Below are 53,486 nucleotides of genomic sequence, written 5' to 3' on the forward strand. Positions count from 1 at the left end.
GAATTTGATATAGCTCTTAAATTGACGAAGCTTGCGCTTCATTCAAAAATTGTAAAACTTATTTTTGCCTCATCGTTCAGTTTTCAAAGACCAATCGTTGTCGTGTTAGCGACTTTTTAATAATAGCGATTTGACTTATGAAAGTCAACCACTTTTTATTATTTTTTTCGCTTTCTGATTATTGTTTCGTGAACAACATCAGCGACGTTTATTAATATATCAGCATCGCCAAAAACCGTCAACTGTTTTTCTAAAAAAACTTTATTTTTTCTTCTAATGCAATCAAAATAAAAAACCAGTCGTTGAATTGTTCCCATGATAAGGAGCAATTCAAGACCGGTTGATCGTTACGATGACTTAGAAGACATCTGCTTTTTAGTTTTTTTCTTTCCTGTTTCTGATGAAGTCGACTCGGCCACTTGCCCAGTCTTTTGGAAACGATGAAGCATTAACACTTGATAAGCGTTCGCAAACACGAGTGTCGCGAGCGCCGGCCAAAGTAATGGGATTTCATCAGTTGTTTGAAGAGCCGGAATCCATTCGATTAATGTAATCACCGTCATCAAGAAGAGCGTTGGGATGAAAGCACTCATATTTGTTTGTTTCGACTTACTCGCAGCAACTACCCAAGCGACAATTAATAATACGACCATCTCACCGATATAACGCCACATATGGTCATTCCCAAATGCGAGCATTCGTAAATAAACGGCATCAAAGATTGCGAAAGCAATCAGCAATACTTGAACACGATTCCATAGACGTGGTCCTCTAAACAAGTCAAGACCGACTCGGTGGATGATTAAATAGGCGAAAAAGCCCATCATGCTGATCCCGGTCCATGTACTCGAGTAACTAAGCGCCGTAACAATTGCCTCCCAGGACTGACTGACCAAATAACCCGGGTTCGCCAATAAATTCATTAGGAACCCAAACAACGTCCCAAACACGAGCGTTGTCCAAAACAAACGTAAAAAACCTTGTACTTTCATCTCTCACCGATTCACCCTTCTATTTGTTGAATGACTGCTTGCGCCAACTCATCATACGTATGCTCAAACGGATGCCCATCACGATAGACCGATGGTGCAAAGTCTTCCTCGTTGTCATACGGTTGACCGAGTGGGATTTGAGCAAGGAGTTTACTCTTCAGCGCTTCCGACAGTTTTTCTCCACCGCCATGACCAAATACGTATTCCTTCTCACCCGTTACCTTACTTTCGAAGTAGGCCATGTTTTCAATGATACCCAACAGTTTATGGTTCGTCTTAATCGCCATTGCTCCCGCACGTGCTGCAACGAAAGCTGCTGTAGCGTGTGGTGTCGTCACGATCAATTCTTGACATGACGGGAGCATGGAATGGATATCAAGTGCGACATCTCCCGTTCCTGGCGGTAAGTCGAGTAATAGATAGTCGAGGTCGCCCCACTCAACGTCATTGAAGAAATTATTGAGCATCTTCCCGAGCATCGGTCCGCGCCAGATCACCGGTGCATTGTCTTCAACGAAAAAGCCCATCGAAATGACTTTCACGCCGAAACGCTCAACTGGTATGATTTTTTCCCCACGAACGACTGGACGCTCTTCGATTCCAAGCATATCTGGAACGCTGAAACCGTAAATGTCCGCGTCGATCAATCCGACTTTCTTCCCGGCACGTGCAAGAGCGACAGCTAGGTTGACAGATACTGTCGACTTTCCTACGCCACCTTTACCTGAAGCAATAGCGATAAATGTCGTTCCTGAATTCTCACGAAGAATCGCCGGCTTCGTTGCCTCTTTCAAACTTTCATCATTCAATGCTTCAAAACGAAGTCCGACCGTCTTAAAGCCTTTCCCCTTGAGCAGTGTGACGATTTCTTGTTGTAACTGAAGCTGTTCCCCGCTCCCTGTTTGCCCGAGTGCCACTTTCACACTGACATAGTCTTCTTTAATGCGGATGTCTTTGACTCCCGCTGTATCTCCAAGCGTTCGGTTGATCGTCGGATCAACGAGCCCCGCCAATTCCTCGCGTACTTGCTCTACTGTAAGCATATTGCTTCCCCCTTATAACTGTTTCGATATCAGTATATCAAAAAAAGCGTTTTCTTGACGGCTTCGGAATCGACTAATTTATACAAAAAACTCTCCACCCAAAAGGATGGAGAGTTCGAACCACTTCGCGAAGATTAACGCTTCGAGAATTGTGGTGCGCGACGTGCTGCTTTAAGACCGTATTTTTTACGTTCTTTCATACGAGCGTCACGAGTTAAGAAGCCTTTTTCTTTGAGGCTTGGACGGAATTCTGGGTCCGCTTGAAGAAGCGCACGTGATACGCCGTGGCGAATTGCTCCAGCTTGTCCAGTGTATCCACCACCGTTAACGTTAACGATTACATCGTATTTACCTTCTGTTTCAGTCAATACGAGTGGTGATTTAGCCATCATGATTAAAGTCTCATGACCGAAGTATTCTGAGATATCGCGGCCATTTACAACAACTTTACCGTCACCTGCAACGAGGTGAACGCGAGCCACCGAGTGTTTGCGGCGGCCTGTTCCGTAGTAACGTACATCTGCCATCGTTTAGTTCCTCCCTGTGTCTCGATTAACCGCGAAGTTCGTAAACTTCTGGTTTTTGTGCTTCATGCTTGTGTTCAGTTCCAGCGTAAACGTGGAGTTTGTTGAATTGTTGACGACCGAGTGATCCTTTTGGAAGCATCCCTTTGATCGCGAGTTCAAGCATACGCTCTGGACGTTTTGCGAGAAGCTCTTTTGCAGTTTGTGATTTCAAACCGCCTGGATGACCTGAGTGACGGTAGTAGATCTTGTCATTCAATTTGTTACCAGTCAATTTGATTTTCTCAGCGTTGATGATGATGACGTGGTCTCCGCAATCAACGTGTGGTGTGAAAGTCGGCTTGTGCTTACCGCGAAGAAGTGATGCTACTTCACTAGTCAAACGACCGAGTGTTTTGCCTTCTGCGTCGATAAGGAGCCATTTGCGTTCTACTTCAGATGCTTTAGCCATGAATGTTGTGCGCATGTGGAATACCTCCTAGAAATGTCTGTTCACTTAATTTTTTGATGCTTTATCATAATCCTAGTTTACGGGGCTAAGATTGTGGTTCATCTCTAAATTTGAAAATGAAATGCCAATGAATATAATACGATTTTATAGAGGGAATGTCAATCTACTTTTTCATAATTCACATTCCACAAGTACAAACCGTGCGGGGGCGCGGTAATCCCCGCCACACGGCGGTCTTTCGCCTCCAGCATTTCAGTGATGTCCGTAGGCTCATACTTGCCTCTTCCCACCTCGATAATCGTCCCCACCATAATACGAACTTGATTATATAAAAAGCCAGAACCAACGAAACGGAATACAATCTCATCACCCACTTCGAGCACTTCTGCTTCATAGATGGTACGAACACGATCCTCGACCTCCGCCTTCGTCACAGAGAATGAGGTAAAGTCGTGGGTCCCGACTAGCCGCTCCATCGCTTGACGCATCCGGTCAAGACTAAGTGTGTAAGTCACCGTGGTAGCATAGTGTCTCCTGAACGGATCCTCCGTCTTACGAATATGATAGCGATACTCTTTTCGCTTCGCCCCATACCGAGCATGGAACGTCGTGTCGACTTCTACTGCTTGTTTGACGAGAATGTCGTCCGGCAACATCGCGTTCAATGCTTTCACGAACCGCTCTGCCGGCATCTGTAGCGTTGTATCAAAATGAATCACTTGTCCTAAAGCGTGGACACGGGCGTCTGTACGACCTGAGGCGACAATTTTGACGGAGTGTCGATGCATCCGAGTCAAGACCGCCTCAATCTCGGCCTGAATCGTATTCCCGTTTGGCTGTACTTGATATCCCGCATAGTGTGTCCCGTCATAGGCAACTGTCAGTTTAATCCGTCTCATCCAATCCCTCTCAATCCAAACAAAATGAGTGTTAACGCGACAAATAGAAGTAATACTGCCGTATCACGCGTCTGCCACTTCATCTCACGCAACCTCGTCCGTCCTTCACCACCACGATACCCACGCGCCTCCATTGCCGTGGCGAGGTCTTCAGCACGCTTAAACGCAGAAATGAATAACGGGATCAATAGCGGGATGACACCTTTTAAACGAGACTTCCATGGACCGCTCATCAAATCAACACCTCGCGCTTGTTGGGCTTTCATGATGCGGTCTGTCTCGTCAGCAAGGGTCGGTAAAAAGCGAAGCGAGATGGATAACATTAAGGCAATCTCGTGTGCAGGCACACGAATCCGCTCAAACGGTCGGAGACCTGCTTCAATCGAGTCAGTCAACTCCATTGGCGTTGTCGTCAACGTAACGAGTGTCGTCAACATGACGAGATAGAAGAATCGGAGCGAGACGATCAGTCCCATTCGAATCCCTTCTGAATAGATTGCGATCGGTCCGAATTCAAAGAGCAGAGTCCCATCGCGATTAAATAACAGCTGCAAGATCAACGTGAAGACGATTAAGAAGAGAATCATGCGTAATCCATTCCATAAATAACGCCACGATAGTTGTGATAGTTTCACCACAAACAGCGTGAATGCTAATAGAAATAAATTCGTCCATAAGTTATCTGCTAAAAACACCACCGGGATAAACCCTAAAATAAAAAGTGTCTTTGCCCGCGCATCGAGCGAATGGAGCCAAGAATGGCCCGGTATATATTGACCAATAATCATTCGGCTCCCCCTTTCAAGTGCGTCGCAATCCAATCCGCCAATTCGCCCTCCGTTCGTACGAGCGGAATGGTCGTCTCTCCAAACGTTGGCGCTAAATCGCGAGCGAATCGGAGAACGTGTGGGATATCAAGCTGGAGACGATGTACGAGCGATTCGTCTTGGAACAGTTCAAACGGGTCCCCATCGAACGCCACCTGACCACGTTCCATCACAATCACGCGTTCTGCATAGGTGAGCACATCATCCATATCGTGTGAGACAAGAATCAGTGTCAAGTTCAGCTCTTCTCGTAGCCGCTTAAATAACGCCAGCATATCGCGTCTTCCAATCGGATCGAGACCCGCTGTCGGTTCGTCCACGATGAGGACATCGGGACGGCTCGCTAAGACGCCTGCAATCGCGACACGGCGCATCTGACCCCCGGAAAGGTCGAATGGGGAACGGTCCCATAATGATTCATCTAAACCGACGAGTCGAAGTGCCTCATGGGCACGCTCTTTCGCTTCGGCATCTGTCGCGCCAAAGTTGCGCGGACCGAACATGACGTCGCGTTCGACCGTCTCTTCAAACAATTGGTGCTCAGGATATTGAAAGACGAGCCCAACGCGACGCCGAAGCGGTAAGAGATTTTGCTTTTTATCACGACGCGAGCGAATCGGGGTAACGGTGATGTCGTCGACCACCACACGTCCATCTGTCGGTCGTAATAAGCCGTTCATATGTTGAACGAGCGTTGATTTTCCGGAGCCAGTATGCCCAAGAAACGCAACAAGCGCTCCCGACGGAATGGTTACATTCACATCGCGCAGCGCGGTTCGTTCAAACGGAGTATTCATTTGATATTGATATGTTACTTCTTCAATGCGTATCGGCATAGATGGTTCACCAACTCCGAATGTTGTAGCATCAGACGATCGAGTGGAATGCCACGTGCCTTCAGTTCGAGTTGCATCCGAACGATAAACGGGACATCTAATTGAATGTCACGGAGCGTATCTGGATGTTGAAACACGTCTTCAGGTGTACCGGTCATCGCAATCGTGCCTTTCGACAATGCAATGATACGGTCAGCAAACAACACTTCGTCGAGCTCGTGTGTAATGGCGACAACGGTCATCCCTTCCGAGACGAGCTGTCGTACCGTTTGTAATACCTCTTGTCGCCCAATCGGGTCGAGCATCGAGGTCGCTTCATCGAGCACGAGGACACGCGGGCGCATTGCGAGAGCCGAAGCAATCGCAACACGCTGCTTTTGTCCACCGGATAACTGATGCGGTTCACGGTCCGCTAGTTCCGATAATCCAACGCGCGCTAGACTGTCATCAATTCGACGAACCATTTCTTGACGTGGAAGTCCCATGTTTTCGAGAGAAAATGCCACATCATCGCGCACGGTCGCCCCGACAAATTGATTGTCGGGATTTTGAAAGACGACCCCGATCCGCGTTCGAACGTCCCACACGTCTGCGGCGTTCGACGGATCGAGTGTCTCGACGCGGACTTCCCCCTTTTCAGGAATCAGAAGCCCGTTCCACAATTTCGTCAGTGTCGACTTACCAGAACCGTTATGGCCGACAATCGCAAGCCATTCCCCTTTATATACATCGAGCGATAGGCCGTTAAGTGCCGGCTCAGACTGTCCAGGGTAATGAAATACGACGTCCCGTACCATAATTTGTGATTCCATGGGTCGACTCCTTTCTTATGTGGAAACAGGGCAATACGTCACCGCATGCCCTGTTGACTGCCTAATGAATTAGACGAGTTCGATGATTACAACTTCTGCACCATCACCGCGGCGTGGGCCGACTTTCATGATGCGCGTGTATCCACCTTGACGTTCAGCGTAGCGTGGAGCCACGTCTTCGAACAATTTTTGGATTGCGTCTTTTTCTCCAGCGTTCTCCTTACGAACGAATGAAGCTACTTGACGACGGGCATGAAGATCGCCACGTTTCCCAAGAGTGATCAATTTTTCAACGACTGGGCGAAGTTCTTTCGCTTTTTGTTCAGTTGTTTGAATGCGCTCGTTGATAATTAGGTCAGTTGCAAGATCACGCAAAAGCGCCTTGCGTTGCGAGCTTGTACGGCCAAGTTTCGAATAAGCCATTACATTTCCCTCCTTCGGTTGAACTTAGTCTTCTTTACGCAAGCCCAAACCGAGTTCGTCCAACTTGTGTTGAACTTCTTCGAGTGATTTACGTCCGAGGTTACGAACTTTCATCATCTCTTCCTCTGATTTGTTTGCGAGTTCTTGAACAGTGTTGATGCCAGCGCGCTTCAAGCAGTTGTACGAACGAACTGAGAGATCGAGTTCTTCAATCGTCATTTCGAGTACTTTTTCTTTTTGGTCTTCTTCTTTCTCGACCATAATTTCTGCGTTGAGAGCCTCATCTGTCAAACCAACGAAGATGTTCAAGTGTTCAGTCAAAATTTTAGCTCCTAATGATACAGCTTCTTCCGGACGAATTGAACCATCTGTCCACACGTCTAATAAAAGCTTATCAAAGCTAGCGTCTTGACCGACACGTGTTTTATCTACTTCGTAGTTCACGCGTTGAATCGGTGTATAGATCGAATCGATTGGAATGACCCCAATCGGCATATCATCACGTTTGTTATCTTCTGCCTGGACGTAACCACGACCACGGCGAGCAGTCAAACGCATGCGAAGCGTCGCATTGTCAGCGAGAGTCGCGATGTGGAGCTCAGGATTCAAGATTTCAACGTCGCTATCATGGGTAATGTCTGCCGCAGTGACAGCACCGGCACTTGAAACGTTAATCTCAAGCGTTTTCTCTTCTTCCGAGTACACTTTGAGTGCTAACTTCTTGAGGTTTAGTACGATTTGAGTAACGTCTTCGACGACACCGTCAATCGTAGAGAACTCGTGAAGCACGCCATCGATTTGAACCGCTGTTACCGCTGCACCTGGGAGCGATGACAATAGAATTCGACGTAGTGAGTTACCGAGAGTAGTGCCATATCCACGTTCAAGCGGTTCTACTACGAATTTACCAAACGTAGCGTCCTCGCTGATTTCGACCGTTTCGATCTTTGGTTTTTCAATCTCGATCATCTGAACCCCTCCTTGAGTATATCCTGCCGTGCAGTTTGAACTGCTAAAGTATAAGCTGTCGTGCTAGGTAAGCCCCTCACACGTTCAAGCGATTATACGCGGCGACGTTTCGGAGGGCGGCAACCGTTGTGCGGAACTGGAGTTACGTCACGGATTGCAGTAACTTCGAGACCAGTAGCTTGGAGCGCACGGATAGCCGCTTCACGTCCAGCACCAGGACCTTTAACGTTAACTTCTACTGTACGCATACCGTTGTCCATTGCAACTTTCGCTGCAGTTTCAGCAGCCATTTGTGCTGCGAACGGAGTCGATTTACGTGATCCTTTAAATCCAAGGTTACCAGAAGTAGCCCATGAGATCGCGTTACCTTGCGTGTCAGTGATTGTAATGATTGTGTTGTTGAATGTAGAACGGATGTGTACCACACCGACTTCAACATGTTTTTTAACTTTACGTTTAGAACGTACGTTTTGCTTACGTTTCGCCATTGTTCAATTCCCTCCTTTACTTCTTCTTGTTCGCTACTGTACGGCGTGGGCCTTTACGAGTACGCGAGTTGTTCTTCGTGTTTTGACCGCGAACAGGGAGACTACGGCGATGACGGATACCGCGGTATGCGCCGATCTCGATCAAACGTTTGATGTTAAGTGAAACTTCACGACGAAGGTCACCTTCAACTTTGATTCCGTCAATTGCCTCACGGATACGGTTGAGTTCATCTTCAGTAAGGTCGCGTGTGCGTGTCTCTTCAGAAACGTTAGCAGCCTTCAAAATTTCTTGTGCTTTTGTTTTACCAATACCATAGATGTATGTGAGCGAAATAACGATACGTTTTTCGCGTGGAATATCTACACCAGCAATACGTGCCATGTGTGCACCTCCTCTGAAATTAACCTTGTTTTTGTTTGTGTTTCGGGTTTTCGCAAATTACCATTACTTTACCCTTACGGCGAATAACTTTACATTTTTCGCAAATCGGTTTTACCGACGGTCTTACTTTCATGAGTATACCCTCCTCCTGGAAAAATCGGAGTTACTTATAACGGTACGTAATCCGCCCGCGAGTCAAGTCGTATGGAGACAACTCAACAGTTACGCGGTCACCTGGAAGGATCCGAATGTAGTGCATCCGAATTTTCCCTGAGACGTGCGCGAGCACCGTGTGGCCGTTTTCTAACTCCACTTTAAACATTGCGTTCGGAAGTGGTTCGACAACAGTGCCTTCCACTTCAATGACATCTTGTTTCGCCATCATTTATTCCCCTTTCTATATGAAGATCTTTAGGAGCACAGACGATCTATTGCCATCTACTGTGAGAGAAGGATCCAAAATGGATCAGTATGAAACAATAGAGCCTCATTCACCGGAATCGAGTTTCGTTAAAATCTCGTATCCATCGTCTGTGATGGCGATGGTGTGCTCAAAGTGGGCGCACATGCTACCGTCCACTGTGACAACTGTCCAGTTATCAGCCAGTGTTCGAACATAGCGTTGACCAGCATTAACCATTGGTTCAATAGCTAACGTCATCCCAGTCTTCAGGCGCGGCCCTTTCCCCGGTGGACCATAGTGTGGAATTTGCGGTTCTTCATGCAAATCTTGTCCGACACCATGACCGACGTATTCGCGGACGACAGAGAAATCATGTGATTCAACATATGCTTGAATCGCATGCGAAATATCTGTCAATCGCCCTCCAGCCTTGGCGTGCTCCAATCCTTTATACAGACTTTCTTCGGTTACGTCAAGTAGCCGCTGTGTCTCTTCTGAGATTGTTCCCACTGGATAAGTCCAAGCGGAATCTCCATGGTATCCATTATAGTAGGCACCGATGTCGATTGAGATAATATCTCCATCTTTCAATACCCGTTTTCCTGGAATGCCATGAACAAGCTCTTCATTCACCGAAGCGCAAACACTACCGGTAAAACCGTTATAGCCTTTAAACGATGGCGTCGCACCTTGGCTGCGAATGTAATCTTCCGCAATCTGGTCGAGCTCAAGCGTCGTGATTCCTGGTTTTATGTGCTGTTTGAGCACCTGGTGCGTTCGAGCAACAATTTGCCCAGCCTCACGCATAATCGCAATTTCACGAGGCGTCTTCGTGATGATCATTCAGTATCACCGAGTAATGCTTTGACATCGGCATATACGACATCGATTGGACGATCTCCATCCAATGTACGAAGATACCCTTTTTCAGCGTAAAAGTCAATGAGTGGTTTCGATTGCTCGATGTTGACGTCAAGGCGACGGCGGACCGTTTCCTCTTTATCGTCTTCACGTTGCATGAGAGCCGACCCATCCACATCACAGATGCCTTCCACTTTTGGTGGGTTGAAGATCACGTGATATGTCGCGCCACACGTTGGGCAGATCCAACGACCTGTCAAGCGTGGAACGAGAATTTCCGCATCCACATCGATGTTGACGACGTGGTCAATCTGTTTCCCCAAATCTTTAAGCAAACTTTCGAGTGCCTCTGCTTGAGCAACAGTACGCGGGAATCCATCGAGTAAGAAACCTTTTTCAGTGTCATCTTGGCTAAGACGCTCACGTACGATTCCGATTGTTACCTCATCCGGTACGAGTTCACCTTTATCCATGAATGACTTGGCTTCTTTACCGAGTGGCGTTCCGCCTTTGATTGCCGCACGAAACATGTCGCCTGTCGAAATGTGAGGGATTTGGTACTCTTCTACGATTTTAGCCGCTTGAGTCCCTTTCCCAGCACCCGGTAAGCCCATGAGTACTAGATTCATCTCGGTTAGCCTCCAGTTTTGATTTTCACGAAGGGCTTGTAAACACGACAGGAAGGAAGGGTCAACCCTTCCTTCCGCTTTAACGGATAAAGCCTTTATAGTGTCGTTTTACAAGTTGACTCTCGATTTGTTTCATCGTTTCGAGGGCTACCCCGATGACGATCAATAAGCTCGTCCCTCCGATTTGAACGGAAGTTGGAAGACCGGCAAGCTTAATGAAGATTGTCGGCATGATCGCCACAAGCGATAAGAAGATCGCTCCGAAGAAAGTCAATCGATACAGTAACTTCGTGATGTACTGTTCTGTTTGCGCCCCAGGACGAATCCCAGGAATATAACCACCTTGCTTCTGCAGGTTTTCTGCCATCTGTTCTGGGTTAACCTGAACAAATGTATAGAAGTAAGAGAACGCAATGATTAACGCAACGTAAATCGACATTCCGATTGGCGCCGTCGTGTCAAAGTACGTTTGTAACTTTTGCGTTGTCTCTGGAGAAGCAATGAAGCTTGCAACAGTTGGTGGTGTTACCATGAAGGAAATCGCGAAGATAACCGGGATAACACCTGCAGCGTTTAGCTTGATTGGCAAGTGCGTCGACTGGCCGCCCACAGGGGTACGGTTCGCCGTGCGTTTTGCATATTGGATTGGAATTTTGCGTGCCGCTTGTTGAACATAAATGATCCCAACCGTCACAGCCAAAATAACAAGGGCCAATACAACCAAGTAAACGATATTAATGAACAATGCATCTCCAGCGTTTTGGAGTTTTGTTTCATAAATCTGCGTAAAGATTCTTGGGAACCCAGCAACAATACCGGCGAAGATAATGATGGAAATACCATTCCCAACACCTTTCTCCGTTGTCATTTCACCAAGGAACATCAAGAACGCTGTACCCGCAGTGAGTACAATCGCGATCACAAAGTAAGTCGCCGTTCCCCATGTCTCATTGACGAGACCTGGGTAGAGGCGGTTAAATCCAAACGACAATGAAGTCGCTTGGACAAATCCTAAGATGATCGTCCCATAGCGCGTGACCGTCGCTAACTTTTTACGACCCGCCTCTCCTTGTTTAGCCCATTCGGCAAACTTCGGAACGACGTCCATTTGTAAAAGTTGAACAACGATCGATGCCGTAATGTACGGCATGATCCCCATTGCGAACAGGGAGAAGTTCTGTAAAGCATTTCCTCCAAACAAGTTCAAGAAGTCAAGAAGACCTCCTGAGTCAAAACGCAACACATCCGTATTCACCATCGGCACCGGGATATGAGCCCCGATGCGGAAAATGATGATGATTGCGAGTGTGAAGAGAATACGCTGTCGAATATCTTTCACGCGCCACATATTGGAGATCGTCTGAAACATCAGATCACCTCAACTGTACCGCCAGCTGCTTCGATCGCTTCTTTCGCTGCACCCGAGAACTTGTTGGCTTTTACAGTCAATTTAGTTTCAAGCTTGCCGTTAGCAAGGACTTTGATTCCGTCTTTTGCAGAGCTGACAACACCAGTCTCGATTAAGAGTTCTGGAGTAACTTCAGTACCTGCTTCGAAACGGTTAAGCGTGTCTAGGGAAACAACCGCGTACTCTTTACGAGTTGGGTTGTTGAAACCGCGTTTTGGAAGACGACGGTAAAGTGGGTTTTGTCCACCTTCAAATCCTGGACGAACGCCACCGCCCGAACGAGCTTTTTGACCTTTGTGTCCACGACCAGAAGTTTTACCGTTACCAGTCGCCATACCGCGACCGACACGGTTACGTTCGTGACGTGAACCTGGAGTTGGCTTCAATTCATGGAGTTTCATAGTGGCACCTCCTTATTTATTAAAATCTTTATTATTCGTTGATTTCTTTTACAGTCACAAGGTGCGACACTTTATTGATCATACCGCGCATCGCGACGTTGTCTGGGACAACGACCGTTTGATGCATTTTGCGAAGACCGAGTGTACGTACAGTAACACGCTGACCTTCCGGACGACCAATTGTGCTGCGTGTGAGGGTGATTGCGAGTTTCGCCATGTCTAGTTCCCTCCCTTAGTTAAGAAGTTCTTCTACGCTTTTACCACGTAGTTTAGCAACTTCCTCTGCTTTTTTGAGCTCAGTCAAGCCCTGTACCGTCGCACGGACGATGTTGATCGGTGTGTTTGAACCTAACGATTTCGAAAGGATGTCACCTACACCTGCAAGTTCGAGCACCGCACGAACTGGACCACCAGCGATAACCCCAGTACCTTCAGAAGCTGGTTTCATGAATACACGACCTGCTCCGAATACTCCTGTGATTTCGTGTGGAATTGTTGTACCAACCATAGGTACTTGTACCATGTTTTTCTTAGCGGCTTCAATAGCCTTGCGAATCGCTTCTGGCACCTCTTGTGCCTTACCTGTACCGAAACCGACGTGACCATTTTTGTCACCTACGACTACGAGAGCAGCAAAACGGAAGCGGCGGCCACCTTTTACGACTTTCGCGACGCGGTTTACGGTAACAACGCGTTCTTCAAGTTGTTCCATGTTAACGTCTAACTGGCGCATCGAGTGTCCCCTCCTTTTTATTAGAATTTAAGACCTGCTTCACGAGCTGCTTCTGCAACAGCTTTGACGCGGCCATGATAGAGGTATCCACCACGGTCGAACACAACTGTGTCGATACCTTTCTCGAGTGCACGTTCTGCAGCAAGTTTACCAACAGCTTTCGCTGCTTCAACGTTACCGCCATTTGTAAGATCGAGAGCTTTATCTTTCGAAGATGCAGACACAAGCGTTGTTTGTGACGCGTCATCGATAAGTTGAACGTAAATGTGCTTGCTCGAACGGAATACGTTCAAACGTGGACGAACTGCTGTCCCCGAGATCGTACGACGTACGCGAGCATGACGTTTTTTACGAACTGCATTTTTATCTGCCTTTGTGATCATTTATGCCACTCCTTTCCGTTCATTTCGTGACGAATTACTTACCAGTTTTACCTTCTTTACGGCGAATACGTTCATCAGAGTAACGAACACCTTTACCTTTGTAAGGTTCTGGAGCACGGTACGAGCGGATTTGAGCAGCAACGTGACCGACGCGCTCTTTGTTAATCCCTTTTACGATGATTTGCGTGTTTGAAGGAACTTCGATTTCGATACCTTCCTCAGCAACGTACTCGATTGGGTGCGAGTAGCCGAGGTTGAGGACGAGTTTGTTACCTTGCTTAGTAGCACGGTAACCAACCCCCGAGATCTCAAGTGTTTTTTGGAATCCGTTCGACACACCTTGTACCATGTTGGCAATAAGGGCACGTGTCGTACCGTGAATTGTGCGGCTTTCTTTCGATTCGTCTGGACGAACAACCGTCAATTCGTTCTCTTCAACTTTGATTTCCAATGCCGGGTTAGCTGAAAGCGAAAGTTCACCTTTAGCACCTTTTACTGTGACCGTGTTGTCATTAGCAACTGTTACAGTAACGCCAGCAGGAATCGTAACTGGTTTTTTACCAATACGTGACATTGATTACACCTCCGTTCTTGTTAGAAAAGTGACTTACCAGATGTAGGCGAGCACTTCGCCGCCGACTTGTTGTTGGCGAGCTTCTTTATCAGTCATAAGACCTTTAGATGTCGAAAGAACTGCGATTCCGAGTCCTCCGAGTACTTTAGGCACTTCATCAGCTTTTGCGTATACGCGAAGACCTGGTTTCGAAATACGTTTGAGACCAGTGATTACACGTTCGTTGCTTGCTCCATATTTAAGGAAAAGACGAAGTGTACCTTGTTTAGCGTCCTCGATATATTCAACATCGCGAATGAAACCTTCACGCTTAAGGATTTCAGCGATCTCACGTTTAATGTTCGAAGCTGGAAGCTCCATTTTTTCATGGCGAACCATGTTAGCGTTACGGATACGTGTAAGCATATCTGCAATAGGGTCTGTCATTACCATGCGATGTACCTCCTTTCACACTGTTAGTGGATTACCAGCTTGCTTTTTTAACACCAGGGATTTGACCTTTGTATGCAAGATCACGGAACTTGATACGGCTGATCCCGAATTTACCCATGTAACCATGCGGACGACCTGTGATGCTGCAACGGTTGTGCAAGCGTACAGGTGACGAGTTACGTGGCAATTTGCTGAGTCCGATATAATCGCCTTCAGCTTTCAACTTCGCACGCTTTTCAGCGTACTGGGCAACGAGTTTCTCGCGTTTAAGTTCGCGATTCACCATTGACTTTTTAGCCATGTTGTCGACCTCCCTCTAGATTATTTTTGGAATGGCATACCGAGAAGTGTGAGCAATTCACGTGCTTCTTCGTCTGTGTTTGCTGTTGTAACAACAACGATGTCCATACCGCGTACTTTAGATACTTTATCGTAATCGATCTCAGGGAAAATAAGTTGCTCTTTCACGCCAAGCGTGTAGTTACCGCGTCCGTCGAATGCTTTCTTCGATACACCGCGGAAGTCACGTACACGTGGAAGTGAAACAGTTACCAATTTGTCGAGGAAATCGTACATACGCTCGCCACGAAGTGTAACCTTCGCACCGATTGGCATACCTTCACGAAGCTTGAAACCAGCGATTGATTTCTTCGCTTTCGTTACGAGTGGTTTTTGACCTGAAAGAATTGTTAATTCTTCAACTGCCATGTCAAGTGCTTTCGAGTTCGAAACAGCATCACCTACACCCATGTTGATGACGATCTTTTCGATTTTCGGTACTTGCATGACCGAGTCATAGTTGAATTTATCCATCATCGCTTTCACGATGTCGCTTTTATACTTCTCTTGCAAACGGTTCATAGTCGAATGGACCTCCTTTCGTCACGTTCTTCTTATTTATCGAGTGATTCGCCCGATTTCGCGACACGAACTTTTTTACCATCGACTACTTTGAAACCAACGCGAGTTGGTTTGCCAGTTTTAGGGTCGAGTGGCATTACGTTCGAGACGTGAATTGGTGCTTCGATCTCAAGGATCCCGCCTTGTGGATTCGCTTGTGAAGGTTTAGAGTGTTTTTTCATCACGTTTACGCCTTCAACCACTACGCGGTTTTTGCTTGGCATAGCTTTGAGGATAACCCCTTGCTTGCCTTTATCTTTACCAGACATTACCTGGACTGTATCGCCTTTTTTAACATGCATCGTTTGCGCACCTCCTTATAGGATTGAAATTGGAAATTAAAGTACTTCCGGTGCCAACGAAACGATCTTCATGAATTCTTTTTCACGAAGTTCACGTGCAACTGGCCCGAAGATCCGTGTGCCGCGTGGGCTCTTGTCATCTTTGATAATGACTGCTGCGTTCTCATCGAAACGGATGTACGAACCATCTTTACGACGAGCGCCGCGTTTTGTACGAACGACAACTGCTCTGACAACGTCACCTTTTTTAACAACGCCACCTGGTGTTGCTTGTTTTACCGTTGCGACGATGATGTCACCGATGTTTGCAGTCTTACGACCAGAACCACCGAGAACCTTAATTGTCAACAGTTCACGCGCGCCAGAGTTGTCTGCTACTTTCAAGCGAGATTCTTGTTGAATCATGCGAGTGTACCTCCCTCCGGATGTTTAATAAATCCGAACTGTTATTAGATGATTACTGATTCTTCTACTACTGTTACAAGACGGAAACGTTTGTCTTTAGAAAGAGGACGTGTTTCCGCGATGCGAACGATATCGCCCACTTTAGCGACGTTGTTCTCATCGTGTGCTTTATATTTCTTCGTGTAGTTTACACGTTTGCCATAAAGTTTATGACGAACCTTTGTTTCTACTGCGACGACGATCGTTTTGTCCATTTTGTCAGACACGACGCGACCAGTGAACACTTTACGGTTGTTGCGTTCCATGAGTGTTACCTCCTCTCAAGAATCCGATGTAATTAGCCGTTGTTGATGCCGAGTTCGCGTTCACGAAGAATCGTTTTAGCACGCGCAATCGACTTGCGTACTTCACGGATACGAGCAGGATTCTCAAGCTGACCTGTAGCAAGTTGGAAGCGAAGGTTAAAGAGTTCTTCTTTCCACTCGCCCACTTTACCGTTGAGCTCTTCAGTTGTTGATTGACGGAGATCAGTTGCTTTCATTCGTATCACCACCATTTTCTTCACGTTTCACGAACTTACATTTTACTGGAAGTTTGTGCGATGCAAGACGAAGTGCCTCACGTGCCACTTCCTCAGATACACCTGCGATTTCGAACATTACTTTGCCAGGCTTAACTACAGCTACCCAGCCTTCTGGAGCACCTTTACCCGAACCCATTCGGACTTCGAGAGGCTTTTTAGTGTACGGCTTGTGTGGGAAGATTTTGATCCACACTTTACCACCACGTTTCATATAACGTGTCATTGCAATACGTGCTGATTCGATTTGACGGTTTGTAATCCAGCTCGCTTCGAGAGCTTGGAGACCGAACTCACCGAAGTGTACAGTTGTGCCGCGTTTAGCATTCCCGCGCATTTTACCACGGTGTACACGACGATATTTCACGCGTTTAGGTAACAACATAGTGTGTTGCCTCCTTCCTGAAAGAGTGTTTATTATTCAGCGTTTTTCGCTGTGTTGTTTTTTGTTGGAAGAACTTCACCGTGGTATAACCAAACTTTTACGCCGATTTTACCGTAAGTTGTGTCAGCTTCAGCTGTTCCGTAGTCGATGTCGGCACGGAGTGTGTGAAGTGGAACTGTTCCTTCCGAGTATTTCTCTGAACGAGCGATATCAGCGCCACCAAGACGACCAGAAACTTCTGTTTTGATCCCTTTGATGCCAGTACGCATCGAACGTTGAATTGATTGTTTCATTGCACGACGGAATGATACACGACCTTCCAATTGACGAGCAATGTTTTCTGCTACAAGCTTCGCAACAGCGTCAGCGTTTTTCACTTCAACAACGTTGATGTGAACGCGTTTTCCGTCAGCGATTTTTGTAATGTGTTTACGGAGTGATTCGATTTCAGAACCACCTTTACCGATTACCATACCTGGCTTCGCAGTGTGAAGCGAAATGTTCACGCGGTTTGCAGCGCGTTCGATTTCAACTTTAGAAACACTAGCATCCTTCATTTTGTTTTCGATGTATTCACGAATAACGAAGTCTTCATGAAGGAGATCAGCGTAGTCTTTCTCAGCGTACCAACGCGAATCCCAGTCTTTGATAACACCAACGCGAAGACCGTGCGGATTTACCTTTTGACCCACTACATATCCCTCCTTATTTCTCAGTTACCACGATGTGGATGTGGCTTGTGCGTTTGTTAATGCGGCTTGCGCGACCCATCGCACGTGGGCGGAAGCGTTTGAGTGTTGGACCTTCGTTGACAAAAGCTTCTGTTACAACGAGGTTCTCAATGTTCATATCGTAGTTGTGCTCTGCGTTAGCAATCGCTGATTTTAATACTTTCTCAACGATTGGCGATGCTGCCTTGTTTGTGTGAGCAAGGACAGAGAGCGCTTCGCCGACTTGTTTCCCGCGAATTAAGTCTACAACGAGACGTGCTTTGCGAGGAGCAAGACGGACCATATTAGCTGATGCTTTAGCTTGCATGGATTTGACCTCCCCTCAAATTACCGTTTCGTTTTCTTGTCTGATCCGTGACCTTTGTAAGTGCGTGTTGGAGCGAATTCACCAAGTTTGTGACCAACCATGTCTTCTGTCACGAATACTGGTACGTGTTTACGACCATCGTGCACACCGAACGTGTGACCCATGAATTCTGGGAAGATCGTCGAGCGACGTGACCAAGTTTTGATGACTTGCTTCTCACCAGATTCGTTGAGTTTGTCAACTTTAGCGAGTAAGTGGTGATCTGCGAATGGACCTTTTTTCAAGCTGCGACCCATGTTAGAACCTCCCTTTGGAATGATTCGGGAACGGCCCTTTCGAACCGCCCGAGAATCATGTAGTAATTATTTCTTACGGCGACGAAGGATGTACATGTCGCTCGATTTGTTTTTCTTACGAGTCTTAAGACCAAGAGCTGGTTTACCCCAAGGAGTAAGTGGGCCCGAACGACCGATTGGCGCACGACCTTCACCACCACCGTGTGGGTGATCAACCGGGTTCATTACAGAACCACGTACTGTTGGGCGCTTGCCTAACCAACGTGAACGTCCTGCTTTACCGATGTTTACGAGTTCGTGTTCTTCGTTACCAACTGAACCGATTGTCGCGCGGCAAGTGCCGAGGAACAAGCGTGATTCACCTGATTGAAGACGAACGATGACGTACTTGCCGTCACGTCCTTGGATTTGTGCCGATGCACCAGCCGCACGAACAAGCTGACCGCCTTTACCAGGCTTAAGCTCGATGTTGTGGATTGTTGTACCGACAGGGATGTTTACGAGTGGAAGAGCGTTCCCCACTTTGATATCCGCTTCAGGACCAGACATGATTTCCATGCCTACTTTGATGCCCTTAGGAGCGAGGATGTAACGTTTCTCACCATCTACATAGTTGATGAGTGCGATGTTTGCTGAACGGTTTGGATCGTATTCGATCGTTGCTACGCGTCCTGCAACGCCATCTTTGTTACGTTTGAAATCGATGATACGGTATTTACGCTTGTGACCGCCACCTTGGTGACGAACAGTCAAGCGACCTTGGTTGTTACGTCCGCCTTTTTTCGAAAGCTTTTCAGTTAACGATTTTTCAGGGCGATTCGTTGTGATCTCTGCAAAGTCGAGAGATGTCATGTTACGACGACCGTTAGTGGTCGGCTTAAACTTTTTGATTGCCATCGAGGATTCCCTCCTTTTCTTCTAAGGTAGTTAATTAACCGAGGAAGTCGATTGTGTTGCCTTCTGCAAGAGTTACGATCGCTTTTTTACGGCGAGCTGTGTAACCAGCGTGACGACCGACACGTTTCGCTTTCGGTTTGTAGTTCATTGTGTTTACCGAAGCAACTTTCACGTTGAAGATTGTTTCGATAGCGTGTTTCACTTGCGATTTAGTCGCTTTTACGTCGATTTCGAAAACGTATTTGTTAGCTTCCATGAGGCTAACTGAACGCTCAGTGATGATCGGACGTTTGATGATATCGTATGCTTGAGCCATTATGCAAGCACCTCCTCTACCTTCGCAACCGCATCTTTAGTGAAGATGACTTTGTCGTTAGCAACGAGGTCAAGAACGTTTACGCCTGCTGCGTCGATCACAGTCACTCCTGGGATGTTACGAGCTGCGAGAGCGATAGTCTCATTGTAGTCCGCTGTGACTACAAGAGCCTTACGTTCTACTGATAAGCTGTTGAGTACAGCAGCCATATCTTTTGTTTTTGGTGCATCGAAAGCAAGGCCTTCGAGGACGATGAATTCGTTGTTTTGTACTTTCGACGAAAGAGCCGAGAGAAGTGCTAAACGACGAACCTTTTTAGGAAGTTTGTAAGAGTATGAACGTGGTGTTGGACCGAAGACTGTACCACCACCAACCCATTGTGGTGAGCGGATAGAACCTTGGCGCGCACGACCAGTTCCCTTTTGTTTCCATGGTTTACGGCCGCCACCGCGTACTTCCGAGCGACCTTTCGTATCGTGAGTACCTTGACGGCGTGATGCTTGTTGCATGACGATTGCGTCATAAAGTACTGATTCGTTTGGCTCGATTCCGAAGATGGCTTCTGCCAATTCGATTTCGCCAACATTTGAACCTGTTTGGTTAAGCAAAGCTACTTTAGGCATTCGTAATTCCTCCTTTCCGTGCAGTTAATTAGTTACCTTTGACCGCTGTTTTGATGATGACGTTCGATTTACGAGCGCCTGGGATAGCACCTTTCACGAGGAGAAGGCCGCGTTCCACATCAACTTTAACGATTTCAAGGTTTTGAATTGTTTTACGCTCTCCACCCATTTGACCAGGAAGAAGCTTCCCTTTGAATACGCGGTTAGGAGCGACAGGACCCATCGAACCAGGACGACGGTGGTAGCGCGAACCGTGGGCCATTGGTCCACGTGATTGTCCGTGACGCTTGATCGCACCTTGGAATCCTTTACCTTTCGATGTACCTGTTACGTCTACTAATTCACCTGCAGCGAAAATGTCTGCCTTAATCTCTTGACCAATTTCGTATCCTTCTACTGAAGTACGAACCTCTTTGATGAAGCGCTTAGGTGTCGCGTTTGCTTTCGCAGCGTGACCTTTTGATGGTTTGTTTTGACGTGATTCTTTGATGTCTCCGAAACCAAGTTGAACTGCTTCGTAACCGTCTGTGTCAACTGTTTTAAGTTGAAGAACAACGTTACCTTCTACAGCAACTACTGTTACTGGTACTACTTCGCCTGCTTCGTTGAAGATTTGAGTCATACCAAGTTTTGTTCCTAAGATTCCTTTAGCCATGAGATACACCTCCTGTTAATAATTAATTGTCTCTTCTGGCTAGTATCTACTATATGAAGAATTAAAGTTTGATTTCGATGTCTACACCTGATGGTAACTCGAGACGCATAAGCGAATCGACTGTTTTCGGTGTTGGGTTTACGATGTCGATCAAGCGTTTGTGTGTACGCATTTCGAACTGCTCACGAGCATCTTTGTACTTGTGAACCGCACGAAGGATCGTGTAAACCGATTTTTCAGTTGGGAGCGGGATTGGACCCGATACCTTTGCACCTGAACGCTTCGCAGTGTCAACGATCTTCTCAGCTGATTGATCGAGAACGCGATGGTCATATGCTTTTAAACGAATACGAATTTTTTCATTTGCCATGTTTATTTCCCTCCTTTGTCGCCTACTTTTAAAATAGACAATTCTCCGCGGAAATTTCCACACCGGCCATGGCAATGCTGCCTGGCGTGTCATAACCTCCCGCTTCAACGCAGCGTGCTTGTGTCAGCAGAGGTATCCGATCATTGCAAATCAACGATTGGACCCATTTTCTGCTGTAAAGTCTCTCACCACTCGCACAAACACTTAATCATTATATCTAATCTGGTCATGGAATGCAAGATTAGATTTTTGAAGTTGCCGGTTGTCTGATGAGTTGCTCAACGTTCCCTAATGTAACAAGATTCGCGAGCTTTTGCAAGAGAAAATTCATTCTTTTATTGAACTATTTTTCAAACGAACTCCCATGTCAACTCGACCTAGCGTTTCATAACCTCTCCAAACCGCTCTGTCACCGCTTCGATGACCGAATGTGGCGCCCGCTTTAAACAAGTGTGGATGATGCCCGCCTTGATGGGATGTGTCTCGAAATATTGCACCAAACGCGTCAATTTGTCCTCTCGACCAATGACTGTGTAAAGCACAACCCACTCTTCGAGGTGCATCCAGTTCCCTTCTCCTTCTATATAAGGATGTGTATAAATCCCGTCCGTGCACTTCATCCGAAAACTGGACATGACGTCAACGTCATCCCCCTCAAACACATACTCCCCAAAGTAAGTCGTCAAGTATGCTTCATGTGGTTCAGATGACCGTTTCTCTCCGGCACGACTCAAGACCTCATCCAACCGTTCAAACTGATCCGGCTCTACGAACAAATCGATGTCATTGGTCACATCGACGATTCCATGATGCTTTAAAAGTTGCGAACCGCCAATCCGATAATCGATCCCGTTTAAACGACAAATCGTCTCCAACTGTTTTAACATGACGCCACTCCTTTCTCGTATGTTTCATATTACCACGACCATAGGAAAACACAAAAAAGCAGCCCGCATATTGCGGACTGCTTGAAGTTGTTCAGTTGAATCAATCGATTACTCGATGATTTCTGTTACTGAACCAGCACCTACAGTACGGCCACCCTCACGGATAGAGAAACGTGTACCGTCTTCGATCGCGATTGTAGAAATCAATTCGATCGTCAACTCGATGTTGTCTCCTGGCATTACCATTTCAGTACCTTCTGGAAGGTGAACGATACCTGTTACGTCAGTTGTACGGAAGTAGAACTGCGGGCGGTAGTTCGCGAAGAATGGCGTGTGACGGCCACCCTCTTCTTTAGAAAGAACGTAGATTGATGCTTTGAATTTAGAGTGTGGTGTGATTGAACCTGGCTTAGCAAGTACTTGTCCACGCTCGATGTCGTCACGTGATACACCACGGAGAAGTGCACCGATGTTGTCGCCAGCTTCAGCATAGTCAAGAAGCTTACGGAACATCTCTACACCAGTACATACAGTTTTCTTAGTTTCTTCTGTAAGACCAACGATTTCGATCTCGTCGTTGACGCGGAGAACACCACGCTCAACACGACCAGTCGCTACAGTACCACGACCAGTGATTGAGAATACGTCCTCTACAGGCATCATGAAGTCTTTGTCTGTGTCACGAACTGGTTCTGGGATGTACTCATCAACAGCGTTCATGAGTTCCATAACTTTTTCTTCCCACTGAGCTTCACCGTTAAGTGCGCCAAGTGCAGAACCTTTGATTACAGGGAGGTCGTCGCCTGGGAAGTCGTATTCAGAAAGAAGTTCACGGATTTCCATTTCAACGAGTTCGAGGAGCTCTTCGTCGTCTACCATGTCAACTTTGTTCATGAAGACTACGATGTAAGGAACACCTACTTGACGTGAAAGAAGGATGTGCTCACGTGTTTGTGGCATTGGACCATCTGTTGCAGATACAACGAGGATCGCGCCGTCCATTTGAGCAGCACCAGTGATCATGTTTTTAACATAGTCAGCGTGTCCTGGGCAGTCAACGTGTGCGTAGTGACGCTTGTCAGTTTCGTACTCGATGTGAGCTGTTGCGATTGTGATACCGCGCTCGCGCTCTTCTGGAGCACCATCGATTTGGTCAAACTTAGTAGCTGTTTTACCTTGTGCACGTGAAAGTACAGCAGAGATTGCTGCAGTCAAAGTTGTTTTACCGTGGTCGACGTGGCCGATTGTACCAACGTTAACGTGCGGTTTAGAACGGTCGAATTTTTCTTTACCCATTCTAGATTCCTCCTCTATTAAACGATTAGTTTTTATTTAACTAGGAAGACGTAGGTTACTTTTAACATACGTCCTCCTTAGCTTACAACAATCAATCTAGCGATACAACCGTTATTAGCCGTTCGCTTTTTTGACGATTTCTTCAGCAATTGATTTCGGTACTTCTTCGTAGTGATCGAAGTGCATCGAGTACGTTCCGCGTCCTTGTGTACGTGAACGAAGTGATGTTGCGTAACCGAACATTTCTGAAAGTGGAATCATCGCTTTAACGACTTGTGCGTTACCGCGAGCTTCCATACCTTCTACGCGTCCACGGCGTGACGTTACGTCACCCATGATGTCACCCATGTATTCTTCTGGGATAACAACTTCAACACGCATCATTGGCTCAAGGATGACAGCTTTCGCTTGGTCCTTAAGTTGTTTAACCGCCATCGAAGCAGCAACTTTAAACGCCATCTCGTTCGAGTCGACATCGTGGTACGATCCGAATACGAGGCGAGCTTTAACGTCTACTACTGGGTAACCAGCGAGGATACCGTTTTCGAGAGCTTCTTCAATCCCGTTTTGAACAGCTGGGACGTATTCACGTGGTACAACACCACCGACGATCTTGTTCTCGAACTCGAATCCAGCGCCTTCTTCGTTCGGCTCGAATTCTACGACAACGTGACCGTACTGACCGCGTCCACCAGACTGACGAACGAATTTCGAATCGATCTTCGCAGCGCCACGGATTGTTTCACGGTAAGCAACTTGTGGTGCACCAACGTTAGCTTCTACTTTGAATTCGCGACGCATACGGTCAACGAGGATATCAAGGTGAAGCTCACCCATACCAGAGATGATCGTTTGACCAGTCTCAGGGTTTGTTTCAGTGCGGAATGTTGGATCTTCTTCTGCGAGTTTCGCAAGAGCTTGACCCATTTTATCTTGGTCTGCTTTCGATTTAGGCTCGATTGCAACCGAGATAACTGGTTCTGGGAACGTCATTGACTCGAGAACGATGTTATCTTTCTCTGTGCAAAGCGTGTCACCAGTAGTCGTGTCTTTGAAACCAACAGCAGCGGCGATGTCACCAGCGTATACCATTGGAATCTCTTCACGGCTGTTTGCGTGCATTTGAAGGATACGACCGAGACGCTCACGCTTCCCTTTAGTCGAGTTCTTCACGTATGATCCCGCTTCAGCTGTACCAGAGTACACGCGGAAGAACGTCAATTTACCGACGTAAGGGTCAGTCATAACTTTGAACGCAAGTGCTGAGAATGGAGCTTCGTCAGAAGGCTCACGCGTGATTTCTTCTTCTGTATCGAGGTTGATCCCTTTGATTGACTCTACATCAACTGGTGATGGGAGGTAATCAACAACGGCGTTAAGCATGAGCTGAACACCTTTGTTCTTGAAGGCAGAACCAACGAGTACAGGGTAGAATTCAACGCTAAGTGTAGCTTGACGGATTGCAGCTTTCAATTCTTCGATTGAAATCTCTTCACCTTCAAGGTACTTCATCATCAACTCTTCGTTGAAGTCAGCAACACCTTCGATCAATTGACCGCGAAGTTCTTCAGCTTGGTCAGCCATGTCAGCTGGGAAGCCATCTGTAACTTCGATGTCAGTACCGAGGTCGTTGTTGTACATGTAAGTCTTCATTTCAACGAGATCGATGATCCCTTTGAAATCGTCCTCTGCTCCGATTGGGAGTTGGATCGCGTAAGCGTTCGCTTGGAGGCGCTCATGAAGCGTCTTCACAGAGTACAAGAAGTCTGCGCCGATTTTATCCATCTTGTTGACGAATACGACACGTGGTACACCATATGTCGTCGCTTGACGCCATACAGTTTCAGTTTGTGGTTCTACACCTGACTGAGCGTCAAGTACAGCAACAGCACCATCAAGTACACGGAGTGAACGTTCAACTTCTACTGTGAAGTCTACGTGTCCAGGTGTATCGATGATGTTTACACGGTGGCCATTCCACTGTGCAGTTGTCGCAGCTGAAGTGATCGTGATTCCACGCTCTTGCTCCTGCTCCATCCAGTCCATTTGTGAAGCACCTTCGTGCGTTTCACCAATTTTATGGATACGACCTGTGTAATAAAGAATACGTTCAGTTGTTGTCGTTTTACCGGCATCGATGTGAGCCATGATCCCGATGTTACGAGTATTCTTTAGGGAGAATTCTCTTGCCATACTGGGTATTCTCCTTCCGCATGTTTGATTTTCGTGTGCGCGCACACGATATGATTATACCCGAAAGCCACTCCGTTAAGCCATGCTTGGCGGAGTGGACTTTACGATTAAATTACCAACGATAGTGAGCAAACGCTTTGTTTGCTTCTGCCATCTTATGCATGTCTTCGCGTTTCTTAACAGACGCACCAGTGTTGTTGGCTGCATCCATGATTTCGTTCGCGATACGTTGCTCCATCGTTTTTTCGTTGCGGAGACGAGCGTAGTTCACGAGGTAACGAAGACCAAGTGTTGTACGGCGCTCTGGACGAACTTCAACAGGAACTTGGTAGTTAGCTCCACCTACACGGCGTGCTTTAACTTCAAGTACAGGCATGATGTTGTTCATTGCTTCTTCGAACACTTCCATAGGCTCTTTGCCTGAGCGTTCAGCGATGATGCCAAATGCGTTGTAAATGATAGTTTGAGCTGTACCTTTTTTACCGTCTAACATGACACGGTTAATGAGGCGAGTTACCAATTTCGAGTTGTAGATCGGATCTGCGATAACGTCACGACGTTCTGCACGGTTTTTACGCATCCGAGTACCCTCCTTTCAAAATTTCAATTGTAGTTTAGTTTGCGAGAATTACTTCTTCGCAGCTTTCGGACGTTTCGTACCGTATTTAGAACGGCCTTGCATACGTCCATCAACACCTGCAGTGTCAAGCGCACCACGGACGATGTGGTAACGTACCCCTGGTAAGTCTTTTACACGTCCTCCACGGATAAGAACAACGCTGTGCTCTTGAAGGTTGTGGCCAATACCTGGAATGTACGCAGTCACTTCGATTTGGTTAGTCAAACGAACACGAGCATACTTACGAAGTGCCGAGTTCGGTTTCTTCGGAGTCATTGTACCAACACGTGTACAAACACCACGTTTTTGTGGTGAGCTCACGTTTGTTTGTGACTTGATGAAACTGTTGTAACCTTTGTTAAGTGCTGGAGAGTCAGATTTAACGACTTTCGATTTACGTCCTTTACGGACTAACTGGTTAATAGTAGGCATCTTTGAAGATCCTCCCTTCCTGAATGTTGCTATTTTCTAGTCCCACCGACCCGGGTGGTTCATTTAAGGTCATAACGAAACGCTTTTACGAGGCGTAGGCATTCCATGACCTCGCAAAAACGTGAGTTATACCTTGAAAGTGGCAATTGTAGCAGCCAAACCTTCCCGTAGAAAGTTCGGATGGACGTCCAAGTAGCTTGCCGACTGCTGGACATCGTTGTCATCGACAACAACCGATTGGCGGCACTAAATCATAGTAGCACCGCCAACCTGCGCTGTCAAGACGTATTTTACTCGACCGTTGTATCTTCGAGTGCAACTGGCGCCTCATCTTCTTTAAGTTCGACATCACGGTAGACCGCCATTCCAGTACCAGCTGGAACAAGTTTACCGATGATGACGTTCTCTTTGAGTCCGAGGAGATAGTCGCGTTTCCCTTTGATTGCTGCATCCGTCAAGACACGAGTCGTTTCTTGGAACGAAGCTGCTGAGAGGAACGAATCTGTCTCAAGCGATGCTTTTGTGATCCCGAGAAGGACTGGTTTTGCAGTCGCTGGGTGTTTACCGTCACGAATCGCATCTTTACACGCTTCTTTGAAGACGCTGATGTCGACAAGTGAACCTGGGAGAAGTGGTGTGTCACCAGACTCGATGACTTTGACACGACGAAGCATTTGGCGAACCATGACCTCAACGTGCTTATCACCAATTTCTACCCCTTGCATCCGGTATACTTTTTGAACTTCTTGGAGAAGATAGTTCTGAACACCAGATACACCACGGACGGCGAGCAATTCTTTCGGATCGATCGAACCTTCCGTGAAGACTTCACCGGCCTCTACTGTATCGCCGATTTGAACACGGAGACGCGCTCCGAATGGAATCGTGTAAGAACGTGTTTCACTGAATCCTTCGACCGTGAGTTCACGCTTGTCACGCGATTCCGTGAAGTCGATGACCGTACCAGAGATTTCCGAGATGACCGCTTGACCTTTCGGGTTACGGGCTTCGAATACCTCTTGGATACGTGGAAGACCTTGTGTGATATCGTCTCCGGCAACCCCACCTGTGTGGAAGGTACGCATTGTAAGCTGCGTTCCTGGCTCACCGATTGATTGTGCGGCGATGATACCGACGGCTTCCCCGACTTCAACATTTGATCCAGTAGCCAAGTTACGTCCATAACACTTCTTACATACGCCGTGTGACGTGTTACATGTGAAGGCCGTACGGATTTCAACTTGCTCGACACCCGCATCAACGATGACGCGTGCGATGTCTTCTGTGATCAATTCGTTCTTATCGACCAACACTTCGCCCGTTTCAGGGTGTGTGACCGTTTCGAACGATGTACGTCCGACGAGGCGGTCGTACAAGTTTTCGATTTCTTCCGTACCTTCGCGGAGTGCAGATACGCGAATCCCGCGGTCTGTTCCACAATCTTCTTCACGGATGATGACATCTTGCGCAACGTCAACGAGACGACGCGTCAAGTAACCTGAATCGGCTGTCTTCAAGGCTGTATCGGCAAGACCTTTACGAGCCCCGTGAGTCGAGATGAAGTACTCTTGAACCGTCAGACCTTCACGGAATGACGATTTGATTGGAAGTTCGATGATGCGACCAGATGGAGCGGCCATCAAACCACGCATACCCGCAAGCTGCGTAAAGTTAGAGGCGTTACCACGGGCACCAGAGTCAGACATCATGAAGATCGGGTTCAAGCGGTTGAGGGATTTCATCAATCGAGATTGAATTTCATCCTTCGCTTCGTTCCAAGCACGTACAACGCGCTCGTAACGCTCATCTTCTGTGATGAGACCACGACGGAACGACTTCATGATTTGGTCGACTTGTTTTTGTGCCTCATCCAAGATTTCCTGCTTATCAGGAAGTACGATGATGTCGGCGATCCCAACTGTCACACCGGCTTTCGTCGAGTGTTTGAAGCCGAGATCTTTCATGCGGTCAAGCATGCGGCTTGTTTCAGTCGTTTCAAACTTCTGGAACACTTCCGCGATGACTTTTCCAAGGAATCCTTTTTTGAACGGGTCGATAATTGGACGTGATGCGATTTCTTCCGCAACGTTCGCCCCTTTGTCGATGAAGTACTTATCAGGAGTTGCTTCCTGCAAGTTTTCCATCGTCGGCTCGTTCAAGTATGGGAACGTGTTCGGCAAGATTTCGTTGAAGATCATCTTACCAACAGTCGTAATGAGCAGTTTCTCGTTCTGTTCGTCTGTGAACGTCGGGTTGTTGAGCGTACGTGCCGGAAGCGCCACACGCGAGTGCAAGTGGACATATCCGTTTTGGTAAGCGATCAATGCCTCGTTGACGTTCGAGAACACTTTCCCTTGACCGACGGCATCTTCACGTTCAAGTGAGATGTAGTAGTTACCGAGGACCATATCCTGCGATGGTGTAACAACTGGTTTACCGTCTTTCGGGTTCAAGATGTTCTGTGCAGCGAGCATGAGAAGACGTGCTTCCGCTTGTGCTTCTGCAGAAAGCGGAACGTGGACGGCCATTTGGTCACCATCGAAGTCGGCGTTATAAGCCGTACATACGAGTGGGTGAAGGCGAATCGCACGACCTTCAACAAGAATCGGTTCGAATGCTTGAATACCAAGGCGGTGAAGTGTCGGGGCACGGTTCAAGAGAACTGGGTGCTCACGGATGACTTCTTCAAGGACGCCCCAGATTTCAGGTTGCATCTTCTCGATTTTGCGTTTTGCGTTCTTGATGTTTGAAGCGATGCCACGACCGACAAGCTCTTTCATCACGAACGGTTTGAAGAGCTCAAGTGCCATCTCTTTTGGAAGACCACACTGATACATCTTCAAGTTCGGTCCTACGACGATAACCGAACGTCCTGAGTAGTCGACCCGTTTACCAAGAAGGTTTTGACGGAAACGACCTTGTTTCCCTTTCAACATGTGTGAAAGTGATTTGAGCGGACGGTTACCAGGACCTGTTACCGGACGACCACGACGACCGTTGTCGATGAGGGCGTCAACCGCTTCTTGAAGCATACGCTTCTCGTTTTGCACGATGATGTTCGGCGCGCCGAGATCGAGCAAACGTTTGAGACGGTTGTTACGGTTGATGACTCGACGATACAAGTCGTTCAAGTCAGATGTCGCAAAGCGTCCACCATCGAGCTGTACCATTGGGCGAAGCTCTGGTGGGATGACAGGAAGTACTTCAAGGATCATCCAGTCTGGATTGTTCCCTGATGTGAAGAACGCATCGAGAACTTCCAAACGTTTGATCGCACGTGTACGACGTTGACCTTGGACAGTTTTCAACTCTTCTCGAAGCTCGCCTACTTCTTTTTCAAGATTGACGTCTTGAAGGAGTGTGCGGATTGCTTCAGCACCCATGTCTGCTTTGAAGTCGCTACCGTATTTTTCACGATAGAGACGGAACTCTTTTTCCGAGAGAAGTTGTTTCTTCTCAAGCGGTGTATCACCTGGCTCTGTAACCACGTAAGAAGCGAAGTAAATCACTTCTTCAAGTGCACGTGGTGACATATCGAGAACAAGCCCCATGCGGCTTGGAATCCCTTTGAAGTACCAGATGTGCGAAACTGGTGCCGCGAGCTCGATATGGCCCATTCGCTCGCGACGTACTTTCGCTTTCGTCACTTCAACGCCACAACGGTCACAAATGACTCCTTTATAACGGATTCGTTTGTACTTCCCGCAGTAACATTCCCAGTCTTTCGTAGGACCGAAGATTCGTTCACAGAACAATCCGTCCTTCTCTGGTTTAAGTGTACGATAGTTGATCGTTTCCGGCTTTTTGACTTCACCGTAAGACCACGAACGGATCTTCTCTGATGAAGCCAAGCCGATTTTCATATATTCAAATCGATTAACATCTACCAAGGGGCCGACCTCCCTTTTCGCCTTATTCCTCTTCCGTAACAGTCGGTTGAACGACTTGTTCTAACGCCGATGTTGCGTTCGGGATGTTGTCGTCATCTTCATCTTTCATTTCGACTTCTTCATCATCCGCTGACATCATCTTGACTTCCATACCGAGCGCTTGAAGCTCTTTGATCAAGACGCGGAATGATTCAGGAACGCCCGCTTTCGGAACGCTCTCGCCTTTCACGATGGCCTCGTATGCTTTCACACGACCAACCGTGTCATCCGACTTGATTGTCAAGATTTCTTGGAGCGTGTAGGCTGCGCCGTACGCTTCAAGAGCCCAAACTTCCATCTCCCCGAAGCGCTGACCACCGAACTGTGCTTTACCACCGAGCGGTTGTTGCGTAACGAGTGAGTATGGTCCAGTCGAACGAGCGTGAAGTTTGTCATCAACCATGTGCGCGAGTTTGATCATATACATGACACCGACAGAGACACGGTTATCGAACGGTTCACCCGTACGACCGTCATAGAGACGCGTCTTCGCATCTTTATCCATACCAGCCTCTTCAATCGTTGCCCATACGTCTTCCTCACGCGCTCCATCGAATACAGGTGTTGCCACTTTGATGCCGAGCTTCTTCGCTGCCATTCCTAAGTGAAGTTCAAGCACCTGACCGATGTTCATACGAGATGGTACCCCAAGCGGGTTGAGCATGATGTCAACCGGTGTACCGTCTGGCATGTATGGCATATCTTCTTCAGGGAGGATCCGCGAGATAACACCTTTGTTACCGTGACGTCCCGCCATCTTATCCCCTTCGTGAATCTTACGTTTTTGAACGATATAGACACGTACCATTTGGTTGACGCCTGGAGACAATTCGTCGCCGTTTTCACGGTCGAACACTTTGACATCCAAGATGATTCCGTCTCCACCGTTTGGTACACGAAGTGACGTATCACGTACTTCACGTGCCTTCTCACCGAAGATTGCGTGCAAGAGACGCTCTTCCGCCGTCAATTCTGTAACTCCCTTAGGCGTTACTTTACCGACGAGGATATCGCCATCTTTAACTTCAGCTCCGATGCGGATAATTCCACGATCGTCCAAGTTACGAAGTGCGTCATCTCCGACGTTTGGAATATCACGCGTGATTTCCTCTGGCCCGAGTTTCGTGTCACGTGACTCTGACTCGTACTCTTCGATATGAATCGATGTGTACACGTCATCTTTCACGAGACGCTCACTCATGATGATCGCATCCTCATAGTTGTAACCATCCCATGTCATGAAGGCAACGACGACGTTACGGCCGAGCGCGAGCTCACCCATATCCATCGACGGACCGTCTGCGAGGATTTCTCCTTTTTCGACACGGTCGCCAGCTGCGATGATTGGTTTCTGGTTGTAGCATGTCCCTTGGTTTGAACGGACATATTTTTGAAGTTTGTAACGGTCTAAATCACCTGAAACCTCAGAACCGTTGACGTCAGACGTGCGACGGATCAAGATTTCACGCGCTGTGACGCGTTCAACGACACCTGGGTATTTCGCAACGATCGCTGCCCCAGAGTCTTTCGCAGACACGTACTCCATTCCAGTACCGACGATCGGTGAATCTGGTTGGAGAAGTGGTACTGCTTGACGTTGCATGTTCGCTCCCATGAGGGCACGGTTCGAGTCATCGTTCTCAAGGAACGGAATACATGCTGTCGCGGCAGAAACAACCTGTTTCGGCGAGACGTCCATGTAATCGACTCGGCTTGGCTCAACTGACAAGTTTTGTCCGCGGAAACGGCAAAGAACTTGTTCGTCTGCAAAGTGACCGTCTTCTGTGAGCGGCATGTTCGCCTGTGCGACGACGTAGAGGTCTTCCTCATCAGCCGTCATATATTGGATATCGCCAGTAACAAGACCTGTTTCCGGGTCAACACGACGATACGGTGCTTCGATGAAACCGTACTCGTTCACTTTCGCATAAGACGAGAGTGAGTTGATGAGTCCGATGTTCGGTCCCTCCGGTGTTTCGATTGGACACATCCGACCGTAGTGCGAATAGTGAACGTCTCGAACTTCGAAACCAGCACGTTCACGTGTCAAACCACCCGGTCCAAGTGCAGAGAGACGACGTTTGTGCGTCAACTCAGCAAGCGGGTTCGTCTGGTCCATGAACTGTGACAATTGCGAGCTACCGAAGAACTCTTTAAGTGATGCGATTACCGGGCGAATGTTAATAAGCGCTTGCGGTGTGATCGCGTTTTGATCTTGAATCGACATACGTTCTTTTACGACACGTTCCATACGAGAAAGCCCGATCCGGAATTGGTTTTGGAGAAGTTCTCCGACTGAACGAAGACGACGGTTTCCTAAGTGGTCGATGTCATCTGTTGTTCCGACTTCGTGAAGTAAGTTGAAGAAGTAGTTGATTGAAGCGATAATATCAGCCGGCGTAATATGCTTGATACTGCGGTCGATATTGCCATTTCCGATGATGTTCAAGATACGCTCTCCATCTGGGTCATCTGGTGAGATGACTTTGATTGATTGAAGACCGAACGGTTCACCTTCAGCGACACCACCAGTTGGTTCCGCATCGACATAACCGAGGCCGTTCTCCAAGTGTGGGAGGATACGATCTAAGTTGCGACGGTCGAGGACTGTTCCAGCTTCAGCGAGTACTTCACCTGTTTCTGGGTCCACGAGTGTTTCCGCTAATTTTTGACCGAACAAGCGGTTCTTAAGATGAAGTTTTTTGTTCATCTTATAGCGACCGACGTTCGCCAAGTCATAGCGTTTCGGGTCGAAGAAACGTGACACGAGAAGTGATTTTGCGTTTTCTACCGTTGGTGGTTCACCAGGGCGTAAACGCTCATAAATCTCAATCAACGCTTTCTCTGTAGACTCTGTATTATCTTTTTCAAGGGTGTTACGAAGATATTCGTCATCCCCGAGAAGGTCGATAATTTCTTGGTCCGTACCGAATCCGAGGGCACGCAACAACACCGTTACCGGAATTTTACGGGTACGGTCGATACGAACATAAACGATATCTTTAGCGTCTGTCTCAAGTTCGAGCCAAGCACCACGGTTCGGGATGACGGTTGCGCCAAATCCACGTTTACCGTTTTTATCGAGTTTAGCGTTATAGTACACGCTTGGTGAACGGACAAGCTGGGAAACGATGACGCGTTCTGCGCCGTTAATGATAAACGTTCCCGATTCTGTCATGAGCGGGAAATCCCCCATGAACACTTCTTGTTCTTTGAGCTCACCTGTCTCTTTGTTTTGGAGACGCACTTTTACGCGAAGTGGCGCAGAATAAGTAACGTCGCGCTCCTTCGATTCATCGATCGAATACTTCGGCTCGCTGAGCGAGTAATCGATGAACTCCAATACGAGGTTTCCTGTGAAGTCGGAAATCGGCGAAATGTCCGTAAACATTTCCTTCAATCCTTCACGCAAGAACCACTCATAAGAAGCAGTTTGAATTTCAATCAAATTCGGAAGCTCTAATACCTCACTGATACGGGCAAAGCTTCTTCTCTGACGGTGACGACCGTACTGAACAAGTTGACCAGTCAACTGATTCACCTCTCAGACCCCCAATTCTTTAGCGAATTTTTCGGGCGTAATAATCGAACATTGTCATTGAATGTCGCTCGTTTTCCGTCCCTAAAAAGCAGCAGACACGGCAGTTTCAAGCGAATTCCATTCCAATGGCATTTTATAATGTTAGCATATACGTTATGGCGAGTCAACAAGACTTCACCGTTTGTCAAGACCGAATTGCTCGGAAAATAAAGTAACCTTTCTCTTTCGCAATTGTTTCGACTTGACCAAACACCTCTTCTAGTAATTTCTTAGCAGAAGGTGCTCCTTGTTTCTTTTGAATGACGACATAGATTGCTCCCCCATCGACCAAATGCGCATGTGCTTCACGCAAGATCGTATGGACGACTTGTTTCCCCGCGCGAATCGGCGGATTGGTGACAATGGCGGCAAACCGTTCTCCCCCCACCGCGTCATACGCGTGAGAAAGTCGTGTTTCGACCGTCACTCCATTACGGGCGGCGTTTTGCTCAGAGAGCGCCAGCGCACGCTCATTTACATCAATGAGCAAGGCTTCACGCCCAGAGGCATCGGCAAGCGAGATCCCCATTGGACCATAGCCACAGCCTACATCTAAAATACGTCCTGAGACATCAGGCACTTCAAACGACTCAATTAAAAGACGCGACCCAAAATCGACCGATCCTTTCGAGAACACACCGCGGTCCGAAGTGAAATGATACTGTTTCCCTCGCAACTCGTACGTCCATGTCTCCGGGGCACTTTCCGAACGTGGATCGTTCGTGTAGTAATGATCTCCCATGCGTTGAACCTCCTAACCCTTTCTTCAAGGAAATAAAAGAAGCTCGCCGTGGCGAGCTTCTATAGGTTGTGAAGTTGAATTACTTAACTTCAACAGATGCGCCAGCTTCTTCAAGCTTAGCTTTGATTGACTCAGCGTCTTCTTTAGAAACGCCTTCTTTGACTGGAGCTGGAGTTCCGTCAACGAGTGCTTTTGCTTCTTTAAGGCCGAGACCTGTGATTTCACGAACAGCTTTGATGACGTTGATTTTACCAGCGCCAGCGTTTGTGAGTACTACGTCGAATTCAGTTTTCTCTTCAGCTGCTGCGCCTGCGCCAGCACCTGCAACTGCTACTGGAGCTGCTGCTGATACGCCGAATTCTTCTTCGATTGTTTTTACGAGTTCGTTAAGTTCGAGAACCGTCATTGATTTGAGGTCTTCGATGAATTGCTCTTTGTTGAAAGCCATTATGGTTTTCCTCCTTTGATGTTGTGAAAAAGTTTTTTGAGTTACGCTACGCGATAAAAATTAAGCTGATTGCTCTTCTTTTTGTTCTGCGATTGCGTTTGTTGCGACTGCGAGCCCACGGATTGGAGCTTGAAGTACGCTGAGAAGCATCGAGAGAAGACCATCGCGTGATGGAAGTTCTGCAAGGGCTTTGATTTCTTCGAGTGAAGTCACTTTGCCTTCGATGATTCCGCCTTTGAGTTCGAGCGCTTTGTGCTCTTTCGAGAAGTCGTTCAAGATCTTCGCTGGAGCAACAACGTCTTCGTTAGAGAAGGCGATTGCTGTAGGACCAGTGAAGACTTCGTCAAGACCTTCGAAGTTCGACTGAGTAGCTGCGCGGCGAAGAAGACCGTTCTTGTAAACTTTGAACTCGATTCCAGCGTCACGGAGTGATTTACGGAGTGTAGTCACTTCTTCAACTGTAAGTCCACGGTAGTCAACAACAACTGTTCCAACGCTCGCTTGCATTTTCTCAGCGATTTCATCGACGAGTGCCGATTTCTGAGCTACGATTTTTTCGTTTGCCATGTGTTTGCACCTCCTAGTCAATTCTTATACCGGACGAGAGGCTGCTCTCCAAAAGAAATCCCTCGTATGAAGACATACGAGGGCGTAATTGTTTGAAAGTAAACCTGTGACAACAGGCTCAAGTTCGAGCAAAGACACCTCGGAAGGGTTTACGGACCGATGTCCACCTTCTGTCTACGGTAATCCAACATATTCGGTTGAACGTGTATTACTTTAACAGCGGTGTCACACGTTGTCAACAATTTATTTCAACAAGATTACTTAAGGAAATCCGCAGTCGCTACACGGATCCCAGGACCCATTGTAGATGAAAGCGCGATGTTTTTAAGGTAAGTTCCTTTTGCAGTAGCAGGCTTCACTTTCATGAGTGTTTCGAGAATTGTCTCGATGTTCTCAGTGAGTTTAGATGCTTCAAATGACTTCTTACCAACTGGAACGTGGATGTTACCAGCTTTATCAACACGGTATTCAACTTTACCAGCTTTGATATCCGCGATTGCTTTTTCTACGTCGAAAGTAACTGTTCCTGTTTTCGGGTTAGGCATGAGGCCTTTAGGTCCGAGAACACGACCAAGTTTACCAACTTCACCCATCATGTCAGGTGTCGCAACGATTACATCGAAGTCGAACCATCCTTGTTGGATTTTGTTGATGTACTCAGCGTCGCCAACGTAGTCTGCGCCAGCAGCTTCCGCTTCTTTCACTTTCTCACCTTTAGCGAAGACGAGAACTTTTTGTGTTTTACCAGTACCGTGTGGAAGTACAACGGCACCACGGATTTGTTGGTCTGCTTTCTTCGGATCTACGCCGAGACGGACAGCAACTTCGATTGTTTCATCGAATTTAGCAGTAGCTGTTTTTTGAACGAGCTCGACAGCTTCAGCGAGGTCGTATGACTTCGTGCGGTCAACAAGCTTAGCTGCTTCTTGGTGTTTTTTACCCATGATCTTTTCCTCCTTGTGGTTAGCGGAATTTCCTCCCACATAATGAAGGGATTGAAGGTGAGCAGTATTCACCGACAACCCCAGAGACTAACAATTAGTCTTCGATTACAATACCCATACTACGTGCAGTACCTTCAACCATAAGCATCGCTGTTTCTACAGATGATGCGTTAAGGTCAGGCATTTTAAGTTCAGCGATTTCGCGAACTTTGTCACGCTTAACCGTTGCTACTTTCTTACGGTTTGGTTCACCAGAACCACTCTCGATACCAGCAGCTTTCTTCAAAAGAACTGCAGCTGGTGGAGTTTTCGTAATGAATGTAAACGAACGATCTTCGTATACCGTGATGACTACAGGAATAATCAATCCGGCTTGGTCTTGTGTACGAGCGTTGAACTCTTTACAGAATCCCATGATGTTAACACCTGCTTGACCAAGTGCTGGACCTACTGGTGGTGCTGGGTTAGCTTTACCAGCTGGGATTTGAAGTTTAACGAGTTTAGAAACTTTTTTCGCCACGAGACACACCTCCTTAAGTCTAAAATGTGGTTTCTTGGACGTTGTGCGCCCTCCCACTCAATCTATTAGGTCGAGTTTGTACCGAAATATAGCACAACATCAAACATTTTCGATTGTACCATCCGTTTCACGGATTAGCAAGTGGGTTTAGTTAATTTTCTGAACTTGTTCGAAATCAAGCTCAATTTTTGTTTCACGACCGAACATGTCGACCACGACTTTGAGCTTCTCTTTGTCAGCTTCAATCTCATCGATTGTACCTTCAAAGTTCTCGAACGCGCCTTCTTTCACGCGGACAAGGTCACCGAGTTCGTAGTTGTAACGATCTTTCTTCTCGATGAGACCCATTTGTGACAAGACGTTTGTCACTTCGTCCGGTTGAAGCGGGATTGGTTTTGCTCCGCCACCCGTTGAACCGAGGAAGCCGGTGACGTTAGGCGTGTTGCGGACAACATACCATGAATCGTCAGTCATGACCATCTCTACGAACACGTAGCCCGGGAAACTTTTGACTTCACGCTCTTTAATTTTCTTTTCGCCACTCTTTAATGTGACTTCTTCTTGCGTCGTTTCAGTCGGGACGAGGACGCGGAAAATTTTATCTTCCATGTTCATCGAACCGATTCGACGTTCTAGGTTTTCTTTGACGTTATTCTCAAAACCTGAGTACGTCTGGACAACAAACCACTGTTTCTCCACGGCTTTCACCTCTTCCTTAGTTAATCAATAAATTGACGAGATAGCTGACTCCAGTATCTACGCCGAACACGAACAGGCCAATCACGACAACGGTCGCGATGACGGTAACGGTATATTTCGTGAGTTCTTTACGAGTTGGCCAACTCGTTTTTTTCAACTCTTTCCATACGTCGCGCAAAAAGTTCATGGTAGCTTCCTCCTACATTGAATGCCAATCTACGTTACTTTGATTCTCGATGCATCGTATGCGCGTTACAGCGGCGACAAAACTTTTTCATTTCAAGCCGTGTCGACACACCATCTTTTTTTGTCGTCGAATACTCCCGAGACCCGCATTCTGAGCAAGCGAGACTTACTTTCTTTGCCATTCATAAGCGCCCCTTTCGACTAATCCCTCTTAAAAAAGAGCGAAAAAAAAACGCCTCCTGTAAATGGCGTCTACGGACAAGGCGCTGCTTTTAAAGTATCACATAGGAGGCACGCGGTCAATCATCGGTTAGCTCGTGAGCATTCGGACGTCGACATGGCGTTCAAACTTCTTCTTCACGCGCTGTAACGCATTATCAATCGATTTGACATGACGGTCGAGGTCGTCTGAAATCTCTTGGTAAGAACGTCCGTCTAAATAAAGACGCAACACCTTCCGCTCGAGATCACTTAAAATCTCATCCATCTTCGCTTCCATAAATGTCTGCTCTTCTTGAGTAACGATTAGTTCCTGCGGGTCCGTCGGATGTGGTGGCAAAATGACATCGAGCAACGTCCGATCAGATTCCTCATCAAAAATCGGTTTATCGAGTGACACATATGAGTTGAGCGGAATATGTTTTTGACGCGTCGCCGTCTTGATTGCTGTAATCATCTGACGTGTGATACACATCTCGGCAAAACTTTTGAACGAGGCGAGTCGCTCGTCTTTATAGTCCCGCACCCCTTTATAGAGACCGATCATGCCCTCTTGGACGATGTCCTCATGATCTGCACCAATCAAGAAATAAGAGCGGGCTTTTGCTCGAACAAAATACCGGTATCGTTCAATCAAAAACTCGAGCGCGTCGCTATCCCCTTCGTTGCGCGCCAATAAGACCAACTCTTCGTCTGACATTTTTTCAAACTGTTCGTACGGCCATCCGTTCATGCTCGTTACCCCCCGGCGATTGATCCTGAACTATGTAAGGTTGTGTCCCATTATAGGACTCCCTACTCCTATGCGTCAAACAAATTTCTAAAAATTCCGTCAATTAAATACTGTGTAACTCATATATGTAATAGTATACAACATTCCTTTGCAAAAAAATGTCAAAATCGAAACAAAGACGAGTCCATTTCATGAACTCGTCCGTGATTTCAGTCACCTTTTGATTTACGACGTCGCATTTCTTCAAATCGTTCTTGAATATGCGGAGGAATATCGATCGTTTTTCGATTCGATTGTTCCTTCTCTAACGAGAGGCGTCGTTGCTCAATCAGTGTTTTGGCATGTTTCCAATCTTTTAATAATTCGGTCGCGGGGACACGTAAGGCACCTTGGCCAAAAATGACCCACTGCTCGGTGAAGTCGTTCGTCGCGACGAATAATGTGACGAGTCGGTTATCCACCAGTTCGTGCGCCCGCCGCTCGATCCATTCGTCTGCCGTTTCATTTTCTTTTGTATAGACGACATCGACACGACTTCGTTTTTCTTTCGATTCACGCCCGTATCGCATATGGGCATCGAAGACGATGGTGACTTCTTTCCCAGATACGGCCTGATATTCCGCCATCGCTTCAATTAACAAATTGCGCGCTTGGTCAAAATCCATATCGCGCAAACTTCTTAAATGCGGCCACGCCCCGATGATGTTATATCCGTCGACAAGAAGGAGCTCGCGCTTTTGGATACTCATGCTAACGGGTGACGTGAGCGATGCACTTCATACAGAAGGAGTGCCGCTGCAACAGATGCATTCAGTGACGTGACATGACCAACCATTGGTAAGTGAACGAGGAAGTCGCATGATTCACGCACGAGTCGGCTCATTCCCTTGCCTTCACTCCCGATGACCACGACAAGTGGCATATTCCCATCCAATCGACGATAATCCTGACTCTCTTTCGCATCTGTCCCAACGACCCATAATCCTTTTTCTTTCAACTCTTCGAGTGTCCGCGTCAAATTCGTCACGCGCGCAACCGGGATATGTTCAATCGCGCCCGTCGACGCTTTGGCGACCGTCTGAGTCAAACCGACGGAACGGCGTTTCGGAATAATGATCCCATGTGCCCCGACAGCATCCGCGGTCCGTAAAATCGAACCGAGGTTATGCGGGTCTTCGAGTTCATCCAACAAAATAAAGAGCGGTGTCTCCTCTTTTGAAGCGGCGAGCGCGAACATGTCCTCGATTGTTTTATACTCATAAGCCGCGACGGCCGCTACAACACCTTGGTGATGTTCACTACCAGCCATCTTCTCGAGTTTTGTTTTCGGTACGAATGACACTTGGACGGATGCTTCATTCGCCATCGAGATGATTTGAGCGAGCGGTCCTTTTTGTTGCCCTTCCATAACAAACACTTTGTTCATGTCGCGACCGCTTCGAAGTGCTTCGAGTACAGGGTTTCGACCGTAAAGAAAATCGATTCCTTCCTCCATCACGTCTACTTCCTTATAGTCCGGTCGTTCCGCCTTCTGATGGCGTGAACGTTCTGGACGTTCCCCACGCGGACGGTCAAACTTTCGTTTTTCCGCGCCCCGTTTTTCGTCATGTCGTTTCGGTCGACTCGGTTTCGAGTCGTTCGAACGCTTGTTTGATGAGTTCTTCAAGACGATCCCTTCTTTCTGTTAAGTAGATATAGCCAATCAATGCCTCAAATGCCGTAGAGTAACGATACGTATGGACGTCGACCCGCTTCGGAATCGAGCCTGACTTCGCATTCTTACCCCGTCTGACGACGGCTTGCTCTTCTTCTGTCAACACGTCCGTCTCAAGCCAATGGGTCACGACGCTCGCTTGCGCCCGCGCGTTCACGTAACGGACTGCCCCTCGATGCAAATCGTTCGGGCGCGTCAACCCTTGCTCGAGCAGTCTTTCTCGTACGGCCAATTCATACACCACGTCACCCATATAGGCGAGCGCGAGAGCATTCATTTGTTTCGGTTGCATCATAACCGTTTCCACCGAACCCCTTGGGCCGTGTCTTCGAGTTGGATGTTTTGTTCTTTCAGTAAATCACGAATCTCGTCAGCGCGGGCAAAGTTACGTGCCGCGCGTGCGTCGTTTCGTTCTTGAATCAATTGATCAATCTCGGCATCGAGCAATTCTTTCTCTTCAGCGAGCGTCAATCCGAGCACACCTGTCAATTCGTCGAATAACGAGAGAACTTGTTCGAGTGTCGTTTTTGCCACGTGATCCGCCTTGGCATAAATATTCGCTTCCCGTGCTAAGTCAAAGAGAACAGTCACGGCATTTGCTGTATTGATATCATCATCCATCGATTCGATAAACGACGTCTTGATTGCTTCAAGTTTCCGCTCCATCGACTCACTCGGTTCACCAAGTCCAGCTGTGACAGACAAGCGGTATTCGATATTTTGATACGCTTCTTTGATTCGACTCCAACCGTTTGCCGCCTGTTCAATCAATTCACGGCTGTAGTTGATCGGATGACGATAATGGACCGACAACATGAAGAAACGAAGGACCATCGGGTCGACTTCTTTCAATGCCTCGTGGACGAGTAGGAAGTTGCCGAGCGATTTAGACATCTTCTCATTTTCAATGTTGATGAATCCGTTATGCAGCCAGTAGTTGGCAAACTTCGCATGGTTACACGCTTCTGACTGGGCAATCTCATTCTCGTGGTGTGGGAATTTCAAGTCATGACCGCCCGCATGAATGTCAATCGTTGCGCCGAGATGCTTTTTCGCCATCGCCGAGCATTCGATATGCCAGCCTGGTCGTCCTTTACCCCATGGACTATCCCATGAAGGCTCGTCTGGTTTAGCGGCTTTCCATAAGACGAAATCGAGCGGGTCTTCTTTCTTTTCTCCGACATCGACGCGCGAGCCAGCACGTAAATCTTCGATGGATTGTTGACTTAATTTCCCGTACGTTTCAAACTTCTTCGTTCGGAAATATACATCGCCTTCTGATTCATAAGCAAACCCTTCTGTCTCTAACTGACGAATGAACTCGATGATTTCTTCCATTGTATCCGTCACACGTGGGTGTACGTCTGCCGGTTGTACGTTCAATGCTCCCGTATCAGCTAAATAAGCTTCAATGTAACGGTTTGTCAACGTCTCCGTGTCTTCCCCCAGCTCGTTGGCGGTGCGAATGATTTTGTCGTCTACGTCCGTGAAGTTCAAAACGTATTTCACCTCGTACCCACGATATGTCAGATAACGACGTACTGTATCGAAGGCAATCGCCGGACGGGCGTTCCCGACATGAATATAGTTGTAGACGGTCGGTCCACAAACATACATCGATACTTTCCCCGGAACAATCGGGACAAACGGTTCTTTTTTATTCGTGAGACTGTTGTACAGCTGAATCATGTGTCTTCTCCTCCATCCGCTTTTCAAGCGCCTCTAATTTTTGTTGTAGTTCATCCACTGCCGCTTCTAAGCGTTCTTGACACTCACGGTCTGGGTCTGGGAAACGATGATCGAGGTCATGTTGCTTCACACGCTTCCCATTTCGAATGACGACACGACCCGGAATTCCGACTACGGTCGAATCAGACGGCACATCGTTCAAGACGACAGAGCTCGCTCCGATTTTGACGCAATCGCCAACCGTAATGTTTCCGAGTACCTTCGCCCCTGCCGAGATGAGCACGTCACTCCCGATGGTCGGATGACGCTTCCCTTTTTCTTTCCCTGTTCCTCCGAGTGTGACGCCTTGATAAATCGTCACATCATTCCCGATAATCGCCGTCTCACCGATGACGACACCAAAACCGTGATCGATGAACACGCGATCACCGAGTACTGCTCCCGGATGAATTTCAATCCCGGTTACCCAACGACTGAACTGGGCTAACAACTTGGCCACCAACTTCACGTTACGTCTCCATAATCCGTGTGCGATACGATGTGCCCATATGGCGTGTAGACCTGGATACGTCAGTGCCACCTCTACTTTTGAACGAGCGGCAGGATCGAGTTCCAGGACAGTCCGCAAATCCTCGCGTACACTGCTCCAAAATCCCATAATTGATATCTCCTTTTCTTATACAAAAAACAAAGACGCCCCTGTGCCAAGGCACAGAGACGCCGTAAGCGCGGTTCCACTCTGTTTGGGAAAAAGTGTTCCCCTCTCAAGTCTCGTTAACGCCGAGTCGCGGCCTCGACTACATATCGCCGAGACGGCTCAGAGGTGCACTTCTTCGGGGGACACATCTAGAACTCCCAGCCTAGGTTCTAGTCTCTGCAAAGTGCCATACCGCTTACTTTCCTCATCGATGCCTTTATGCTAATAAAGTTGTCAGACGCTTTAAGACACGCTCTTTTCCGATTAACGAAATTGCGTTCGGGAGCTCTGGTCCATGTGTTTGTCCTGTCGTTGCGACACGGATTGGCATGAACAAGTTCTTCCCTTTTTGACCAGTTGCTTTTTGCGTCGCTTTCGTCGCCGCTTTAATCGCTTCTGGTGTGAAGTCTTCGATTCCTTCGAGCTGTTGTTTGAACTCTGCAAGGACAGCCGGAACCGTTTCTCCTGAAAGAACAGCATTCGCTTCCTCGTCATACTCGATTTCATCTTTGAAGAACAAGTCTGTCAACGCGACAATCTCTGCCCCGTGCGTCATTTGTTCTTTATACAATGCGATCAAGTTTGTTGCCCAATCTGCTTCTTCCACAGATACCGCCTCGGGTAATCGTCCTGCTTCTTGTAAGAATGGTAAACTGAGTGCCACTACTTCGTCAAGCGTGGCCTTCTTCATGTATACACTGTTGATCCAAGAAAGTTTTTGTTGGTCAAATACCGCTGGACTCTTCGATAAACGGTTCGCATCAAACATTTGAATAAACTCTTCTTTTGAGAAGATTTCTTCTTCTCCAACCGGCGACCAGCCAAGAAGGGAAATGAAGTTGAAGAGCGCTGCCGGCAAGTAACCGAGGTCCGCATATTGTTCGATAAACTGAATGATCGATTCGTCACGTTTTGATAGTTTCTTATGTTGATCGTTATAAATAAGCGTCATATGACCGAACTCAGGATATCCCCATCCAAGTGCGTCATATACCATCATCTGCTTTGGTGTGTTCGCAATGTGATCGTCTCCACGCAAGACGTGGCTGATTTTCATCAAGTGGTCATCGACGACAACCGCGAAGTTGTATGTTGGAATGCCATCTTGTTTCACGATGACCCAATCACCAAAGTCTTTCGATTCGAATGAGACGTCGCCTTTAACGACATCTGTCCACTTATACGTTACGCCTTCCGGCACACGGATGCGAATCGACGGCTTGCGACCTTCTGCTTCAAACGCTTCACGTTCTTCGACAGTCAGATTGCGGTGTGCACCAGAATAACGTGGTGCCTCGCCGCGCGCAATTTGTGCTTCACGCTCTGCTTCGAGCTCCTCTGACGTCATGTAGCATTTGTAAGCGAGACCTTTGCTCATCAATTCGTTGACGTATTTCTCATAAAGTGAAAGACGTTCCATTTGGTAATATGGACCGTAATCTCCGTCACGACCCGGACCTTCATCCCAATCGATTCCGAGCCACTCCAAATACTTCATTTGACTCTCGACACCGTTCAACACATTTCGTTTTTGGTCCGTGTCTTCAATTCGAAGAATCAATTTCCCGCCTGCATGACGAGCAAATAAGTAGTTAAACAACGCAGTCCGCGCATTCCCGATGTGGAGATGCCCCGTCGGACTAGGCGCATAGCGTACACGCACTTCACTCATAATAGTTCCACCTTTCTTCTCTTCTGCCCAAATAGTATACCATTTCTGTCAAGCTCGGTTGAGTAAGATGACCGCTTGTGCCGCGATTCCTTCTTCACGCCCCGTAAAGCCAAGCTTCTCTGTCGTCGTCGCCTTCACGTTCACCTGTTCGATGTCCGCTTCGAGAAGATCGGCAATGACCGCCCGCATCTCATCAATATAAGGACGTAACTTCGGACGTTGTGCCATGACGGTCGCATCCACATTTCCAAGGACATACCCTTCGTCTTTCACAAGTTGCCACACGTGGCGAAGCAACACTTTCGAATCTGCATCTTTAAATTCAGGGTCCGTATCCGGGAAATGCTTCCCGATATCACCTGCCGCAATCGCACCGAGTGCCGCATCGGCAATCGTATGGAGTAATACGTCTGCATCTGAATGACCGAGCAGACCACGTTCGTGCGGAATCTCGATTCCTCCTAAAATTAGCGGACGTCCTTCCGCAAATGCGTGTACATCAAATCCTTGACCAATTCTCATTGTAAGTCCTCCTTCGCTAAAATCGCATCACCAAACAATAAGTCTTCTGGCGTTGTCATCTTAATATTATGGTAGTCCCCAAGGACGACTTGTACAGTCTCACCAATCCATTCGAATAAGCTCGCATCATCCGTTCCCATCATCTGTTGTTCGATCGCCCGTTCATGAGCCGCTAAAATGGCATCGATCTGAAAGGCTTGCGGCGTTTGCGCCAACCATAAATTTTCACGGGGCACGGTTCGTTCGATTTGATGACGTTCGACTTGTTTGACCGTGTCCTTGACGGGTACCGCTAGAATGGCGCCACCTTGTAAGGCCGCTTCTGCCACTTGATGTAGCTGTTCGCGCTTTACAAATGGACGGGCACCATCATGAATCATCACAATCGTATCGGGTGCAACCACCTTGAGTCCTGCGTAAACACTTTGTTGTCGTTCTTCCCCACCTGTTACGTATGTAATCGGTGTTTCAACCTGTGTCGTCATCGCTTCAAACCATTCACGTTCCTCTGGACGAATCGCTAGAACGATTCGTTCACACCACGGATCGGTATCGAACGCTTGTAGCGTCCATACGATGATTGGTTTATCACGGAGCGACAACATCAGTTTATTCGCATCCGCCCCCATTCGTTTCCCTCTTCCCGCAGCCGGGATCACAACTGTATAAGATACTATGCTAAACACCTCTCTTCGTGAAAAAAGAGAGCGCTCACGCGTCTCTTTTTTGTTCGTTATTCAGGACGGGCAAAAATCATGCGACCTGCAGACGTCTGTAACACACTCGTCACGACGACAGGAAGCGTCTTCGAGATCAACTTACGTCCACCTTCTACGACGACCATCGTTCCGTCTTCGAGATAGGCAACGCCTTGATTTTGCTCTTTTCCTTCTTTAATGACCGTCACGACCATCTCTTCGCCTGGGATGACGATTTGTTTAACGGCATTCGCTAAGTCATTAATATTCAAGACCGGGACATTTCGAACTTCACATACTTTGTTTAAGTTATAGTCGTTCGTGACGACAATCCCATTTTTAAGCTCTGCCAATTTGATTAGTTTAATGTCGACTTCTGGTACGTCTTCAAAATCCCCATCATAAATTTCAACTTGGATTCGCTTATTCTCTTGAAGTTCCTTTAAAATATCAAGCCCACGACGACCACGGTTTCGTTTTAATGTATCCGACGAGTCCGCGATATATTGGAGTTCTCCGATGACGAACTGCGGAACAATCAACGTTCCTTCCACAAATCCAGTCGTGGCGATATCGGCGATTCGTCCATCGATAATCACGCTCGTATCTAAGATTTTATCATTTGAACGCTGAACCGGTTCAGCCGCCGGCTTCTCCCGCTCGCTCTTCACAAATAGCTTGATCCATTCGTTACGCTTCCGATATCCGACCGCGAATCCGAAGTAACCAAACAGCGCCGTGACAAAAATCGGGACGATTTTACTCAATAAGAAAATGTTCGTGACTTCGAGCGACACACTGATTAAAAAGGCAATCAAGAGCCCAATAATGAGGCCAATCGAACCGAATAAAATATCTCCTACCGGTAAACGGACGAGCCGTTCTTCGACAAAACGAATAAATGCAACAACACCATCGGTTAAGAATAAACTAAGAATGAAGAAGATAAGTCCACCAATCAAACTTGCTACGTATGGAATCGTTAACCATTCCGGCACATTCATGCCGAAGTCTCCTAATAATAGCGTCGCTTCGATAATTCCAAACCAACCTACGACGAGACCAATCAAAATAAATCCGATTCGTACTGCAATCTTCACTCATTCCACCTCCTTCTATATGAAATAAAATTTCAAAAAATAACACTTACATTGTAACATGATTTTTTCAATCACGTTCGTTACAAAGCGTTAAAAACTGCCATTGGCGACCCGTTAAAACGGGATCGCCAACTGCAATGCTTCGTCTACCGTTCCGACGCCGACCACTTCAATTCCTGCCGGTGCCGTCCATCCACCCATGTTGTTTTTCGGAATGATGGCACGTGTGAATCCTAGTTTTGCGGCTTCAGCGACACGTTGTTCAATTCGCGATACGCGTCGCACTTCTCCGGTCAACCCGACTTCACCGATGCAGACATCCGTCGGACGAGTCGGGCGATCGCGGAAACTCGAGGCAATCGAGACACAAATCGCGAGGTCAATCGCAGGCTCATCTAACTTGACGCCACCCGCTGCTTTCAAATAGGCATCTTGCGTCTGAAGCAACAAGCCTGAACGTTTCTCAAGGACAGCCATCAGAAGCGCGACCCGGTTATGGTCGATCCCCGTCGCCATACGTCTCGGATTCCCGAATGATGTCGGGGAGATGAGAGCCTGTAGTTCAACGAGTACCGTCCTTGTCCCTTCCATCGAAGCGACGACCGTAGACCCCGACACACCGGCGGTTCGTTCTTCTAGGAAGATTTCGGACGGGTTGAGCACTTCTTCTAGCCCACTCTCTTTCATCTCGAAAATTCCAATCTCGTTCGTTGAACCAAAACGGTTTTTCACTGCTCGTAAAATACGGAATGTATGATGACGCTCCCCTTCAAAGTAAAGTACCGCATCAACCATGTGCTCGAGTAGCCGTGGTCCCGCAATCGATCCTTGTTTCGTCACGTGACCGACGATGAAGACAGCAATCCCTCGCGTCTTCGCAATCTTCATGAGTGCTGCCGTACATTCTCGAACTTGCGACACACTTCCTGGCGCAGATTGAATCTCATCCATATATACCGTCTGAATCGAGTCGATGATGACGAATCCTGGTTGTTCCTCATCGATGACCCGTTCAATCATCAACATATCTGTCTCAGCGAGCACAAACAAGTCTTCGGTCGGTAACCCGAGACGCTCCGCCCGCAGTTTCGTCTGTTTGAGTGATTCCTCACCTGAGATATACAGTACTTTCTTACCGCTGTGGGCTAAATGTGCACTGACTTGTAGTAGAATCGTCGACTTCCCGATTCCTGGGTCACCCCCGACTAAGACAAGGGAACCCGGAACAATCCCTCCACCGAGCACCCGGTCAAACTCACGACTATTTGTGTGCACACGCGTCTCTTCTTGCGAGACGACGTTCGCTAGTCGCTCCGGCTTCAATTGTCGGGATGAACTGTGCACAAAAGCTGCACCCCGTTTCGCTTTCTTCTCCTCGACAAACTCCTCGACGAGCGTATTCCATTCATTACAACCTGGACAGCGCCCCATCCATTTGGCTGATTCATATCCACACGATTGGCAGACGTATTTCGTTTTAATTTTGGCCATAAGTTTCCTTCCTGTCTAAAAAAAGCTCCCTCATGAACGACGAGGGAGCTAAATGATTTACTGAACCACACCTTCGTTACGAACGACAAACTCTCCATCTTGTACGTCGAGCGCAACTTTACTACCTTTGGCAATGGTACCGCCAAGCATTGCTTCTGAGAGGCGATCTTCCACCTCTCGTTGAAGGGCACGACGGAGAGGGCGAGCCCCGTATTCCGGATCGTAGCCGACTTCGGCAATCTTGTCGAGCGCCGCATCCGTCAAGCTGAAATCAACACCTTGTTCGGCGAGACGTTTTTTAAGTGTCTCTGCCATAAGTTTAATGATTTCTTGAATGTGCTCTTTTTGAAGTGAATGGAAGACCGTGATTTCGTCAATCCGGTTCAAGAACTCAGGTCGGAACGCCTTTTTCAATTCCTCGAGTACTTTATCCTTCATTTCTGTATACTCACGTTTCACATCATCTTCGACTGTGAATCCAACATACTTATTACGTTGAAGCGCTGCGGCCCCGACGTTTGATGTCATGATGATGACCGTGTTTCGGAAGTCGACCGTGCGGCCTTTCGAGTCCGTCAAACGACCATCATCAAGCACTTGAAGTAAAATATTGAACACTTCAGGGTGCGCTTTTTCAATCTCATCGAGAAGAATGACCGAGTATGGTTTCCGGCGTACTTTCTCTGTTAACTGACCGCCTTCTTCGTAACCGACATATCCAGGAGGCGAACCAACGAGACGGCTCGTCGCATGTTTCTCCATGTACTCCGACATGTCAATTCGAATAATCGCGTCCTCATCACCAAACATCGCTTCTGCAACCGCACGAGCGAGTTCGGTTTTCCCGACTCCAGTAGGTCCGAGGAAGATGAATGAACCGATTGGACGTTTTGGATCTTTCAAGCCGGCACGAGCCCGACGGATGGCGCGAGAGATCGACTTCACGGCATCGTCTTGACCGATGACACGGTTGTGAAGAATTGATTCGAGTTTTAGGAGACGGTCTGTCTCTTCTTCCGCAATCTTCGTGACCGGTACACCTGTCCAGTTTGCGACAACTTGAGCGATATCTTCTTTCGTCACTTCAAGCTTTTCATTGCCTTGCTTGTTCTGCCACTCCGTTTTTAGCTCTTCCAACTCATCACGTAACTTCTGTTCCGTGTCACGGAGAGATGCTGCTTTTTCAAACTCTTGGCTTTGAACAGCTGAGTCTTTTTCTTTACGAATCGACTCGAGACGCGACTCCAATTCTTTTAAGTTCGGTGGCGCGGTGAATGAGCGAAGTCGTACTTTTGATGCTGCCTCATCAACGAGATCAATCGCTTTATCTGGCAAGAAACGATCTGAGATATAACGGTCAGACAGAACGACTGCCTCATGAATCGCTGTGTCCGTGATGGTTACACGGTGGTGGGCCTCATAGCGATCACGTAAACCGAAAAGAATTTGCTCAGCTTCTTCTGTTGTCGGCTCATTTACCTGAATCGGTTGGAAGCGTCGTTCAAGCGCAGCATCTTTCTCGATATATTTCCGGTACTCATCGAGCGTTGTCGCTCCAATACATTGAAGCTCACCACGGGCCAATGAAGGTTTAAGGATGTTCGACGCATCAATCGCACCTTCTGCGCCACCCGCACCAATCAATGTGTGCAACTCATCGATGAAGAGAATAACATTTCCAGCCTGACGAATTTCGTCCATGACCTTCTTCAAACGATCTTCGAATTCGCCACGATATTTTGTCCCCGCTACGAGTGTACCCATGTCGAGTACCATCACTCGTTTATTGCGAAGTGTTTCAGGTACTTCGTTGTTGATGATTTGTTGGGCGAGGCCTTCAACTACAGCTGTTTTCCCGACACCTGGTTCCCCAATAAGAACCGGGTTGTTTTTCGTACGACGAGATAAGACTTCAATGACACGTTGAATCTCACCTGCTCGTCCGATGACCGGGTCTAATCGGGACTCACGTGCTTGTTGCGTCAAGTCGCGTGCCAATCCATCAAGTGTTGGGGTTGCAGCGCTCGCGCCTGGTTGCGAGGCGTTTGAAGAAGACTCCGTGTTACCGAGAAGCTGCAATACTTGTTGACGAGCTTTCGTTAAGCTGATTCCAAGGTTATTGAGGACGCGTGCCGCGACACCTTCGCCTTCACGAATCAATCCAAGAAGAATGTGTTCCGTTCCAACGTATGAATGTCCTAATTTTCGTGCCTCATCCATCGAGAGTTCAATGACCTTTTTCGCACGTGGTGTGTAATGAATTGTTGATCCATTCTCAGAACCGCGCCCGATTAATGATTCTACTTCTTGTTGAATTTTTTCAGAAGTCAATCCGAGAGCGAAGAGCGCTTTTGCAGCGATTCCTTCTCCTTCACGAACCAATCCTAATAAAATATGTTCTGTACCAATATTATGATGGCCAAGACGTACTGCTTCCTCTTGTGCTAAAGCTAATACGCGCTGTGCTCGTTCTGTAAAACGTCCAAACATCATTGACAAAACCTCCTTATAGTTGGATCAAACTAAGCCTTGATCTAACGTTCGACGAACGAGGGTTGCTCGCTCTCGATCCCGTTCTTGTGTAGATAATGTTTTCCCGAAATGCTTTTGTAGAAAACCTGATTGTAGTCGAACGATGAGTTCATGGAACTTCGGTGGACTCCAATCAGATAAAATCCCTAGGTCACTCGCCAAATGTAAATCAGATAATCTTTCAATCGCCTCAGTAGAAGAAAGTAGTTTAGCATATCTTAAAATACCGTATGACCGATAAAATCGATCTTCTAATTCCTCCTGACGATTCGCAACGAGTTCCTCACGCGCATGGCGTTCTGCTTGAATCACTTGTTCTGTCACTTCCATGAAGTCGGCAAGTAATTGTGATTCATGACTTCCTAATGTCCGTTGATTCGACAATTGGAACAAGCGTCCGGCAGCATCGCTCCCTTCACCGTAACGACCTCGAATCGTATAACCGAGCTTTCGAAGCTCTCGCAAAATCGGACTAATCCGTCCCGTTAAGGTGAGTCCCGGCAAGTGTAACATGACCGAGGCCCTGAGTCCTGTTCCGATATTGCTTGGACATGTCGTCAAATATCCTAATTGCTCATCAAACGCGTAAGAGAGGGATTCTGCGCATAATGCGTCTACTTGCTTCGCTAACTCAAACGCTTCTTTCACTTGATATCCTGGAAGCAACGTTTGAATGCGTAGATGGTCTTCTTCATTAATCAACACGCTGATTGTCTCATCTTCACTTAAGAAGACCGCACTCTCTTCATTTGTTGCAACAGCCGGGCTAATCAAGTGTTTCTCCATCAATGCCTGTCGTGTTACTTCATCATAATCACGCATATGAAGATATTCAAATCCCTTTAACCCACGTAGACGCCCTTCGAGACGATCACAAAGTTGTCGTTCGCCTTCTTTAGAAAGTACGGGAGAGAATACCGTGTCTTTGACGTTACGTGCCAGTCGAATTCTCGTAGAAACGACCAAGTCATCGAGTTTGGCACGCTCTTTCATTTTTGGACCAAGTGGATGTGTTAGGAAAGTTTCCATTATACATCTCCCTGCCCTTCTAATTGCTTCATTTCTTTTTGAATCCGTGCTGCCCGTTCATAATCTTCTTGTTCGACAGCGCGGGTCAACTCCCCTGCCAACTTTTCGAGCCGTTCTTCAATCCGTTCATGAGGCGTGCGCAAATGGTCGGGGATCGATCCAATGTGATGATCGTGCCCTTGTTGATATTGACGAGTAATCTTGATCAACTCATCCCGAAATACGGTATAACATGTTGCGCATCCTGCTTTTCGTACACGCAATAAGTCTTGGCGTGTCATCTGGCAAGTCGGACACCGCTTCACGACCGGTACATAACCCGTCATGAGTTCTACCGTACATTGCCGACATAATCGTTTTTTTACGGGTACATCTTGTTCCATCACAACGACTTCATTGACAGCAGGTCGTTGTTTACAGCGTTCGCATAACATACGACTTATCCCCCATTACGATAACGAAGTACTTTCATCAGTGCGAGTAATTGTTGACGTCGAATAAAAAAGCGATCATCAACCTGTAAGTTTAACGCTTCATCTGATAAGAGATGATAGATCAACTGTGCTTCTTGCTCGTCCATCATTTGTTCTTCCACTAATCGAACGAGCACATTTTCAACGAGTTGTTCATTTAGGCGTGGGTGATTATGAATGACATCCATTAAACTTGAAAGAACGTCTTGTTTTTCGTGTAAAATGACGCGTCGGATTCGAATATACCCGCCACCGCCACGTTTACTTTCTACTAAATATCCTTTTTCGACGGTGAAACGTGTGTTGATGACATAATTGATTTGGGATGGAACACATTCGAATCGTTGCGCGATGTCTTGACGTTTAATCTCGATCGCATTTGCCTGACTTTCCTTCAACACTTGCTTCAAATACTGTTCAATGACATCCGAAATATTTCTCATCTCCACCACCCTCTGACCATCTTTGACTTTTGACTATATTTTATCATTGATTTAAAAAAAGGCAAACGAAAAGCGATGCCCTCTATAAAGAGCACCGCTAATCGATACAAAAAAACGACCGAGCGTTATGCTCGGTCGTCCTCTGCGTTGTTGCCTGGCAACGTCCTATCCTCACAGGGGGAGATCCCCCAACTA

The 53,486-nt window shown here is 47.3% G+C and carries 68 protein-coding genes and 2 other annotated features; all 68 genes read right to left on the minus strand.

Annotated features, from left to right (window positions below; all coding sequences use genetic code 11):
• Positions 1–347: 347 nt before the first annotated feature.
• Positions 348–992, minus strand: coding sequence for a KinB-signaling pathway activation protein (locus tag KNO91_RS14250; RefSeq protein WP_214818609.1), 645 nt, complete (start codon positions 990–992; stop codon positions 348–350).
• Between the two features lie 11 nt (positions 993–1,003).
• On the minus strand, positions 1,004–2,035 hold the full coding sequence (locus KNO91_RS14255; RefSeq protein WP_214791103.1) for an Mrp/NBP35 family ATP-binding protein: 1,032 nt from the start codon (positions 2,033–2,035) through the stop codon (positions 1,004–1,006).
• A 134-nt stretch (positions 2,036–2,169) separates the two neighbouring features.
• On the minus strand, positions 2,170–2,562 hold the full coding sequence (gene rpsI / locus KNO91_RS14260; protein WP_012727644.1) for a 30S ribosomal protein S9: 393 nt from the start codon (positions 2,560–2,562) through the stop codon (positions 2,170–2,172).
• Positions 2,563–2,587: 25 nt separating this feature from the next.
• Positions 2,588–3,025: a 50S ribosomal protein L13 gene (rplM, locus tag KNO91_RS14265; protein WP_026824852.1), complete on the minus strand. Its 438-nt coding sequence runs from the start codon at positions 3,023–3,025 to the stop codon at positions 2,588–2,590.
• 143 nt (positions 3,026–3,168) lie between these two features.
• Positions 3,169–3,909, minus strand: coding sequence for a tRNA pseudouridine(38-40) synthase TruA (gene truA, locus KNO91_RS14270; protein ID WP_214818611.1), 741 nt, complete (start codon positions 3,907–3,909; stop codon positions 3,169–3,171).
• Positions 3,906–4,697, minus strand: a complete 792-nt coding sequence (locus KNO91_RS14275) for an energy-coupling factor transporter transmembrane component T family protein (protein ID WP_214796638.1) — start codon at positions 4,695–4,697, stop codon at positions 3,906–3,908. The genes truA and KNO91_RS14275 overlap by 4 nt, the downstream gene beginning before the upstream one ends.
• Positions 4,694–5,572, minus strand: a complete 879-nt coding sequence (locus KNO91_RS14280; protein ID WP_214818613.1) for an energy-coupling factor transporter ATPase — start codon at positions 5,570–5,572, stop codon at positions 4,694–4,696. The genes KNO91_RS14275 and KNO91_RS14280 overlap by 4 nt, the downstream gene beginning before the upstream one ends.
• On the minus strand, positions 5,548–6,384 hold the full coding sequence (locus KNO91_RS14285) for an energy-coupling factor transporter ATPase (protein WP_214791086.1): 837 nt from the start codon (positions 6,382–6,384) through the stop codon (positions 5,548–5,550). Before KNO91_RS14285 ends, KNO91_RS14280 begins: the two co-directional genes overlap by 25 nt.
• A 69-nt stretch (positions 6,385–6,453) precedes the next feature.
• Positions 6,454–6,807: a 50S ribosomal protein L17 gene (rplQ, locus tag KNO91_RS14290; protein WP_012727650.1), complete on the minus strand. Its 354-nt coding sequence runs from the start codon at positions 6,805–6,807 to the stop codon at positions 6,454–6,456.
• 24 nt (positions 6,808–6,831) lie between these two features.
• Entirely contained in the window at positions 6,832–7,776 is a 945-nt protein-coding gene (locus KNO91_RS14295) for a DNA-directed RNA polymerase subunit alpha (protein ID WP_012727651.1), read from the minus strand.
• Positions 7,777–7,868: 92 nt separating this feature from the next.
• A complete protein-coding gene (rpsK, locus tag KNO91_RS14300; protein WP_012727652.1) occupies positions 7,869–8,264 on the minus strand; it encodes a 30S ribosomal protein S11 in 396 nt (131 codons plus the stop codon).
• Positions 8,265–8,280: 16 nt separating this feature from the next.
• On the minus strand, positions 8,281–8,646 hold the full coding sequence (gene rpsM / locus KNO91_RS14305; protein ID WP_012727653.1) for a 30S ribosomal protein S13: 366 nt from the start codon (positions 8,644–8,646) through the stop codon (positions 8,281–8,283).
• A 19-nt stretch (positions 8,647–8,665) separates the two neighbouring features.
• Complete coding sequence (gene rpmJ / locus KNO91_RS14310) at positions 8,666–8,779, minus strand: 50S ribosomal protein L36 (RefSeq protein WP_003156543.1); 114 nt, start codon at positions 8,777–8,779, stop codon at positions 8,666–8,668.
• 30 nt (positions 8,780–8,809) lie between these two features.
• A complete protein-coding gene (gene infA / locus KNO91_RS14315) occupies positions 8,810–9,028 on the minus strand; it encodes a translation initiation factor IF-1 (protein ID WP_021066622.1) in 219 nt (72 codons plus the stop codon).
• A 105-nt stretch (positions 9,029–9,133) separates the two neighbouring features.
• Positions 9,134–9,892: a type I methionyl aminopeptidase gene (map, locus tag KNO91_RS14320; protein WP_214791083.1), complete on the minus strand. Its 759-nt coding sequence runs from the start codon at positions 9,890–9,892 to the stop codon at positions 9,134–9,136.
• Positions 9,889–10,539 carry an adenylate kinase gene (locus KNO91_RS14325; RefSeq protein ID WP_012727656.1) on the minus strand — a complete coding sequence of 217 codons (651 nt, stop codon included), beginning with the start codon at positions 10,537–10,539 and terminating at the stop codon, positions 9,889–9,891. The genes map and KNO91_RS14325 overlap by 4 nt, the downstream gene beginning before the upstream one ends.
• Positions 10,540–10,618: 79 nt before the next feature.
• Positions 10,619–11,908 carry a preprotein translocase subunit SecY gene (gene secY, locus KNO91_RS14330; protein WP_214697130.1) on the minus strand — a complete coding sequence of 430 codons (1,290 nt, stop codon included), beginning with the start codon at positions 11,906–11,908 and terminating at the stop codon, positions 10,619–10,621.
• Positions 11,908–12,348, minus strand: a complete 441-nt coding sequence (gene rplO / locus KNO91_RS14335) for a 50S ribosomal protein L15 (protein WP_012727658.1) — start codon at positions 12,346–12,348, stop codon at positions 11,908–11,910. Before rplO ends, secY begins: the two co-directional genes overlap by 1 nt.
• A 31-nt stretch (positions 12,349–12,379) precedes the next feature.
• On the minus strand, positions 12,380–12,565 hold the full coding sequence (rpmD, locus tag KNO91_RS14340; protein ID WP_012727659.1) for a 50S ribosomal protein L30: 186 nt from the start codon (positions 12,563–12,565) through the stop codon (positions 12,380–12,382).
• A gap of 15 nt (positions 12,566–12,580) precedes the next feature.
• Positions 12,581–13,081, minus strand: a complete 501-nt coding sequence (gene rpsE, locus KNO91_RS14345) for a 30S ribosomal protein S5 (RefSeq protein ID WP_012727660.1) — start codon at positions 13,079–13,081, stop codon at positions 12,581–12,583.
• Between the two features lie 20 nt (positions 13,082–13,101).
• A complete protein-coding gene (gene rplR, locus KNO91_RS14350; protein ID WP_034804040.1) occupies positions 13,102–13,464 on the minus strand; it encodes a 50S ribosomal protein L18 in 363 nt (120 codons plus the stop codon).
• Between the two features lie 34 nt (positions 13,465–13,498).
• The gene (gene rplF, locus KNO91_RS14355) at positions 13,499–14,038 is read right to left on the minus strand and encodes a 50S ribosomal protein L6 (RefSeq protein WP_012727662.1); all 540 of its coding nucleotides are present in this window, start codon (positions 14,036–14,038) and stop codon (positions 13,499–13,501) included.
• Positions 14,039–14,071: 33 nt separating this feature from the next.
• Positions 14,072–14,470, minus strand: coding sequence for a 30S ribosomal protein S8 (gene rpsH / locus KNO91_RS14360; protein ID WP_026824842.1), 399 nt, complete (start codon positions 14,468–14,470; stop codon positions 14,072–14,074).
• A 31-nt stretch (positions 14,471–14,501) separates the two neighbouring features.
• Positions 14,502–14,771: a 30S ribosomal protein S14 gene (gene rpsN, locus KNO91_RS14365; protein WP_012727664.1), complete on the minus strand. Its 270-nt coding sequence runs from the start codon at positions 14,769–14,771 to the stop codon at positions 14,502–14,504.
• Positions 14,772–14,791: 20 nt separating this feature from the next.
• A complete protein-coding gene (gene rplE, locus KNO91_RS14370; protein ID WP_012727665.1) occupies positions 14,792–15,331 on the minus strand; it encodes a 50S ribosomal protein L5 in 540 nt (179 codons plus the stop codon).
• Between the two features lie 32 nt (positions 15,332–15,363).
• Entirely contained in the window at positions 15,364–15,672 is a 309-nt protein-coding gene (rplX, locus tag KNO91_RS14375; RefSeq protein ID WP_074032448.1) for a 50S ribosomal protein L24, read from the minus strand.
• A 36-nt stretch (positions 15,673–15,708) separates the two neighbouring features.
• On the minus strand, positions 15,709–16,077 hold the full coding sequence (gene rplN / locus KNO91_RS14380) for a 50S ribosomal protein L14 (protein ID WP_012727667.1): 369 nt from the start codon (positions 16,075–16,077) through the stop codon (positions 15,709–15,711).
• A gap of 44 nt (positions 16,078–16,121) precedes the next feature.
• On the minus strand, positions 16,122–16,382 hold the full coding sequence (rpsQ, locus tag KNO91_RS14385; protein WP_012727668.1) for a 30S ribosomal protein S17: 261 nt from the start codon (positions 16,380–16,382) through the stop codon (positions 16,122–16,124).
• Between the two features lie 32 nt (positions 16,383–16,414).
• Positions 16,415–16,618, minus strand: a complete 204-nt coding sequence (gene rpmC, locus KNO91_RS14390) for a 50S ribosomal protein L29 (RefSeq protein WP_012727669.1) — start codon at positions 16,616–16,618, stop codon at positions 16,415–16,417.
• Positions 16,605–17,042: a 50S ribosomal protein L16 gene (rplP, locus tag KNO91_RS14395; protein WP_012727670.1), complete on the minus strand. Its 438-nt coding sequence runs from the start codon at positions 17,040–17,042 to the stop codon at positions 16,605–16,607. Before rplP ends, rpmC begins: the two co-directional genes overlap by 14 nt.
• Positions 17,043–17,074: 32 nt before the next feature.
• A complete protein-coding gene (gene rpsC, locus KNO91_RS14400; RefSeq protein WP_012727671.1) occupies positions 17,075–17,734 on the minus strand; it encodes a 30S ribosomal protein S3 in 660 nt (219 codons plus the stop codon).
• A 13-nt stretch (positions 17,735–17,747) separates the two neighbouring features.
• Positions 17,748–18,080 carry a 50S ribosomal protein L22 gene (gene rplV, locus KNO91_RS14405; RefSeq protein WP_214791081.1) on the minus strand — a complete coding sequence of 111 codons (333 nt, stop codon included), beginning with the start codon at positions 18,078–18,080 and terminating at the stop codon, positions 17,748–17,750.
• 20 nt (positions 18,081–18,100) lie between these two features.
• Positions 18,101–18,376, minus strand: a complete 276-nt coding sequence (rpsS, locus tag KNO91_RS14410) for a 30S ribosomal protein S19 (RefSeq protein ID WP_012727673.1) — start codon at positions 18,374–18,376, stop codon at positions 18,101–18,103.
• Between the two features lie 66 nt (positions 18,377–18,442).
• Positions 18,443–19,273: a 50S ribosomal protein L2 gene (gene rplB, locus KNO91_RS14415; protein ID WP_012727674.1), complete on the minus strand. Its 831-nt coding sequence runs from the start codon at positions 19,271–19,273 to the stop codon at positions 18,443–18,445.
• Between the two features lie 34 nt (positions 19,274–19,307).
• The gene (gene rplW / locus KNO91_RS14420; protein ID WP_026824834.1) at positions 19,308–19,589 is read right to left on the minus strand and encodes a 50S ribosomal protein L23; all 282 of its coding nucleotides are present in this window, start codon (positions 19,587–19,589) and stop codon (positions 19,308–19,310) included.
• On the minus strand, positions 19,589–20,212 hold the full coding sequence (gene rplD, locus KNO91_RS14425) for a 50S ribosomal protein L4 (protein ID WP_214791072.1): 624 nt from the start codon (positions 20,210–20,212) through the stop codon (positions 19,589–19,591). The genes rplW and rplD overlap by 1 nt, the downstream gene beginning before the upstream one ends.
• 28 nt (positions 20,213–20,240) lie before the next feature.
• Complete coding sequence (gene rplC / locus KNO91_RS14430; protein WP_026824832.1) at positions 20,241–20,867, minus strand: 50S ribosomal protein L3; 627 nt, start codon at positions 20,865–20,867, stop codon at positions 20,241–20,243.
• Positions 20,868–20,928: 61 nt separating this feature from the next.
• Positions 20,929–21,237 (minus strand): 30S ribosomal protein S10, encoded by a 309-nt coding sequence (gene rpsJ / locus KNO91_RS14435; protein WP_074032438.1) that lies wholly within the window; start codon positions 21,235–21,237, stop codon positions 20,929–20,931.
• A gap of 377 nt (positions 21,238–21,614) precedes the next feature.
• Positions 21,615–22,124 (minus strand): hypothetical protein, encoded by a 510-nt coding sequence (locus KNO91_RS14440; RefSeq protein ID WP_214796634.1) that lies wholly within the window; start codon positions 22,122–22,124, stop codon positions 21,615–21,617.
• A 108-nt stretch (positions 22,125–22,232) separates the two neighbouring features.
• A complete protein-coding gene (gene tuf, locus KNO91_RS14445; RefSeq protein WP_214697124.1) occupies positions 22,233–23,420 on the minus strand; it encodes an elongation factor Tu in 1,188 nt (395 codons plus the stop codon).
• Between the two features lie 114 nt (positions 23,421–23,534).
• Positions 23,535–25,613, minus strand: coding sequence for an elongation factor G (gene fusA / locus KNO91_RS14450; RefSeq protein ID WP_214791067.1), 2,079 nt, complete (start codon positions 25,611–25,613; stop codon positions 23,535–23,537).
• Positions 25,614–25,725: 112 nt separating this feature from the next.
• Positions 25,726–26,193 carry a 30S ribosomal protein S7 gene (rpsG, locus tag KNO91_RS14455; RefSeq protein ID WP_012727682.1) on the minus strand — a complete coding sequence of 156 codons (468 nt, stop codon included), beginning with the start codon at positions 26,191–26,193 and terminating at the stop codon, positions 25,726–25,728.
• Positions 26,194–26,241: 48 nt separating this feature from the next.
• Positions 26,242–26,664, minus strand: coding sequence for a 30S ribosomal protein S12 (rpsL, locus tag KNO91_RS14460; protein ID WP_012727683.1), 423 nt, complete (start codon positions 26,662–26,664; stop codon positions 26,242–26,244).
• A gap of 290 nt (positions 26,665–26,954) precedes the next feature.
• Positions 26,955–30,554 (minus strand): DNA-directed RNA polymerase subunit beta', encoded by a 3,600-nt coding sequence (rpoC, locus tag KNO91_RS14465; protein WP_214791060.1) that lies wholly within the window; start codon positions 30,552–30,554, stop codon positions 26,955–26,957.
• 22 nt (positions 30,555–30,576) lie between these two features.
• Positions 30,577–34,125, minus strand: coding sequence for a DNA-directed RNA polymerase subunit beta (gene rpoB, locus KNO91_RS14470; RefSeq protein WP_214791113.1), 3,549 nt, complete (start codon positions 34,123–34,125; stop codon positions 30,577–30,579).
• 193 nt (positions 34,126–34,318) lie between these two features.
• The gene (locus KNO91_RS14475) at positions 34,319–34,915 is read right to left on the minus strand and encodes a class I SAM-dependent methyltransferase (protein ID WP_074032423.1); all 597 of its coding nucleotides are present in this window, start codon (positions 34,913–34,915) and stop codon (positions 34,319–34,321) included.
• A 79-nt stretch (positions 34,916–34,994) separates the two neighbouring features.
• A complete protein-coding gene (gene rplL, locus KNO91_RS14480; protein WP_074032420.1) occupies positions 34,995–35,363 on the minus strand; it encodes a 50S ribosomal protein L7/L12 in 369 nt (122 codons plus the stop codon).
• A gap of 60 nt (positions 35,364–35,423) precedes the next feature.
• Positions 35,424–35,930, minus strand: a complete 507-nt coding sequence (rplJ, locus tag KNO91_RS14485) for a 50S ribosomal protein L10 (protein ID WP_214697119.1) — start codon at positions 35,928–35,930, stop codon at positions 35,424–35,426.
• Between the two features lie 44 nt (positions 35,931–35,974).
• Positions 35,975–36,128 (minus strand) — a sequence feature (ribosomal protein L10 leader region).
• A gap of 59 nt (positions 36,129–36,187) precedes the next feature.
• Positions 36,188–36,874, minus strand: coding sequence for a 50S ribosomal protein L1 (rplA, locus tag KNO91_RS14490; protein WP_074032415.1), 687 nt, complete (start codon positions 36,872–36,874; stop codon positions 36,188–36,190).
• Positions 36,875–36,968: 94 nt separating this feature from the next.
• Positions 36,969–37,394, minus strand: coding sequence for a 50S ribosomal protein L11 (gene rplK, locus KNO91_RS14495; RefSeq protein WP_012727690.1), 426 nt, complete (start codon positions 37,392–37,394; stop codon positions 36,969–36,971).
• 147 nt (positions 37,395–37,541) lie between these two features.
• The gene (nusG, locus tag KNO91_RS14500) at positions 37,542–38,093 is read right to left on the minus strand and encodes a transcription termination/antitermination protein NusG (protein WP_012727691.1); all 552 of its coding nucleotides are present in this window, start codon (positions 38,091–38,093) and stop codon (positions 37,542–37,544) included.
• A gap of 16 nt (positions 38,094–38,109) precedes the next feature.
• On the minus strand, positions 38,110–38,280 hold the full coding sequence (secE, locus tag KNO91_RS14505; protein ID WP_074032412.1) for a preprotein translocase subunit SecE: 171 nt from the start codon (positions 38,278–38,280) through the stop codon (positions 38,110–38,112).
• A gap of 34 nt (positions 38,281–38,314) precedes the next feature.
• A complete protein-coding gene (rpmG, locus tag KNO91_RS14510) occupies positions 38,315–38,461 on the minus strand; it encodes a 50S ribosomal protein L33 (RefSeq protein WP_026824819.1) in 147 nt (48 codons plus the stop codon).
• Positions 38,462–38,589: 128 nt separating this feature from the next.
• The gene (gene sigH / locus KNO91_RS14515) at positions 38,590–39,231 is read right to left on the minus strand and encodes an RNA polymerase sporulation sigma factor SigH (RefSeq protein WP_031421852.1); all 642 of its coding nucleotides are present in this window, start codon (positions 39,229–39,231) and stop codon (positions 38,590–38,592) included.
• A 209-nt stretch (positions 39,232–39,440) separates the two neighbouring features.
• Complete coding sequence (locus tag KNO91_RS14520; RefSeq protein ID WP_214818616.1) at positions 39,441–39,980, minus strand: NYN domain-containing protein; 540 nt, start codon at positions 39,978–39,980, stop codon at positions 39,441–39,443.
• Positions 39,977–40,726, minus strand: coding sequence for a 23S rRNA (guanosine(2251)-2'-O)-methyltransferase RlmB (rlmB, locus tag KNO91_RS14525; protein WP_214791111.1), 750 nt, complete (start codon positions 40,724–40,726; stop codon positions 39,977–39,979). The genes KNO91_RS14520 and rlmB overlap by 4 nt, the downstream gene beginning before the upstream one ends.
• A gap of 109 nt (positions 40,727–40,835) precedes the next feature.
• On the minus strand, positions 40,836–41,240 hold the full coding sequence (locus KNO91_RS14530; protein WP_214796632.1) for a Mini-ribonuclease 3: 405 nt from the start codon (positions 41,238–41,240) through the stop codon (positions 40,836–40,838).
• Entirely contained in the window at positions 41,237–42,634 is a 1,398-nt protein-coding gene (gene cysS / locus KNO91_RS14535) for a cysteine--tRNA ligase (RefSeq protein WP_214796630.1), read from the minus strand. Before cysS ends, KNO91_RS14530 begins: the two co-directional genes overlap by 4 nt.
• A complete protein-coding gene (cysE, locus tag KNO91_RS14540; protein WP_214796628.1) occupies positions 42,603–43,292 on the minus strand; it encodes a serine O-acetyltransferase in 690 nt (229 codons plus the stop codon). Before cysE ends, cysS begins: the two co-directional genes overlap by 32 nt.
• Positions 43,293–43,344: 52 nt before the next feature.
• Positions 43,345–43,552, minus strand: a binding site (T-box leader).
• Complete coding sequence (gene gltX / locus KNO91_RS14545; RefSeq protein ID WP_214818620.1) at positions 43,549–45,006, minus strand: glutamate--tRNA ligase; 1,458 nt, start codon at positions 45,004–45,006, stop codon at positions 43,549–43,551. (Overlaps the previous feature by 4 nt.)
• A 45-nt stretch (positions 45,007–45,051) precedes the next feature.
• The gene (gene ispF / locus KNO91_RS14550; protein ID WP_214791050.1) at positions 45,052–45,525 is read right to left on the minus strand and encodes a 2-C-methyl-D-erythritol 2,4-cyclodiphosphate synthase; all 474 of its coding nucleotides are present in this window, start codon (positions 45,523–45,525) and stop codon (positions 45,052–45,054) included.
• Complete coding sequence (ispD, locus tag KNO91_RS14555; protein WP_214796644.1) at positions 45,522–46,202, minus strand: 2-C-methyl-D-erythritol 4-phosphate cytidylyltransferase; 681 nt, start codon at positions 46,200–46,202, stop codon at positions 45,522–45,524. Before ispD ends, ispF begins: the two co-directional genes overlap by 4 nt.
• A gap of 56 nt (positions 46,203–46,258) precedes the next feature.
• Complete coding sequence (locus KNO91_RS14560) at positions 46,259–47,323, minus strand: PIN/TRAM domain-containing protein (RefSeq protein ID WP_214791040.1); 1,065 nt, start codon at positions 47,321–47,323, stop codon at positions 46,259–46,261.
• Between the two features lie 114 nt (positions 47,324–47,437).
• Positions 47,438–48,814, minus strand: a complete 1,377-nt coding sequence (gene radA, locus KNO91_RS14565; RefSeq protein WP_214818618.1) for a DNA repair protein RadA — start codon at positions 48,812–48,814, stop codon at positions 47,438–47,440.
• Between the two features lie 57 nt (positions 48,815–48,871).
• Positions 48,872–51,307: an ATP-dependent Clp protease ATP-binding subunit gene (gene clpC, locus KNO91_RS14570; protein ID WP_214791038.1), complete on the minus strand. Its 2,436-nt coding sequence runs from the start codon at positions 51,305–51,307 to the stop codon at positions 48,872–48,874.
• Between the two features lie 24 nt (positions 51,308–51,331).
• Entirely contained in the window at positions 51,332–52,375 is a 1,044-nt protein-coding gene (locus KNO91_RS14575; protein ID WP_214796626.1) for a protein arginine kinase, read from the minus strand.
• Complete coding sequence (locus tag KNO91_RS14580) at positions 52,375–52,809, minus strand: UvrB/UvrC motif-containing protein (RefSeq protein ID WP_214796624.1); 435 nt, start codon at positions 52,807–52,809, stop codon at positions 52,375–52,377. The genes KNO91_RS14575 and KNO91_RS14580 overlap by 1 nt, the downstream gene beginning before the upstream one ends.
• 5 nt (positions 52,810–52,814) lie before the next feature.
• A complete protein-coding gene (locus tag KNO91_RS14585) occupies positions 52,815–53,291 on the minus strand; it encodes a CtsR family transcriptional regulator (RefSeq protein WP_214791026.1) in 477 nt (158 codons plus the stop codon).
• Positions 53,292–53,486 lie beyond the last annotated feature (195 nt).

It is taken from the genome of Exiguobacterium sp. s59 (genome assembly GCF_018617475.1).
Classification (GTDB): domain Bacteria; phylum Bacillota; class Bacilli; order Exiguobacteriales; family Exiguobacteriaceae; genus Exiguobacterium; species Exiguobacterium aestuarii.

What these genes read in the sequence shown, in the direction of transcription:
- KNO91_RS14250 (WP_214818609.1), bottom strand. Translation starts at nt 992, where the DNA reads ATGAAAGTACAAGGTTTTTTACGTTTGTTTTGGACAACGCTCGTGTTT.
- KNO91_RS14255 (WP_214791103.1), bottom strand. Translation starts at nt 2,035, where the DNA reads ATGCTTACAGTAGAGCAAGTACGCGAGGAATTGGCGGGGCTCGTTGAT.
- rpsI (WP_012727644.1), bottom strand. Translation starts at nt 2,562, where the DNA reads ATGGCAGATGTACGTTACTACGGAACAGGCCGCCGCAAACACTCGGTG.
- rplM (WP_026824852.1), bottom strand. Translation starts at nt 3,025, where the DNA reads ATGCGCACAACATTCATGGCTAAAGCATCTGAAGTAGAACGCAAATGG.
- truA (WP_214818611.1), bottom strand. Translation starts at nt 3,909, where the DNA reads ATGAGACGGATTAAACTGACAGTTGCCTATGACGGGACACACTATGCG.
- KNO91_RS14275 (WP_214796638.1), bottom strand. Translation starts at nt 4,697, where the DNA reads ATGATTATTGGTCAATATATACCGGGCCATTCTTGGCTCCATTCGCTC.
- KNO91_RS14280 (WP_214818613.1), bottom strand. Translation starts at nt 5,572, where the DNA reads ATGCCGATACGCATTGAAGAAGTAACATATCAATATCAAATGAATACT.
- KNO91_RS14285 (WP_214791086.1), bottom strand. Translation starts at nt 6,384, where the DNA reads ATGGAATCACAAATTATGGTACGGGACGTCGTATTTCATTACCCTGGA.
- rplQ (WP_012727650.1), bottom strand. Translation starts at nt 6,807, where the DNA reads ATGGCTTATTCGAAACTTGGCCGTACAAGCTCGCAACGCAAGGCGCTT.
- KNO91_RS14295 (WP_012727651.1), bottom strand. Translation starts at nt 7,776, where the DNA reads ATGATCGAGATTGAAAAACCAAAGATCGAAACGGTCGAAATCAGCGAG.
- rpsK (WP_012727652.1), bottom strand. Translation starts at nt 8,264, where the DNA reads ATGGCGAAACGTAAGCAAAACGTACGTTCTAAACGTAAAGTTAAAAAA.
- rpsM (WP_012727653.1), bottom strand. Translation starts at nt 8,646, where the DNA reads ATGGCACGTATTGCTGGTGTAGATATTCCACGCGAAAAACGTATCGTT.
- rpmJ (WP_003156543.1), bottom strand. Translation starts at nt 8,779, where the DNA reads ATGAAAGTAAGACCGTCGGTAAAACCGATTTGCGAAAAATGTAAAGTT.
- infA (WP_021066622.1), bottom strand. Translation starts at nt 9,028, where the DNA reads ATGGCGAAACAAGATGTCATTGAAGTGGAAGGCACTGTTGTCGAACCA.
- map (WP_214791083.1), bottom strand. Translation starts at nt 9,892, where the DNA reads ATGATCATCACGAAGACGCCTCGTGAAATTGCGATTATGCGTGAGGCT.
- KNO91_RS14325 (WP_012727656.1), bottom strand. Translation starts at nt 10,539, where the DNA reads ATGAATCTAGTACTCATGGGCTTACCGGGTGCTGGGAAAGGGACTCAA.
- secY (WP_214697130.1), bottom strand. Translation starts at nt 11,908, where the DNA reads ATGTTTCAGACGATCTCCAATATGTGGCGCGTGAAAGATATTCGACAG.
- rplO (WP_012727658.1), bottom strand. Translation starts at nt 12,348, where the DNA reads ATGAAACTCCATGAATTGAAGCCAACTCCAGGTTCACGTCACGAACGT.
- rpmD (WP_012727659.1), bottom strand. Translation starts at nt 12,565, where the DNA reads ATGGCGAAACTCGCAATCACCCTCACACGCAGCACAATTGGTCGTCCG.
- rpsE (WP_012727660.1), bottom strand. Translation starts at nt 13,081, where the DNA reads ATGCGCCAGTTAGACGTTAACATGGAACAACTTGAAGAACGCGTTGTT.
- rplR (WP_034804040.1), bottom strand. Translation starts at nt 13,464, where the DNA reads ATGATCACAAAGGCAGATAAAAATGCAGTTCGTAAAAAACGTCATGCT.
- rplF (WP_012727662.1), bottom strand. Translation starts at nt 14,038, where the DNA reads ATGTCACGTATTGGTAAAAAACCAGTTACGATTCCTGCTGGCGTTACT.
- rpsH (WP_026824842.1), bottom strand. Translation starts at nt 14,470, where the DNA reads ATGGTAATGACAGACCCTATTGCAGATATGCTTACACGTATCCGTAAC.
- rpsN (WP_012727664.1), bottom strand. Translation starts at nt 14,771, where the DNA reads ATGGCTAAAAAGTCAATGGTGAATCGCGAACTTAAACGCGAGAAACTC.
- rplE (WP_012727665.1), bottom strand. Translation starts at nt 15,331, where the DNA reads ATGAACCGTTTGCAAGAGAAGTATAAAAGCGACATCGTGAAAGCGATG.
- rplX (WP_074032448.1), bottom strand. Translation starts at nt 15,672, where the DNA reads ATGCATGTTAAAAAAGGCGATACAGTCCAGGTAATGTCTGGTAAAGAT.
- rplN (WP_012727667.1), bottom strand. Translation starts at nt 16,077, where the DNA reads ATGATTCAACAAGAATCTCGCTTGAAAGTAGCAGACAACTCTGGCGCG.
- rpsQ (WP_012727668.1), bottom strand. Translation starts at nt 16,382, where the DNA reads ATGGAACGCAACAACCGTAAAGTGTTCACTGGTCGCGTCGTGTCTGAC.
- rpmC (WP_012727669.1), bottom strand. Translation starts at nt 16,618, where the DNA reads ATGAAAGCAACTGATCTCCGTCAATCAACAACTGAAGAGCTCAACGGT.
- rplP (WP_012727670.1), bottom strand. Translation starts at nt 17,042, where the DNA reads ATGTTGTTACCTAAACGCGTGAAATATCGTCGTGTACACCGTGGTAAA.
- rplV (WP_214791081.1), bottom strand. Translation starts at nt 18,080, where the DNA reads ATGCAAGCTAAAGCATCAGCTAATATGGTCCGTCTTGCTCCTCGCAAA.
- rpsS (WP_012727673.1), bottom strand. Translation starts at nt 18,376, where the DNA reads ATGGGTCGCAGCTTGAAAAAAGGTCCATTCGCAGATCACCACTTACTC.
- rplB (WP_012727674.1), bottom strand. Translation starts at nt 19,273, where the DNA reads ATGGCAATCAAAAAGTTTAAGCCGACCACTAACGGTCGTCGTAACATG.
- rplW (WP_026824834.1), bottom strand. Translation starts at nt 19,589, where the DNA reads ATGGCTCAAGCATACGATATCATCAAACGTCCGATCATCACTGAGCGT.
- rplD (WP_214791072.1), bottom strand. Translation starts at nt 20,212, where the DNA reads ATGCCTAAAGTAGCTTTGCTTAACCAAACAGGTTCAAATGTTGGCGAA.
- rplC (WP_026824832.1), bottom strand. Translation starts at nt 20,867, where the DNA reads ATGGCTAAAGGAATCTTAGGAACAAAACTTGGTATGACTCAAATCTTC.
- rpsJ (WP_074032438.1), bottom strand. Translation starts at nt 21,237, where the DNA reads ATGGCAAATGAAAAAATTCGTATTCGTTTAAAAGCATATGACCATCGC.
- KNO91_RS14440 (WP_214796634.1), bottom strand. Translation starts at nt 22,124, where the DNA reads ATGTTAAAACAGTTGGAGACGATTTGTCGTTTAAACGGGATCGATTAT.
- tuf (WP_214697124.1), bottom strand. Translation starts at nt 23,420, where the DNA reads ATGGGTAAAGAAAAATTCGACCGTTCTAAACCGCACGTTAACGTTGGT.
- fusA (WP_214791067.1), bottom strand. Translation starts at nt 25,613, where the DNA reads ATGGCAAGAGAATTCTCCCTAAAGAATACTCGTAACATCGGGATCATG.
- rpsG (WP_012727682.1), bottom strand. Translation starts at nt 26,193, where the DNA reads ATGCGTAAAAACCGTGCAGAACGTCGTGACGTTATCGCAGATCCGATC.
- rpsL (WP_012727683.1), bottom strand. Translation starts at nt 26,664, where the DNA reads ATGCCTACTATTAACCAGTTAGTCCGTAAAGGACGTAAATCGAAAGTC.
- KNO91_RS14475 (WP_074032423.1), bottom strand. Translation starts at nt 34,915, where the DNA reads ATGGGAGATCATTACTACACGAACGATCCACGTTCGGAAAGTGCCCCG.
- rplL (WP_074032420.1), bottom strand. Translation starts at nt 35,363, where the DNA reads ATGGCTTTCAACAAAGAGCAATTCATCGAAGACCTCAAATCAATGACG.
- rplJ (WP_214697119.1), bottom strand. Translation starts at nt 35,930, where the DNA reads ATGGCAAACGAAAAAATCGTAGCTCAGAAATCGGCACTCGTCGATGAA.
- rplA (WP_074032415.1), bottom strand. Translation starts at nt 36,874, where the DNA reads ATGGGTAAAAAACACCAAGAAGCAGCTAAGCTTGTTGACCGCACGAAG.
- secE (WP_074032412.1), bottom strand. Translation starts at nt 38,280, where the DNA reads ATGAACTTTTTGCGCGACGTATGGAAAGAGTTGAAAAAAACGAGTTGG.
- rpmG (WP_026824819.1), bottom strand. Translation starts at nt 38,461, where the DNA reads ATGGCAAAGAAAGTAAGTCTCGCTTGCTCAGAATGCGGGTCTCGGGAG.
- sigH (WP_031421852.1), bottom strand. Translation starts at nt 39,231, where the DNA reads ATGAACGGATGGCCGTACGAACAGTTTGAAAAAATGTCAGACGAAGAG.
- KNO91_RS14520 (WP_214818616.1), bottom strand. Translation starts at nt 39,980, where the DNA reads ATGAGTATCCAAAAGCGCGAGCTCCTTCTTGTCGACGGATATAACATC.
- rlmB (WP_214791111.1), bottom strand. Translation starts at nt 40,726, where the DNA reads ATGGAGGAAGGAATCGATTTTCTTTACGGTCGAAACCCTGTACTCGAA.
- KNO91_RS14530 (WP_214796632.1), bottom strand. Translation starts at nt 41,240, where the DNA reads ATGATGCAACCGAAACAAATGAATGCTCTCGCGCTCGCCTATATGGGT.
- cysS (WP_214796630.1), bottom strand. Translation starts at nt 42,634, where the DNA reads ATGATTCAGCTGTACAACAGTCTCACGAATAAAAAAGAACCGTTTGTC.
- cysE (WP_214796628.1), bottom strand. Translation starts at nt 43,292, where the DNA reads ATGGGATTTTGGAGCAGTGTACGCGAGGATTTGCGGACTGTCCTGGAA.
- ispF (WP_214791050.1), bottom strand. Translation starts at nt 45,525, where the DNA reads ATGAGAATTGGTCAAGGATTTGATGTACACGCATTTGCGGAAGGACGT.
- radA (WP_214818618.1), bottom strand. Translation starts at nt 48,814, where the DNA reads ATGGCCAAAATTAAAACGAAATACGTCTGCCAATCGTGTGGATATGAA.
- clpC (WP_214791038.1), bottom strand. Translation starts at nt 51,307, where the DNA reads ATGATGTTTGGACGTTTTACAGAACGAGCACAGCGCGTATTAGCTTTA.
- KNO91_RS14575 (WP_214796626.1), bottom strand. Translation starts at nt 52,375, where the DNA reads ATGGAAACTTTCCTAACACATCCACTTGGTCCAAAAATGAAAGAGCGT.
- KNO91_RS14580 (WP_214796624.1), bottom strand. Translation starts at nt 52,809, where the DNA reads ATGTTATGCGAACGCTGTAAACAACGACCTGCTGTCAATGAAGTCGTT.
- KNO91_RS14585 (WP_214791026.1), bottom strand. Translation starts at nt 53,291, where the DNA reads ATGAGAAATATTTCGGATGTCATTGAACAGTATTTGAAGCAAGTGTTG.